Raw genomic sequence first — 57671 nt, forward strand, 5'->3', positions numbered from 1 at the left:
TCGGAAAACCGCCTGCACTTTTCCGGGTCAGGCCTTACCCCGTGAACTGTTCGGCGAGGACGCGTTCCTCAAACGAGCGGCCGGCGTCGAACAGCATGGTCAAGCCGACGTCACGTCGCTCCTTGACCACCACCTTGACGACCCGGCGGATCTCCAGGCTGTCCGCCACGGCGCTGACCGGGCGCTTGTCGGCCTCCAGCACCTCGAACTCGACCCTGGCGCGGTGAGACAGGAGGGCGCCGCGCCAGCGACGCGGCCGGAAGGCGCTGATTGGCGTCAGGGCCAGCATCCGCGCGTCCAGCGGAATGATCGGGCCGTGCGCCGACAGATTGTAGGCGGTGGAACCGGCGGGCGTGGCGACCATGCAGCCGTCGCAGGCCAGTTCCTCCAGCCGGACCTTCCCGTCGACGCTGATCCTGAGCTTGGCCGACTGGCGTGTCTGCCGCAGCAGGGAGACCTCGTTGATGGCCAGGCCGGTATGCACCGCGCCGCTCTCGGTCCAGGCGTCCATCTGCAGCGGGTGGATGACGGCGCGGCCGGCGGCGGCGATCCGCTCCGGCAGGGCCTCCTCGTCGTAGTCGTTCATCAGAAAGCCGACGGAACCCCTGTTCATGCCGTAGACCGGAATCTTGCGCATCAGGTTGGCGTGCAAGGTCTCCAGCATGAAGCCGTCGCCGCCCAGGGCCACGATGACATCGGCCTGGGCCTCCGGCGCCGATCCGTAACGTTCAGTCAGGCGATCGCGAGCCTGCACGGCCTCGGGCCGGTCGCTGGCGCAAAAGGCGATTCGAAGGGAGGAGGGGTCGACACTCACCCGCTCACGAGAAGCCGAGCCGGGCCGGTAAGTCAAACGCCGTCGTGGTCGTCAGGCCCCGATGTGGCCCATCAGGGCACGGAATTCACGCATGGCGGCGGACGGCGGCAGGGTCATGCGGCCCGCATAGCCTTCGTCGCCGTCACCGGGCCAGCCGCCGTTCAGCTTGCGGATTTCTTCGAGTACGGCCGGGAAGACGGCGCGGTCGATCCCCACGGCGGCGCAGGCCAAAAACAGGGCGTCCGGGCTGGGGCGCACGATCGCGGCGCGGATGTGGCTGATCGGAAAGCCGCCCAAGGCCGCGATGCCGTGTTCAAACAGGCTGAGGCGTTTCTCGCGGACGGCGCGGATCAGGAAGCCGGCGCGCAGCTGGCCGGCGCTCTGCAGCTTGGCGACGAGACGGCGTTCCATCTCTTCGTGATCGGTGACGTCGGCGGGTTCCATGCCGAGCGGCTCGGCGCTGGGCGGAGCGGCGACGGGTCGGGTTACGGCGTCAATGGCTTCGGCCAGTCGGGTCTCGTCGACGCGGAAGCGCTCTCCGATGGCCTCGCGCAGGGACTGGCCGACCCACTGATAGAGCTGCGTCGCCAGGGCGTCGTTCAGGCGCGGGTGTCGGGTCAGGGGCGCGCGCAGGGCGGCGATGCGGCGCGACTGCTCGATCAGACGGCCGAGGGCGTCTTCGCTGACTTCCGCGGTCTTGTTGCCGGCCAGCGCCGTGAGGCTGGCGGGTTCGCCGCGGTCGATGATGGCGTCGGCGACCCGGCCGCTGATGCGGGGGCGGCGCGCGACCTCGATCTGGTGCTCGATGGTGGCCTCGACCAGGACCCGCAGCAGGTCCTGATCCTTCAGAAGCGGGCTCTGGGCGATGACGGGGCGGGCGATCTCGATTTCATCGAGCGCCAGCATGGCGATGAGGGCGGGCGGGGCCCATTCGGCGGCGGCGAGGCTGTCGGACAGGGCTTTTCGGATATCGCGTTCGGCCTGGCCGGCGATGACCATAAAAATCTCGCCGAGAATGGGCGAGGCCTCGGCGCCGGGCGGGGTCGCGTCGCACAGGGCCGCAATGCCAAGCAGCAACCGGCGGCGATCGTCCACACCTTTGCCGCGTGCGAGCTCAAGGAGATGTTGTGCGGAGGACAGGGTCTCCGCGTCGGTGGAGCGATGGGACTGAAGTTGGACAACAGCGGTCACGGCGAACTCCGGCCGGACGTTGAGCATCCGAGCAGTTTCAACCTTGGCCGCAGGAGGTGAAAACTCGGTTAACGAAGCCTGAATGTGGTGCGTCTTGACCCGATCCGGTGTTGGCGCGACTTTGCCAACGTCGCCCGGCAAGAGGCGATGGAGGATTTAGTATGGCCGACGGCGCAGCCCAGTCTTTGAAATCGCGGGTCTCAGCCGAGGAATGGCAGGCGCGGGTCGACCTGGCCGCCCTGTACCGGCTCGTCGCCCTGAACGGGTGGGACGACATGATCTTCACCCACATCTCGGCGCGAGTGCCGGGGCCGGAACACCATTTCCTGATCAACCCTTACGGGTTCTATTTCGAGGAGATCACCGCCTCGTCCCTGGTGAAGGTCGATCTGGAGGGTAACATCGTCGAGGAGACACAGAACTTCATCAATCCGGCCGGCTTCACGATCCACTCTGCGATCCATGCGGCGCGCGAGGACGCGCATTTCGTCATCCACCTGCACACCGTGGCCGGCGTCGGAGTGGCGGCGCAAGCCGAGGGGCTGCTGCCGATCGGCCAGAACGCCTGTCTGCTGCAGCACCAGGTCGCCTATCACGGCTATGAGGGTCTGGCGCTGAACCACGATGAGCGCGAGCGGCTGGTGGCGGACCTGGGCGACAAGCCTCTGATGCTGCTGCGAAACCACGGGACGCTGGCGGTCGGACAGACGGCGGCTGCGGCCTGGGTCGGGATGTTCTTCCTCGAGCGCGCCTGCGCCCAGCAGGTCGCGGCGCTGTCCGGCGGGCGAGAACACGTCCTCATGGCGCCCGATGCTGCCCAGGCCGAGACGAAGGAGCAGGGCAGGGGCATCGGCTTCATCGCCGCTCTGGCCTGGCCGGGCGCGCTGCGCCTGGTGGATCGCAAATCGCCTGGCTACGACGCCTGATGCTCTGTCGCTGCCTCGCGGGCCTGTTGCTCGCGACGGCGGCTACGTCGGCCGACGCCAATGCCTGGACCCAGCGCAAGGGCAAGGGCCAGGTCATCGTCAAGGCGGAGACGATGCGGGCGAAGGAGGGTTACGATCCGTCCGGCGCGGTCTTGCCGTTGCCGATGGAACGCGAGGACCGGTCGCTGGGCGTATTCGCCCAATACGGGCTGACCGAGACTTTGACCGTCCAGTTCAAGGGCGATTGGCAGTCGGGCGAGGACGCCTTCGTCGATTATGACGGGCGGGGGCCCGTCGAACTGGGCGTGGCCTGGCAGGCGTATCGTGACGATCGGAACGCGGTCAGCCTGTATGCCGGCTATTCGATCTCCGGCGACGGGCGCAACGCAGGCTATGCCGCGCCGGGCGCCGGCGAGCAGGACTGGGAGGTCCGGGTGTCGGCCGGTCATTCGCTGGGCGGGCCGGGAAGGGGTCTGGCCGGCGGATGGGGACCGGACCGATCATTCGTCGAGATCCAGGCGGCCCGGCGCATGCGCGACGGCCTGCCGGACGAGACCCGGGCGGACTTCACCGTGGGCGGCCATTTCGGCGAAGGCTGGATGGTGCTGGGCCAGGCCTTTGGCGGCATGACAGACGGCGGCGGCGCACGCTGGCTGTCTGTCGAGACCTCGGTGGTGCGTAACTTCGGTCGCTGGAGCCTGCAGGCCGGGTGGCGGCGCACGGTCGCGGGCCGGGAAACGCCGCTGGCGGAGGGTGCGGTGATCGCCCTCTGGCGGAGATTTTGATCCGCGACAGTCTGGCGCGCCGGAAACTGGAACGGCGCACGTTACAAACTCTTTAGGTTGCCTAGCGAGGCGGAATGGGTATTCCGGGCCGCCCGCTTGCTCAAAGAGATCGAACCGCGTGATCAGACGTCATTTGTTCCTCGTCATCGCCGCCGCCGTGCTCGGTCTGATGATCGTCGCGGCCGTGTTGCGCGTCGCCTTCGCGGGTGATGAGCCAGGCGCCGGCGGGCCGGGGGGAGGTCGGGGCGGACCCGGCGGCGGGCGCGGCCAGGCGGTGTCCGAGGCTGTGGTGGCGCTGCGGCCCTTCAGCGACCAGATCAATGTGCTGGGCGTTGCACGCGGCCGACGGTCGGTGAACGTCACCTCCAGCACCTCCGAGCTGATCACCGCCGTCCTGTTCAGCGACGGTCAGCGCGTGGCAGCGGGGACGCCTCTGGTTCAGCTGCAGGCGCGCGAGGAAGACGCCAGCATCATTCAGGCCCGTGCACAGGTGGCGCAGGCCCAGCGCGAATTCGACCGGTTCAAGGCGCTGGCCGAGCGCGGCATCGCGCCGCGCGTGTCCGCCGAAGACGCCGAAACGGCGCTGGAGACGGCCCAAGCCTCGCTCTCCGCCGCCGAGGCGCGTCGCGGCGACCGGATGATCCGGGCGCCGTTCGCCGGCACCCTGGGTCTGTCGTCGGTGACGCCGGGCACCCTGATCAGCCCGGGAGCCGTCATCGCCACCCTGGATGACACCTCGGTGATCCGCGTCGATTTCCCGGTGCCTGAACGCTACCTCGCCTTGCTGCGTCAGGGCCTGCCGATCGTGGCCACGGCCGACGCCTATGGCTCCGAACAGTTCTCGGGCCGGATCGCCCTGATCGACACCCGGATCAACGAGACGACGCGCGCCGTGACCGCACGTGCCGAGTTCCCTAACCCCGGCGGACGCATCCGTCCCGGCATGCTGATGCGGGTCGGTATCCAGCAGGGCCAGCGCCAGACGCCGTCGGTGCCTGAATCCGCCATCCAGTACGAAGGCGACGGCGCCTTCGTCTATCGCATCGCCTCAGGGGAGCGCGGCTCGACCGCCCAGCGTGTGACGGTCGAGACGGGAGCGGTGGAGAACGGCTTCGTCGAGATCGTCTCGGGTCTGGCGGCCAATGACCGCGTTGTCGGCTCCGGCCTGAACCGCATTCAGCCCAATGCGCCGATCACGGTTGCGGGAGCCGGGGGCGCAAGGCCTGCCACACAGGTCGCCGCCCAGGCCCCGGCGCCTGCACCGTCCGCCGCCGGGCAGCCGCAGGCGGCCGCACGATGATGCTCTCCGACATTTCCGTCCGGCGGCCGGTGTTCGCGGCCGTGGCCGCGATCGTGCTGTGTGTGATCGGCGCGGCTGCCTTCTTCTTCCTGCCGGTGCGGGAGCTGCCGGACGTCGATCCGCCGATCGTCTCGGTCTCGACCAGCTACGCAGGCGCCTCGGCCGAAGTCATCGAGAACCGGATCACCGAGCCGATCGAGCAGCAGGTCGCCGGCATCCAGGGCGTCGAGCGGATTACCTCGTCCAGCCGCGACGGCCGATCGAACGTCACCATCGAATTCGCTCTGGACCGGGATATCGACGTCGCCGCCTCCGACGTTCGCGACCGGGTCAGCCGCGTGCAGGGCCGCTTGCCGGCCCAGGCCCAGCCGCCGGAAGTCGCAAAGGCCGATTCCGATAGCCAGCCGATCATGATCCTGTTCCTGCGGTCGTCGTCGATGAACCGGCTGGAGCTGACCGACTACGCCGACCGCAACCTGCTGGACCGTCTGGCGACCGTGCCGGGCGTAGCCCAGGCCCAGATCTACGGCGAGCAGCGCTACGCCATGCGCATCTGGCTGGACGCCGCCGCCATGGGCGCGCGCGGCCTGACCGTCTCGGACGTCGAACAGGCCCTGACGAGCCAGAACGTTGAACTGCCCGCAGGCGCGCTGGAATCGACGGACAAGGACTACACCGTGCGGGTGGCCCGCACCTATGCGCGGGCCCAGGACTTCGCCCGCCTGCCGATCGGCACGGCCGGATCGGCCTCGATCGGTTCGGCGGGCGCCTCGGGTGCGGTCTCGACCGGCTCCATACCCAACGGCTCGGGCGCGACCGGCGCCCTGCAGGCCCGCGCGACCTATGTGACCCGTCTGGGCGACATCGCCCGGGTCGAGGAAGGCCCCGCCGAGTCGCGCCGCCTTTTCCGCGGCAACGGACTGGATCAGATCGGTCTGGCCGTGACCCGTCAGGCCCAGTCAAACGATCTGGAAATCTCAAAGGGCGTCGAGGCCCTGGTCGAGGAACTGCAAGGCACACTGCCGCGCGGCACCGAGCTGGTCGTCGGCTCGGACAATTCGGTCTTCACGTCGCACGCCATCGACGAGGTGTGGATCACCATCGGCATCTCCATGGTGTTGGTGGCCTTCGTGAACTTCATCTTCCTGGGCAGCTTCCGGGCGGCGCTGATCCCGTCAATCGTGGCCCCCATCTGCCTGCTGTCGACCTTCATCGTCCTGGCGCCGCTTGGTTTCTCGCTGAACCTGTTGACCCTGCTGGCTCTGGTGCTGGCCATCGGACTGGTGGTCGACGACGCCATCGTGGTGACCGAGAATATCCAGCGCCGCCTCGACCACGGCGAACCGCCGCTGGTCGCCGCCGAGCGTGGCACGCGTCAGGTCTTCTTCGCCGTCATAGCCACCACCGTGACCCTGCTGGCCGTGTTCGCGCCCCTGCTGTTCCTGCCCGGATACGTCGGGCGGCTGTTCGTCGAGCTGGCGGCGGCCATCGCCGCGGCCGTGGCCTTCTCGGCCTTCCTGGCGCTGAGCCTGTCGCCGATGCTGGCGTCCAAGATCCTGAAGCCCGCTGCCGGCTCGGGCTGGCTGGCGCGCAACGTCGACCGGGCCATGGACGGGCTGAAGAACTCCTACGCCCATTCGCTGGACGCGATGGTCGGCAAGCGGGTGGCCGTGATCGGCGTCTCCCTGCTGATCCTTCTGGTCGGCGCGGGGGCCGGGGGCATATTCCTGAGCCTGCCGGACGAACTTGTGCCGCCCGAGGATCGGGGTCGGGTTCAGGTGCGCGTCCAGGGGCCTGAGGGCGCCGGCTTCGACTACACACGCCAGATCATGATGGGCCTCGAGCCGATCCTGGCGGAGTACAAGGACGCGGGCGAGGTCGACAGCTTCCTGATTTCCGCCCCAGGGTTCGGCGGCGGCAGCTACAACTCCGGCAACGCGTCTCTGATCCTGAAGGACTGGTCGGTGCGCGAGCGCTCGGCGGACGAAATCGCCCAGGAACTGAACGGCAAGCTGCGCTCCCAGACGGGCGCCCAGGTCAACGCCTCCACTCCCGGGGCCTTCCAGCGTGGTGGCGGGGGCGGCGGCGGGAACTCGATCGAACTGATCGCCACGGGCGCTGAGTACGAAGAGATCTACAACTGGCTGCAACCGCTTCTGGCGGCGTCGCTGGAGAACCCCGGCTTTTCACGCCCGCGTCTGAACTACGAGCCCAATGCGCCGCGTCTGCTGGTCGATGTCGATCCGGAGAAGGCTGCCGCCCTCGGCGTGTCCGCCCAGGAGATCGGGCGGACACTGGAGACCATGTTCGGATCCCGCCTGGCCACGACCTACATCCGCGGCGGGCAGGAATACGACGTGATCCTGCAGACCGAGCGGGCCAATCGCACGTCTGTCGGGGATCTGGAACGGCTGTATGTGGGAGCGGGGTCCGGCGCACTGGTGCCGCTGTCGTCGGTGGTCACGACGCAGACCTCGGGCGACACGCCCGACCGTCGCCGTCTCGACCGCCAACGTGCGATCACTCTGTCGGCGGACCTTAACCCCGGCATGACCATCGCCGATGCCGTGACCTTCATGGAAGAGCAGGCGGCGCAGCAGCCGCAGGGCGTCGTCACCCTGCAGTACGGCGGCGCGGCGCGCGACCAGCAGGAGGCCGGCGGCGCCGTGACCTGGGCCTTCGCCCTGGCCCTGCTGCTCGTCTTCCTGGTGCTGGCCGCCCAGTTCGAGAGCTGGATCACCCCGGCGGTGATCATGCTGACAGTGCCTCTGGCAGCGGCGGGCGGGCTGTTCGGTCTTCTGATGGCCGGCTCCAGCCTGAACATCTATTCGCAGATCGGGCTGATCATCCTGATCGGGATCGCGGCCAAGAACGGCATCCTGATCGTGGAGTTCGCCAATCAGTTGCGAGACCAGGGCCGTTCGATCAAGGAGGCCATCGTCGAGAGTTCGGCGCTGCGTCTGCGCCCGATCATCATGACGTCTATCGCCACGGCCTTCGGGGCTCTGCCGCTTGTCTTGTGGCAGGGTGCGGGGGCCGGAAGCCGCCAGACGATCGGCGTGGTGATCTTCACTGGAGCCATGTTCTCGACCCTGCTGACCCTGTTCGTGGTGCCGGTGATCTATGGAGCGCTCGCGCGTTTCACCAGGTCGCCCGAATATACCGCCCGCAAGATCGAGGAGTGGGAGGCCCAGGAAGCGGTCGCAAACGATCCTGTCCCGGCCGCCGCCGAATAGCCCTCTCGCCCCACCCCTAGGGGGTGGCAAGGCGCGAACCGCCGGGTGACGGCGGCATGGTGTCCCATGACGGCCTTGTCTGGGTCGCCTTGCCGCGTCCATCCGGTCTCCGCGCAGTTCATCCTCGGGCCGAGCGAAGCTCGGACCCGGGGGCTCCAACAACCCTTCCCGGAGGGGGAGAGAGAGGTCTGTCGCTGGACTTTCCTTCCGCTCCTGATAAGCGTTCGCAATGTCCAGTGTCATCAAGTTGAGCGACGCCCGCGTAGGCGACCGCGGCGTCATCGTCTCGGTCGGCGACCATTGCCACCATCAGGCCGGCGAAGTGGAGCTGGAGCGCCGTCTGCTGGAGTTGGGTTTTGTCGAGGGGGCGAACGTCGAACTGCTGCACGAGGGTCTCTTCGGCCGTGATCCGATGGCGTTGAAGGTCGATGACATGCGGGTGGCCCTGCGCCGCAAGGAGGCGGCCAGCTTGACTGTCGACCTGGCCCCGATCCTGCTGGAAGCCGCTGAATAATGGACGTCGCTGTCAGGCCCCTGCGGGTCGCCCTGGTCGGAAACCCCAACTCGGGCAAGACCGCCCTGTTCAACGCCCTGACCGGCGCGCACCAGAAGGTCGCGAACTACGCCGGGGTCACGGTGGAGCGGAAGGAGGGCCGGGTTCTGGCCGCCTCGGGCCGGTCGATGTCGGTGCTGGACCTGCCGGGGACCTATTCGCTGCGCGCCCGCAGCCCAGACGAGGAGGTCACGCGCGACGCGGTCCTCGGGCGACTGGTGGGCGAGGCCGTGCCGGATGTGATCGTGGCGGTGGCCGATGCGACCAATCTGCGGCTGGTGCTGCGGCTAATTCTGGAGCTGAAGGCCGTGGGGCGGCCGATGGTTCTGGCGCTCAACATGTACGACATCGCCCAGCGACAGGGCCTGCGCATCGATCTTGAGAGGCTGCGCGTCGAACTGGGCGTGCCGATCGTGACCACGGTGGCGACGCGCAGGCGTGGCATCGAGGACCTGGTCGCCGAGATCGAGACGGCGGCGGGACCGGGGTGGACGTCCGAGGGCGAGACATGGACCGCGCCGGACGCCGAGGCCATTCGCGAGGCTCATCGCCGGGCCGAGCAGATCATGCGGTCGGCGGTGCGTCCGCCGGAGCGGCCGGACACCCTGACCGGCAGGATCGACGGGGTCCTGCTGCATCCGGTCATCGGACTGGTCGTCCTGATGGCCCTGCTGTTCGTCATGTTCCAGGCGGTGTTCGCCTGGGCGACGCCGGCGATGGACGCGATCGAGGCGGGTTTCGGCCTGATCGGTGCGGGTGTCAGCGCGGTCGTGCCCGACGGCGGGCCGGTCTGGCCTCTGGTGCAGAGCCTGATCGTCGACGGGGTGATCGCGGGCGTGGGGGGCGTGCTCGTCTTCCTGCCGCAGATCGTGATCCTTTTCGCCTTCATCATCCTGCTGGAAGACTTCGGCTACATGGCGCGGGCGGCCTTCCTGATGGACCGGATCATGGGCGGGGCGGGGCTGCATGGGCGGGCTTTCATCCCCCTGCTGTCCTCCTTCGCCTGCGCCATTCCCGGCGTGATGGCGGCGCGGGTGATCGACGCCAAGCGCGATCGGCTGACGACCATCATGGTCGCGCCCCTGATGACCTGTTCGGCGCGCATCCCGGTCTACACCCTGATCATCGGCGCCTTCATTCCGCAGCAGACGGTCTGGGGCTTCGCCAACCTGCAGGGGCTGGTGATGTTCGGCCTCTATGCGGCGGGGATCGTGTCGGCGCTGCTGGTCTCCTTCGTCATCCGCAAGGTGTTCTGGAGGGGCGCGGTCGAGCCCTTCATGATGGAGCTGCCGGCCTACAAGACGCCCGACGCCAAGTCGGTGCTGCTGAACCTGTGGATCCGCGCCAGGATCTTCATGGAGCGGGCGGCGCGGATCATCCTGCCCTTGATGATCCTGGTCTGGGCCGCCTCGACCTTCCCCTATCCGCCCGAGGGCGCGACCCAGCCGGCCATCGACTATTCCTTCGCCGGGATGATCGGCCACGCCCTGGAGCCGATCTTCGCCCCCATCGGCTTCAACTGGCAGATGGTCGTGGCTCTGGTCCCGGGGATGGCGGCGCGCGAGGTGGCCGTGGCCGCCCTCGGCACCGTCTATGCCATCGCCGACGTCGAGAGCGCTGGAAGCCTGCTGGGCGCGACCTTGGCGGCCCAGTGGTCGCTGGCGACGGGGCTGTCGTTCCTGGCCTGGTATGTCTTCGCGCCGCAGTGCGTGGCGACCCTGGGGGTGGTGAAGCGCGAACTGAACAGCTGGAAATGGATGTGGGTCATGGTCGTCTACATGTTCGCCCTGGCCTATCTGGCGTCCTTCGCCACCTACCGGATCGCAGTGGCGCTCGGAGGGGGCTGACGCTTCCTTTCCGTCTACCCCGGCCCAGGCCGGGGGCCAGAGACGCACACGCTGATGCTTCAAGGCTCTGCGCTCCATGCCCTGACCGAACACTGGATCCCGGCCTTCGCCGGGATGCACGGTGAAAGGGGCCGGGCCCTCGGGACAATCCCGAGGGTGGCGGGTATGGGGAGTGATGAGCCTTGTCTACGCTTCCATCGTCATGGGCCTGCTGGGCCTGATCTTCGGCAGCTTCATCGCCGCGGTGACCGTGCGCCTGCCGAGGGACGAGGAGATCGTCGTCACCCCGTCGCACTGCATGAGCTGTGGCGAGACGCTTAAAGCCTGGCAGCTGGTTCCGGCGATCAGCTGGCTGGTCCAGCGCGGCAGGTGCGCGATGTGCGGGGCGGCGGTGTCGCCGCGCTATATCCTGATCGAATGCGGCGCGGCGGCCATCGGGGTCTGGGCGGCGCTGTGGGGATATGACAGCGGCTGGCTGCTGGTCGGGGCGACTGCGGCCCTCGGGTGGCAACTGCTGCTGATCGCCCTGATCGACGCCGAGAATTTCTGGCTGCCGGACGAGCTGACCCTGCCGTTGATCGCGACGGGGCTGATCGCGGGGGCGCTGCTGGCCCAGGGCTGGCCGATCCCGCAACTGGTCGGCGCCGTGGCCGGGTTCGGCATCCTGTGGGGGCTGGCCGAGATCTATCGGCGGGTGCGCGGCAGGGAAGGGCTCGGCGGCGGGGATCCGATCCTGTTCGCGGGGGCGGGGGCCTGGATCGGTTGGACGGGGTTGCCGACGGTCCTGCTGTGGGCCTGTGCGGCGGGCTTCAGCATCGTCCTGACCCTGCTGATCACGCGGAGGAAGGTCGAAATGACCCAGAAGCTGCCATTCGGCACGTTTCTGGCGATCGGGATCTGGCTGACCTGGCTCTATGGGCCGCTGGCGACCTGAGGTGCGACTCCAAAAACGAGTCTACAGACTCGACAGAGTCGCGCGGCGGAAATCTCTGAGGCGATGTCAAAGACCGTTCGACGCGACGATCATAGGCGCGCCGCACGACAGTTTCGGACGCAGCTTCAGCGGCCGGTCACCAGTTTCACGACGATGTGGGCGGTGGTGTCGATGATGGCGTCGGGCGGGGTGTCGCCGCGTCGCATCAGGTCGAAGCCGGCGGCGACCGACTCGACCAGGTTGGCGACCTCGTAGGAGGTCAGGCGCGGGTCGAGGCCGGGCGCGTGATAGCCGGTGGCGTGGGCGACGGCGATACGACGCTCCAGCGACAGGTGGACCCGACGGAGACGGCGGATGCGCGCCTCGACGAAACCGGCTTCACCCTTGTCGGCCAGCATGTGTTCGATGCGCAGGACCGGGCCGTGGTCACGCCAGATCAGCAGCACGTCCATGACGTAGGCGCGGGCAGCGGCGAAGGCGTTTTCCGTTGACCAGTCGCCGTCAAGGTGGCGCGACAGGGGTGCGAAATCGACGGAGGCGGCTTCGCACAGGGCCAGAACCGGCTCCTCCACCGTCTTGAAATAGGTGTAGAAATTCGACGGGGACACGCCGGCCTCGAGCGCGACGTCGGCGACCCGGATTTCTCCGAGGTGCTGGCGGTCCAGCAGACGGCGGGTGGCGTCGAGGATCGCGGCGCGCGTCTTTCCGCCCCGCGCGCCGATGCGGTGACCCAGTTTGTTGATCGCGCGTTCGGCCATGAGGGAGCGGCCCGGAAGGAGTGGTGCCGGCTGCAGGAATCGAACCCGCGACATCCAGTTTACAAAACTGGCGCTCTACCAACTGAGCTAAGCCGGCCTTGCTCCGCCTTTAGCGGGGGAGGCGGAGATTAGTCCAGCGCCTCCGCGATCTTTGCCGCCGTCGCCTTGAGTTCCTCGACATCGGCCATGCCGGCCTGGCCGTGGCCCTTCAGCGCGCGGTCGGACCAGCGGGGGATGACGTGGACGTGCAGGTGGAAGACGGTCTGGCCGCCGGCCTCGCCGTTGAACTGCATGATCGAGACGCCGTCGGGCTTGAGGGCCTTCTCCACGGCGCGGGCGGTGCGCCGGGTCGCGGCGGCGAGGCCGGTCAGCACGTCGGGTTCGACCTCCAGCAGGGTGCGGGCGGTGGATGTTTTCGAGATCACGAGGACGTGGCCCTCGGACTGGGGGAACACGTCCATGAAGGCGAGGACGGCGTCGTCCTCCCAGACTTTCACCGCAGGGATTTCGCCGCGCAGGATTTTGGCGAAGATGTTCGAGGGGTCGTAGGGGGCGTGCAGGGTCATGAAATCCTTTCGTCATCCTCCGGCGAGCGCAGCGAGACCGGGGGACCCAGCGGCGCCGAAGGCGATCTGTTCATACAGACTATCCGAAACCGCTTCGTTCGCGACAGGTTCGCGCTATCGCGCGCCGCTGGGTCCCCCGGTCTGCGCCGCGAAGACGCGGCTTGCCGGAGGATGACGAAAGAGAGGGCGTTTGCCCCCTGCGGCGACGCCCGCTAGAGCATCCGCTTCCCCAAAGCCTGCCCAAAAGACCGCGCCATGCACGATATCCGAGCCATTCGAGACAACCCCGGCCATTTCGTTGCCGGCTGGTCGTCGCGCGGCGTGGACGATGCGCAGGCGCTGGTCGACCAGATCCTGAGCATCGACACCGAACTGCGCGCCGCCCAGACGGCGGGGCAGGAGGCGCTGGCGAAGCGCAATGCGGCCTCCAAGCTGATCGGCGCCGCCATGGGCCGCAAGGACATGGAGGAGGCCGACCGGCTGAAGGTCGAGGTCGAGACCCTGAAGGGCGACATCGCGAGCCACGGCGAGGTCGAGGCGGCGAAGGGCAAGGCCCTGCGCGACCTGCTGGCGGCGCAGAAGAACCTCGCGGCCGACAACGTGCCGGACGGCGAGGACGAGGCGGGCAATGTCGAGACCGCGCGCTTGGGCACGCCGCGCGCCGGTGGCCCGGCCAAGGATCACGCAGATCTCGGCGAGGCCATGGGGCTGCTGGACTTCGAGGCGGCGGCGAAGATGTCGGGCGCGCGGTTCGCGGTGCTGAAGGGCGGACTGGCGCGGCTGGAACGCGCCATCGGCCAGTTCATGCTCGACGTGCAGACGACCGAGCACGGTTATCTGGAGGTCAATCCGCCGTATCTGGTGCGCGACGAGGCGATGTTCGGGACGGGGCAGCTGCCGAAGTTCGAGGAGGATTTGTTCCGCGTCGGCGAGCACCTCCTCATCCCCACCGCCGAGGTCTCCCTGACCAATCTCGTCCGCGAGCAGATCACGCCGGAGGAGGAGCTGCCGCTGCGGCTCACGGCCCTGACGCCCTGTTTCCGGGCCGAGGCGGGGTCGGCGGGGCGGGACACGCGCGGGCTGATCCGCCAGCACCAGTTCCACAAGGTCGAGCTGGTCTCCATCACCACGCCGGACCAGTCCGACGCCGAACACGAGCGGATGACGACCTGCGCCGAGGCGGTGCTGCGGAAGCTGGAGCTGCCGTATCGCCGGATGCTGCTGTGCAAGGGCGACATGGGCTTTTCGGCGCGGAAGACCTTTGACCTGGAGGTCTGGCTGCCGTCGCAGGGGACCTATCGCGAGATCAGTTCGGTCTCGAACTGCGGGGACTTCCAGGCGCGGCGGATGGACGCGCGGTTCAAGCGCAAGGAAGGCAAGCCGGAGTTCGTGCACACGCTGAACGGCTCAGGCCTCGCGGTCGGGCGGACGCTGGTGGCGATCATGGAGAACTATCAGGACGAGGGCGGGCGGATCGCCGTGCCGGCGGCCCTGCTGCCCTATATGGGCGGGGCGACGCACGTCGGGTGATTTTTTTCCAGTCCGCTCATCCCCGCGAAAGCGGGGACCCAGTGGTTTTTCGAGTCACGGCGTCTGGATCGGGCAACGGTGCGAATTCTGCCGCGTTGATCGCCTACAGAACTGGGTCCCCGCTTTCGCGGGGATGAGCGGAAACAAGGGAGTCCGGAGATGAAGATGATTCTAGCAGCCCTGGCCTTGTCGCTGGCCGCGACCGGTCCGGCCGCCGCCCAGAGCACCGGCTTCACCGCCGATCAGACCACCTTCGAAGGCTGGATCAATTTCTCGGGCGAGGAATTCCAGCTGATCGAGAGCGAGAACCGCTACGTCGCGGGCACGCGTCGCCCCTGCGTCTCGGGGGCCCTGCCGCGCGACGAACAGCGCATGGCGGCGAGCACGATCGGGCGCCAGAAGGTGCGGGTCACCGGCACGGCCATGGAAAGGTCCGACGACCTGCCGGGCGACCGCTATGATTACGAGGGTTCCAGCATCCGCAACGAGTGCGATGGTGCCTTCGTGATCCTGGGCACGGACATCGCCGTCATCCAGTAGGGTGTCGCAGGGTGCGCGGGGGCGGGGATTCGGCTATTCCCTCCCGACTGACCAAAGGCTTCTGATTTGCGCATCCTGCTGACCAACGACGACGGCATCGAGGCCGAGGGCCTGGCCTGTCTGGAACGGATTGCGCGGACGCTGTCGGACGACGTCTGGATCGTTGCGCCGCACGAGGAACAGTCGGGCAAGGGCCGGGGAATCACCCTGACCGAGCCGCTGCGGGTCAACCGGTTCGGGGACAAGCGGTTCTCGGTCACGGGCACGCCGACCGACTGCGTCGTCCTGGCCGTCAACAACCTGATGGACGCCAGGCCGGGCCTGGTGCTGTCGGGCGTCAATCGCGGGCACAATGTGGGCGAGGACTGCTCCTATTCCGGTACGGTGGCAGGCGCGCTGCAGGGCATGGCGTTCGGCATCCGCTCGATCGCATTGAGCCAGTCGCTGGAGCGGTTCCACGACGACGTCACCGCCCACTGGGAGACGGCCGAGGCCTTTGCCCCGCCGATCATCAGCCGTCTTCTGGCCGAGACCTGGCAGGCGGGCGTGGTGATGAACCTGAACTTCCCGGCGCGGCCGCCTGAGGCGGTCAAGGCGGTCGAGGTAACCGTGCAGGGCTTCCGTCAGGCCGGAGAGATGCATGCGGTCAAACGCACCGACCTGCGCGGCCGCGACTACTACTGGATGAGCTTCCGCGGTTCGAAACAGGACCACGCGCCGGGCACCGACCTGCGGGCCATGGACGACGGCAAGATCTCGGTCACGCCGCTGCATATCGACCTGACCCACAAGCCCAGCGTCCACGACCTGAAGGGCCTGCTGGGCGGGGCGCCGCCGAAGGCGCTGGCGGGATGAATCTGAAGGACGACAGGGCGGGGCGGCTGATCCTGTCGCTGCGGCAACAGGGGGTCACCGATCCCCGGGTGCTGGCGGCGATGGAATCGATCGACCGCGCCGTGTTCGTGCACCATAAATTCCTCGATCAGGCGTGGGAGGATCAGGCCCTGCCGATCGACTGCGCCCAGACCATCTCCCAGCCCTATATCGTCGGCCTGATGACCCAGGCGCTGGAGGTCGAGCCGCGCCACCGGGTGCTCGAGATCGGCACCGGCAGCGGCTACCAGTGCGCTGTGCTGTCGCGGCTGGCGCGCTATGTCTATTCGGTCGAACGCTATCGCAGCCTGCTGGTCGAGGCCGAGGGCAAGCTGCGGACTCTGGGCATCGACAACGTCATCACCAGACACTCCGACGGCGGCCTCGGCTGGCCCGAACAGGCGCCGTTCGACCGGATCATGGTCACGGCCGCCTCGCCGAACGAGCCGACCGAACTGCTGAAACAGCTGAAGCCCGGCGGGGTGCTGGTCGCGCCGGTGGGCCGGACCTCGGTGCAGATGCTGCATCGCTATACGGGCCAGGAAGACGGGTCCTTCCGCCGCGAGAGCCTGTGCGAGGTCCGCTTCGTGCCCCTGGTCGAGGGGACGGCGAAGGAGGGGTGAAGTCACCTCCCCGTGCGCGCTTGCGCAGGGGGAGGTGGCTCGGCGCGAAGCGGAGAGACGGAGGGGTTCTGGCCCCACGAACAACCCCTCCGTCTGCTCGCGAGGGGCTCGCATCCACCTCCCCATTCGCCAGGTGGCGAACAGGGAGGAGACGTCTCGCGCCCGCCCGTTAACCTCTCCGCCCCACTTTCGCGCGCTTTGGCGGGTTGGCTTACGGGCTCCGGCGGGGCATGTCGGGCAGGGTGAACGGGGAGCGGCGGATGCGTCTTTTCAATCGGGTCGGGGCGAACTGGATCAGGGCGGCGGCGATCGCCTTTGCCGGAATGGCGGCCACGGCCTGCGCCAGCTATCCGGAGGCCCCGCGCTATTCGACCCGGCCGATGGAAGGCTATGGCGCGCCCGGCGTGCGCCCGGCCGACCCCTACGGCGCCCAGCCCCAGCCGCCGGTCTATGAGGCGCCGCCGCCGATGACCGCGCCGACCGAGCGGATCGAGGGCGGGGCGCTGCCGCCGCCTTCATCCTCGTCGTCAGACAACTATCCGCCGCCGGCCTACAATCCCCCGGCCTATACGCCGCCCGCGACCTCGCCGTCCTATGTGACGCCCCGGGCGCCCATGAGCGTCAACGCGGGCGCGGCCTATGTCATCCAGCCGGGCGATACCATCTCGGGCGTCGGACGACGTTTCCAGACCCCGGTGCAGAACCTGATCGACCTGAACGGCCTGGGGCCGCGCGGCGCGATCACCGTGGGCCAGTCGATCATCCTGCCCGACAGCGCGCTGGACACCGGCCCCGATCCCTATGCGACCGGTCCCGCGCCGGTCGGGGTCATGGTGCCCGAGAACGGGGTGATTCCGCCGCCGCCTCCGCCGCCGTCCGGAAATCCGGCCGCGCCGCCGCCGACGCGACAGCCGGATGCGACCGGCTCGACCGGCGTCGCGTCCGCTGGAGCCACAAGCCTGCAATGGCCTGTGCGGGGCGAGGTCCTGCGTCGGTTCGGGCCGGTCGGTCTGGGCGAGCGCAACAACGGCATCAATATCGGTGCGGCGGCGGGCGCACCGGTGAACGCCGCGGCCGGCGGGCGCGTGGCCTATGTCGGCGACGACATCATCGGCCAGGGCCTGACCGTCCTGATCATTCACCGCGACGGCTGGCGGACCGTCTATGGGCATCTCGGTTCGGCGACGGTCGACGACGGCGCGGACGTGCGGGCGGGCCAGCAGGTCGGCACGGTCGGGCTGACCGCCGGCGACGGGCGTCCCTCGATCCACTTCGAGACCCGCCGCATGCAGGGCGACGAGCCGGTGGCGATCGATCCGTTGACTGTTTTGCCACGGTAGAGACGCCGAACCATCACGCCGCGTTGCAATCGCAGGGGCTCGGCCCTAGGTTCCGCGCCTTGTTTTAAACGGGCGCCCGGAAGCGGCTGCCCCATCCCCCGGGGAATGACCAAATGACGCCCACTGGTGAAGGCGGCCTGATGGCCATGATCGTGCAGTTCCTGCCGTTCGTCGCGATCTTCGTGCTGTTCTACTTCCTGCTGATCCGTCCGCAGCAGAAGCGGGCGAAGGAACATCAGGCCCTGATCGCGGCCGTGAAGCGCGGCGACACCATCGTCCTGTCGTCTGGCCTGATCGGCAAGGTGACCCGCGTCGAAGAGGCAGAGGTCAATGTCGAGATCGCTCCCAGCGTCAATGTGCGGGTGGTCAAGGGCATGATCGCCGAGGTGCGCAACCGCACCGCCATTGCCGCCAACGACTCCAAGGCGTGAGCCTCGGCTCGCTGAACCGGAACCCCCGTCCATGATTCAGCTGTCGCGCTGGAAGATCATCCTGGTCGTGTTTGCGCTCGTCTTCGGCGTGCTGCTGGCCTTCCCGAACGCCCTGTCTCCGGCGCAACGCGAATCGTTGCCGGGCTGGCTGCCGAAGAACGCCCTGAACCTGGGTCTCGACCTGCAGGGCGGATCCTATCTGCTGCTGGAAGTCGACGTGGCCGCGATGCGGACGAAGCGCGTCGACAACCTGATCGAGGACGTCCGGGTCTCGCTGCGCGAGGCGGGCATCGCCACCAACCAGATCTCGCGTGAAGCGGGCGGCGCGATCATCACCCTGTCGGATCCGACCCGCCAGGACGCCGGCTATACGGCGCTGCAGGCCCTGGTCGGCCCGACGAACGCCAGCGGCGTGGCCGAGCGTCAGGTGCAGCGCGTCGGCCCCGACCGCATTCGCCTGGCCTTCACCGAGGCGACGCTGAACAGCATGGGCGCGACGGCGGTGGACCAGTCCATCGAGGTCGTGCGCCGCCGGATCGACAGCCTGGGCACCCGCGAGCCCTCCATCACCCGCCAGGGCGCCGAGCGTATCGTCGTCCAGGCCCCCGGGGAGAGTGATCCCGCCGCCCTGGAACGGGTCATCGGCCAGACGGCCCAGCTGACCTTCCAGATGGTCGACACCGAAAACTCGGTGCAGGACGCGGTCGCCGGTCGTGTGCCGCCGGACGCCCAACTGCTGATGGGTTCGGACGGTGTGACGCCCTATCTGGTCAAGAAGCGCGTGCTGGTCTCGGGTGAGAACCTGACCCGCGCCGGCGTCGGCGCCGACCAGAGCGGTCGCCCCGCCATCGACTTCCGCTTCGACGGCCAGGGCGCGCGTCGCTTCGGCGAGACGACCGCGGCCAATATCGGCAAGCCCTTCGCCATCATCCTGGACGGCAAGGTGATTTCGGCGCCCACGATCCAGAGCCCCATTACGGGCGGCACAGGCCAGATCACCGGCAACTTCTCCATCGCCGAGGCCTCCGAGCTGGTGAACCTGCTGAATGGCGGCGCTCTGCCTGCGCCGCTGACGGTCGAGGAACGCCGCACCGTGACGGCCGAACTTGGGGCCGACGCCGTCAAGGCCGGCGCGTTGTCGACGATGATCGGCTTCATCATCATCGTGTCCTTCATGCTGCTGGCCTACGGCTTCCTGTTCGGAGGCATCTCGGTGCTGGGGCTGATCCTGAACGGCATCCTGATCGTGGCGGCCATGTCCCTGACCCAGGCGACGCTGACCCTGCCCGGCATCGCCGGTCTGATCCTGACCTTCGCGGTGGCCGTCGACGCCAACGTGCTGATCTTCGAGCGCATGCGTGACGAGGCGCGGGCCGGACGGTCGGTGATCGCCTCGATGGACGCTGGCTTCAACAAGGCCATGGGCACGATCATCGACGCCAACCTGACCACCCTGGTGGCGGCGATGATCATGTTCATCTTCGGGGCCGGTCCGGTACGCGGGTTCGCCTGGACCCTGACCATCGGCGTGTTCACCTCGGTCTTCTCGTCTGTGCTCGTGGCGCAGATCCTGCTCGCCTACTGGCTGAAGATCGCCAAACCCAAGTCCCTTCCGATCGCGGAGTCCGCCCGATGACCTGGTGGCCCCTTATCAGGACCCTGCCGCAGAAGACGAACTTCCACTTCGTCAAATACGCGCGGGTCGCGGCCGTTCTGTCCGTCGTGCTGTGCACGGCGGCGATCGTGTCGTGTTTCTATCCCGGCCTGAACATGGGCATCGACTTCCGGGGCGGCGCCTCGCTTGAGGTCGCCAAGCCGGCCGGTCAGTCGATCGACCTAGAGGCCGTGCGTAGCTCGGTGGGCGAACTGGAGCTCGGTGACGTGGGCGTGCAGGGCATCGCCCGGCGCGACACCAACGTCCAGGACGGCTCGACCGCCGTCCTGCGCTTCCAGATCCCCGAAGGTCGCGACCAGACGGCCGTCGTGAACCAGGTCGAGGGCGCCATCACCGGCGCGGTCGGCGAGGTGACCTACTCCGGAGTGAGCGTCGTGGGCTCCAAGGTCTCGGGCGAACTGTTCACCTCCGGCCTTCTGGCTCTGGGCTCGGCTATCGTGCTGATGTTCGCCTACATCTGGTTCCGGTTCGAGCCGCAGTTCGGCTTCGGCGCCGTGGCCGGCCTGTTGCACGACGTGATCCTGACGTTCGGCCTGATCGTGCTGTTCAAGCTGGAGTTCAGCCTGAACATGGTGGCCGCCATCCTGACCGTGATCGGCTATTCGATGAACGACACGGTCGTGGTGTTCGACCGCCTTCGCGAGAACCTGCGCAAGTACAAGACCATGCCGCTGCGCGAGGTGATCGACCTGTCGCTGAACGAGACCCTGTCGCGGACCATAATCACCGGCGTCACCGCCGTCATGGTGCTTGCGGCCCTGGCCTTCTTCGGCGGCGAGGCCCTGTTCGGCTTCTCGATCGCCCTGATGTTCGGCATCGTCGTCGGCACCTATTCCTCGATCTACGTCGGGGCGCCGATCATCCTGCTTTGGGGCGTGAAGCGCGGCGAGCTCGCCGAGGACGCCAAGCCGATCAAGCTGGGTATGGCGTCGCGGCCCTAGAGGCTTTCTCCCTCCCCTTCAGGGGGAGGGAGAGGTAGGGTGAGCGTCAAACACCGACTCGGGGGAGCGAACACATGGCCAATCTGCTTTCGAATTTCAGGAACACGCTGATCCTCAGCTTTGTGCTCGCGGGGGTGATGATCTTTGCCTTCTTCCGCATCGCGGAGGTGGACGCGGTCCAATTCTGGCAGGCGGTGGCCCGCTGGTTCCACGTCGGCTTCGGCATCCTGTGGATCGGGCTGCTTTACTATTTCAACTTCGTCCAGATCCGCGTCATGCCGACCATCCCGGCCGAGCTGAAGCCGGCGATCTCGAAATATGTCGCGCCTGAGGCCCTGTTCTGGTTCCGCTGGTCGGCGTTGTGCACGGTCCTGGCGGGTCTGGCCGTCATGGGCCTCAAGGGCCACGTCTATTCGATGGAAGTGTTGAGCTTCGGCTTCGCCGGCGGCCTGGTCCAGGGCGATCAGGGCTTCGCCCTGATGGGCGTCGGCGTCTGGCTGGCCATCGTCATGTTCCTGAACGTCTGGGGCATCATCTGGCCGAACCAGAAGCGGGCGTTGGGCATCGTGGTGGTCGATGATGAGAAGAAGGCGAAGGCTGCCCGCGTGGCCATGCTGGCCAGCCGCACCAACCTGCTGCTCAGCCTGCCGATGCTGACCTCCATGGCGATGTACCAGACCCTGTTTGGCTGACGCTCCCGACAGTCTCGACGATCAGGCCCGTAAGGCCGATCCCGACCGCTGGCTGTCCAGCCGGTTCGTCGGCGACGCTCAGGCGCGTGCGGACCTGATCGCGCTCTACGCCTTCGAGGCGGAGCTGATGAGCATCCCGACGCGGGTGACCCAACCCCTGCTGGCCGAGATGCGCTACGCCTGGTGGCGCGAGCAGATGGACGGGGTGTTCTCGGGCGCCGAAAGACGAGGGCATCCTCTGCTGGAGGCCCTGACAGAACTGGTGGCGCGCCACAGTCTGGACCGTGCGCCGTTCGAGGCCCTGATCGAGGCTCACATCGACCGGGTCCATGGCGAGCCGCACGATCTGGACGCCTTCTATGTCGGGCCGATGCAGACGGCGGTGCGCCTGCTGGCCGGGCGGGGGCATGACATCGTCGTGGCCGACGCGGCGCGGGTCCGGGGTCTTCTGCAGGTGGGCCGCAGGGACGAGGCGGCGGCGCTGAGACCGGCCGCGAACCGTGCGCTGAAGACCTTGCCGCCGGTCGCCTTTCCTGCGGTGGCTCATGCGGCCCTGGCTACGGATGCGGCCGAGCCGCTCAAGCGGCTGATGCTGATCTGGGCGACGCTGAGAGGCCGTATCTGATGGCCGTGACCCAGACCGACGTCGTCATCCTGGGCGGGGGACACAATGGGCTGGTCTGCGCCTTTTACCTCGCGAGGGCAGGGCTGAAGGTCACGGTGCTGGAGCGGCGCGGCGTCGTCGGCGGGGCGGCGGTGACGGAGGAATTCCATCCCGGATTCCGCAACTCGACCGCCAGCTACACCGTCAGCCTGCTGAACCCCAAGGTTATCGCCGAGATGGAGCTGGCCCGGCACGGGCTGAAGGTTCTCGAACGGCGGATGTCGAACTTCCTGCCGCTGGACGGCGATTACTTCACGGCGGGCGAGGGTCGGACGCAAGGACAGGTGGCGCGGTTCTCGGCGCGGGATGCGGAACGGCTGCCGGAGTATGAGGCGCGGCTGGAGGCGGTGGCGGCGGTGCTGCGGGCGCTGGTGCTGGAGACCCCGCCCAATCTGCCGACTGGAGGCTGGCTGGAGGCCCTGCCGGAGATGCTGAAGTCGGCGTCCCTGGCAAAACGGCTGGGCGGACTTGATCTGACGGGGCGGCGCGACGTGCTGGACCTGTTCGCCAAGTCGGCCGGCGACTGGCTGGACGGCTGGTTCGAGAGCGATCCGATCAAGGCCCTGTTCGGCTTCGACAGCATCGTCGGCAACTACGCCAGCCCTTACACGCCGGGCTCGGCCTATGTCCTGCTGCACCACGTTTTCGGTGAGGTGAACGGGCGCAAGGGCGTCTGGGGCCACGCCATTGGCGGCATGGGCGCAATCACCCAAGCCATGGCCGTAGCGTGCCGCGAACAGGGCGTGGACATCCGGCTGGACGCCGAGGTGGCGGAGGTCCTGACCGGTAAGGGCAGGGCGATCGGCGCGCTGACGACGGCGGGCGATACGGTGCGGGGTCGGGCGGTCGTGTCGAACCTGCATCCGCGCCTGCTGTTTGACCGGCTGGTCGATCCGGCCGTCGTCCCGGCGGATTTCACCGAGCGGATGAGCCGCTATGCGTCCGGGTCCGGCACCTTCAGGATGAACGTCGCCCTGTCGGAACTGCCGCGCTTTTCGGTGCTGCCGGCGCCCGGCGACCACCATACGGCGGGCATCATCATCGCGCCGAGCCTGGCCTACATGGACCGCGCTCATGCCGAGGCGCGGCTGCACGGCTGGTCCAGGCAGCCCATCGTCGAGATGCTGATCCCCTCGACCCTGGACGACAGTCTCGCGCCGCCGGGACAGCATGTGGCCAGCCTGTTCTGCCAACACGTTGATCCGGCGCTGGGCGACGAGCACCGCGAGACGGTGGCGGACCTGATGATCGACACGGTCGACGCCCATGCGCCCGGTTTCAGGGCGTCGGTGCTGGGGCGGCTGGCGCTGGGGCCGCGCGATCTGGAGCGGCGCTTCGGTCTGGTCGGGGGGGATATCTTCCACGGCAGGCTGACACTGGACCAGCTGTTCAGCGCCCGGCCGGTGCTGGGGCACGCGGACCACAGGATGCCCGTGCCGGGCCTCTATCTGTGCGGGTCAGGGGCGCATCCGGGCGGAGGCGTGACCGGCGCGCCGGGACACAACGCGGCGAAGGCCGTGCTGAAGGACCTCAGACGCGGGCGACGCCCAGGGCGTTGAACAGGGCCGCCTTCACCGCGTCCTCGGTGAAGGGTTTCTGGATGGTCGACTGGCCGCGCCAATGGTCGGGGAGGCCGCCTTGTCCGTAGCCGGTGGAGAAGACGAACGGGATACCCTTGGCCTTCAGCGCCTCGGCGACCGGGAAGACCTCGCGGCCAGCCACGTTCACGTCCAGCAGGGCGGCGTCCAGCAGGGGATCGCTGGCCACGACGTCCAGCGCCGCGTCCACCGTCGCGACGGCGCCGACCGGGATCGCGCCCATGTCTTCCAGTATGGTCTCGAGCAGCATGGCGACCAAGGACTCGTCCTCGACCACAAGGATACGGCGCCCGGTCAAACCTTCAGACATGCTGTTGCGTATCCCTATCAAGCGGAATCGAGAATTCTGCTATAAAACCGTCGCTTGCGTAGCCGAGTTTGACGTCGCCCGCCAGATCGTGCCGGACGTTCCTCTCGATCAGCCGGCTGCCGAATCCCTTGCGCGTCGGGGAGGACACAGGTGGGCCGCCGGCCTCGCGCCAGATGACGCTCAGGATCCGGCTGGTCTGGTTGGCAACGGTCCAGTCGACGAACACGCGGCCGTCGGGGTCTGACAATGCTCCGTATTTGGCGGCATTGGTGGCCAGTTCGTGGAAGATCATACCCAGCGACACCGCCGCTGCCGGACCGAGCGCCAGGGGCGGGCCGTTCAGGACGATTCGGGTCGTCCCATGGGCCGCGGTCTCATGCTCCAGCACGTCGCGGAGATCGGCGCCCTCCCAGTGGCTGCGGGTCAGGAGGTCGTGGGTGTGCGACAGGCTCAGCAACCGCGCCTGGAAGCTCTCGGCGAAGGTCCTGGGGTCCTCATGGGAGCGGGCCGTCTGGATGGCGATCGACTGGATTGTGGCGAGGGTGTTCTTCACACGGTGATTCAACTCGTCGATCATCAGCCTCTGGCGCTGCGCGGCGACAACGGCGTCCGTGACGTCGTGTCCCTGAACAAAGATGCCGACGACCGTCCCGTGGTGGTTCCGGACGGGTTGATAGATGAAATCCACGTTGCGGGTCAGTTCGCGGTCTGCGCCTTCGGGCCGGAAGGTGACGGCGACGCCCTTGCCCTCATAGGGTTCGCCGGTCTCGAAGACGGAATTGAGCCGTTCGTAGAAGCCCTGGCCGGCCAGGTCGGGGAGGGCCTCCCGGATCGACTTGCCGGCGATGTCGTCGCGCCCGACGATGCGGGCATAGGCGTCGTTGTGCATCTGGAAGACATGGTCGGGCCCGGACAGGATGGCGACGAAGCCGGGCGCCTGCATGAACATCTCGACGAGCCGGTTGCGCTCGGTCTCGAGGCGCCGATTGTCCTCCTGAACGGCACGGGCTCGGTTCATGACCCCGCCGCCGAGGAGCATGTCCAGCGCGCTGACGGTGGGGCTGTCGTCCCGTGCGCGCCGCAGCCGCTCCAGCTCGGTGATGTCGGACGTATGCTGGAGGATCAGCACGATCCGGCCTTCGACGTCGTGTAGCGGCGTGTGGCTGGCGCTCCAGTAGCGATCCTCATGGCTGACTACGCCGTCCGGGCCGGCGACCGGGATGGCGTATTGGAGCAGCGCCAGGTGATCCCGTTCGCCGGTCGTCAGCACCTTTTCGAAGGAAGCCCGCAGCTGGCGGACATTCTCCGCCCCAGCCGCAGTCGGCCCGCCGTCAAAGATATCGAAGATCGGGCGACCGATCAGCTGTTCCCGCGCCATGCCGACCGCGGCCAGATAGGCGGCATTCATGCCGGCGTAGCGCAGGTCCGGCGTCAGCAGCATGTAGGGGTTTGTCGACGCCTCGAAGGCCGCCGCAAGGTCTGTCGCCTGTTCAAGTGCCCGCACGCCTAGCGTCTCCCCGGTGCGTGCAAGCGCTTGACGCGGAGAAAGGTTCCCGACGCGGTGAAGATTGTGTCGCGAGCCCGGGTGGCTAGGATCGCCGCATGTCCTTCACCAGTCTCGCCATGGCCATCCTCATGATCCTCGTGCCCGTTTCGCCGGCCCACCCGGATGCGCAGGTGGCGCAGGGGCGGTTGATCGGCCGACAGGCGGACCAGGTCGATTCCTTCAGGGGGATCCCGTTCGCGGCGCCGCCGGTCGGGGCCTTGCGGTGGATGCCGCCCCAGGCGCCGGCCTTATGGGCAGGCGACCGTGATGCTGGCTCGGTCGGCGCGATCTGCGTCCAGGCCCCGGCCAATGGCGATCCGGGCGTCGGACCGCCTCCATCGAGCGAGGACTGTCTGACCCTGAACGTGTGGACGCCGGCGGAGCGGGCAGGGACCTTGCCCGTGATGATCTGGATTCACGGCGGCGGGTACAGCAACGGCTCGGGCACGGCGGCGCTCTACGACGGTGCCAACCTGGCGCGACGCGGCGTCGTGGTGGTGACGATCAACTACCGGCTGGGGCGGCTGGGCTTTTTCGATCATCCGGCGCTCGCAGCCGAGCGGCCGGCGGGCCAGCCCGCCGGAAACTATGGCGTGATGGACCAGATAGCGGCCCTGGAGTGGGTGCGCGACAACATCGCTGCTTTCGGGGGGGATCCGGCGCAGGTGACGATCTTCGGTGAGTCGGCGGGCGGGGCTGCGGTGACCCAGTTGATGGTCGCGCCCGCCGCGCGCGGCCTGTTCAGCCGTGCGGCGGCGCAGTCGGGGCTGGGTCGGCAACGCTCGGCGTTGCTGGCCGAGGATCGGCCGGGTCGGCCCTCGGCCCAATCGCTGGGCGTCGCCTTCGCGAGGTCGGCCGGGCTGGGCGCGGATGCGACCGCGGAGGCCCTGCGCGCGCTTCCGGCCGAGCGTCTGCTGACGCCCATGCCAGCCTTCTACAGTGACAACCTGATCGTCGACGGCGAGGTCGTGCCGGAGGACGTGGTCGAGGCCTTCGCCGCCGGACGCCAGGCGCCCGTGCCCCTGATCATCGGGACCAACAGCGCCGAGTTCTGGTGGATCCGCCCTGTGGACGCCGGCGCCTATGGCCGTACCGACGACGCGATGACCGACCCCGAGTACGACGCCCTTCTGGCGGCCTACGGCGGGCAGGACGGGTACGACGCCCATGTGGTCAGCGATCTGATCTTCAACGAGCCGGCGCGGCATCTGGCGCGACTGCATGCGCATGCCGGACACGCGGCCTACCTCTACCGTTTCGACGTGGTGCCGGAATCCAACCCCGAGCCCAGCGGCGGGGCGACCCATGCTTCGGAGCGGCCCTATGTCTTCGACAACCTCGATACCGTCGGGAGGCCGATGGGCGGGCGCGACCACCGGGCGGCGACCGCCATGGCCGACTACTGGACCACATTCGCCAGGGCCGGCGACCCGAACGGCGGCGACCGGCCGGCCTGGCCCGAGTTCGGCGCCGCGCCGGACCGGCTGCTGGAGTTCACCAACGACGGGCCGGCGGCCAAGGCGGTCCCGTTCGGTGACCGCCTGGACCTGATCGAGCGGTTCTATGGGCGCGTCCGACCCTAGAGCCTGATCGGCTGACGAGGAATCGCTTCGCGATTCCGCTGATGCCGTGAATCAGGCTCCAGATTTAAGCGAGAGCTTGATTCACGCTTCATGTCGGACCCGCGAAGCGGGTCCACCAGAAACGATCATGCTCTAGAGACAGGCCCCGTTGGTCCGGATCACCTCGGCGTAAAGCAGGCCGCTGTCCTTGATCGTCCGCTCCTGGGTCAGGAAGTTGACGTGGGTGATGCCGAACCGCTTCGAATAGCCGAGCGACCATTCGAGATTGTCGAGCAGCGACCAGGCCATATAGCCCTCCAGCTTCACCCCCCTGCCGATGGCGTCGTGGACCGCCTTCAGGTGGGTCTTCAGATAGTCGACCCGCATCGGATCCTGGATGCGACCGTCGATGGCGTGGGGCGGATCGTACCAGGCGGAGCCGTTCTCGGTGACCATCAGGGGCAGGCCGCCCGTCTGCTCATGCAGCCAGACCAGGGTGTCGGTGAAGGCCGGGGGATAGACCTCCCAACCGGTCTCGGTATGGGCGTGCTGGATCTGCTTCACCGGCCGGGCGCGGACGGGCCAGGCGTCGGGCGCGTTCTCGGGCACCGCGCGGGTGTACCAGTTGAGGCCCATCCAGTCGGTCGGTGTCGCGATCAGGTCGAAGTCCCCGGCCGGGAAGTTGCGCATCGCATCGCCATAGACGTCGTGCAGTTCGGCCGGGTAGCCGCGGCCCATCAGGGGATCGAGGAACCAGCGGTTCATCTGGGCCTCGGCGCGTTTGCGCGCGGCTTCGTCCTCCGGCCTGTCGCTGGCCGGATATTTCGGTTCGATGTTGAGGACGATGCCGATCCGGCCTTCACCGACTTCGCGGAAGCGGCGAACGGCGGCGCCGTGGGCGCGCAGGACATTGTGGCCGGCGATCACGGCCTCGTAGTGGGACCTGTGGCCGGGGGCCAGGACGCCATGAAGATAGCCGCCATCAACAATGACCCAGGGCTCGTTGATCGTGCCCCAGGTCTTCACCCGCCCCTTGAAACGCTCGAACAGCACCTGGCCGTAGTCGGCGAACCAGTCGGCGATGTCGGGGTTCAGCCAGCCGCCCCGGTCGTCCAGCGCCGCCGGCAGATCCCAGTGATAGAGGGTGACGAGCGGCTCGATCCCCGCGTCGATGAGGGCGTCGATCAGGTTGTCGTAGAACTGCAGGCCCGCCTCGTTCAGCCGCCCTGTGCCGTCCGGCATGACCCGGCTCCAGCTGACCGAGAATCGGTAGGCCTTCAGACCCAGCCGCTTGATCAGTTCGACGTCCTCGCGCCAGCGATTGTAGTGGTCGCAGGCCACGTCGCCCGTGTCGCCGTCCTTCATATTGCCCGGAATGTGGCAGAACCGGTCCCAGATGGATTCGCCCGCGCCGTCGGCCATGGACGAGCCCTCGATCTGATAGGCGGCCGTGGCTGCGCCCCACAGAAAACCCTCGGGAAACTGATAGTTGGCGCTCATTTGAAGGCTTTCGTTCGGAAGGCGAGCAGGTGGGGGAGGGAGAGGCCGGAACCGTTGCCGCAGGCCCGACGCTGATCAGAAAGTCTGGTGTGGCCAAACTACGGCACTTGCGGGCCCCATTACCAGTGTGCGATGTAACCGATTACAGAATTTTGTCGACGGACCTTCGATTAACGGAGGCCGGTACGGCCGGGACGTTTCAGGACACGCTGGGTGCATCGCAACCGTACTCACAGCTCAGCCGGCCGTGCGCCGATGGGACGCGCGGCGTGAAGCCGGCGACGATCCGTGACGTGGCCGAGCGCGCCCGGGTTTCCGTGGCCTCGGTGTCCCGTGTCCTGACCGGCGCGGGGGCCGTCACCGAGCCGACCCGGCTGAAGGTTCTGGAGGCTGTCGAGGCCCTGGCCTACGTCCCCCATTCGGGAGCCCGCAGCCTGTCGACCAGCCGCACCGACACGGTCGGGGTCATCCTGCCGGACCTCTTCGGGGACTTCTTCTCGGAGCTGATCCGGGGCATGGATGTGGCGGCGCGCGCCAACGGACTGCACCTGATCGTGTCGAGTTCGCATGACGACGCCTCGGATGCGGCCGCGGCCATCCGTTCGATGCGAGGCCGTGTGGACGGGCTGATCGTGCTGTCGCCCCATCTCGATTCGGCCAATCTGGCGCACAGCCTCGCAGGGCGTCTGCCGGTGCTGTTGATGAACGGCGGGGCGAATGACGCCGGCCGGCCGTCGATGGTCGTGGACAATGTCGGCGGTGCGGTCGCGGCGGTCGAACACCTGCTGGCTCAGGGCCGCGAGCGGATCGTCCACATCGGCGGGCCATCCGGAAACCTCGAAGCGCGCGAGCGTCAGGCCGGATATGTCCAGGCCATGACCGCCGCAGGCCGCGACCCAGTGATCGTCGGCGGGGAGTTCACCCAGGCCTCGGGACACGACGCGACCGCTCTGCTGCTGGCCGAGGGCGTGCGGCCCGATGCAATCTTCGCGGCCAACGACATGACGGCGATCGGCGCGCTTCTGGCGTTGCAGGACGCGGGCGTCCGCTGCCCCGAGGACGTCGCCGTGGTTGGTTTCGACGACGTGCCGATCGCGGCCCTCGTGCGGCCGGCCCTGACCACCCTTCGCATCGAAATCGCCGAGACGGGCCGCCGCGCCATGGACCGGCTGGTCGCCCTGATCGCCGCCTCCAACGACCCGCAGGCTAAGCCCGACGCCGCCTGCGAAATCATTCGACCCCAACTCGTCGTCCGCCAGTCGAGCGGCGGTCCCCAATCCAGCATCGCCTTCAACGGAGACACCCAATGACCCGCATGACCCTGCGCTCCCGCGCGCTGGGCGCCGTTTCGGCCCTGGCCGTGGCGACCCTGATAACGGCCGGCGCCGCTTCGGCGCAGACCACTAACGCCACGATCCGGGGCACGGTCTATGAGGGCGATGCGCCGGAAAACGGGGGAGAAGTCGTTGCCCGCGAGACGGCAACGGGCTTCTCCTACCGCGGCCGGATCAATGCGGACGGCAGCTATGCTCTGGTGGGCGTGCGCCCTGGTTCCTATGCGATCACGGCGACGACGGCCGACGGCCAGGTCGCCACGGATGTCGTGTCCGTCGGCGTGGCCCAGTCCGCCAGCCTGGATCTCAGCGTCGGAGCCGTCACAGGCGCTGTGAGCGATGACGCCACCGACGTCGGCGATATCGTCGTCACCGGCCGGCGGCTGGTCGAAGTCCGCACGCCGGAGAACTCCACCAACGTCACGCTGCAGCAGATCCAGACCCTGCCGCAGATCAACCGCAACTTCCTCAACTTCGCCGCCCTGGCGCCTGGCGTTCGGGTCTCGCAGAACGAGCAGGAAGTGACGATCAGCGCGGGCGGCCAGCGGGCCGAGGCCATCAACGCCTTCATCGACGGCGCGAGCCTGAAGTCCAATGTCATCTCGGGCGGTATTCAGGGCCAGGACGACAGCCGGGGCAACCCCTTCCCCCAGGCCGCCATCGGCGAGTTCCGGATCATCACCCAGAACTTCAAGGCCGAGTACGAACAGGCCTCGTCGGCGATCATCACGGCCATCACCCGCTCTGGCACCAATGAGTTCCATGGCGAGATCTTCGGCGCCTATCGCGATCAGGACTTCATCGAACAGGACGTGTTCTCGCGTCGTCGCAACCAGACCGAGGCCGATCTGGAAGTACAGCAGTACGGCGCGGCGCTGGGCGGACCGATCATCCAGGATCGTCTGCACTTCTTCGGCAGCTATGAGCACAAGCAGGAGAACCGCGCGGCCACCGTCAACCTGGGCCGCCAGACGCCCGCGTATCAGACCCAGTTCGCCCAATATATCGGCACCTTTGCGACGCCGTTCGAGGAAGACCTGTTCTTCGGCAAACTGAGCTTCCAGGCGGCCGAGGGTCACCTGTTCGACCTGAGCGTAACCTATCGCGACGAAGCCGACACCACCGGCGTCGGCGGGGCAAACTCGATCGAGCGCGCCTCGGGTCTGCAACAAACCACCAAGAGCGCCCAGCTCCGCTATCAGTGGCAGGGCGAGGGCTTCGTCAACGAAGCCTCGATCGACTACCGCGACTACAACTACAATCCGACCGCATCGAACTTCGACACGAGGGGCGCCAGCTTCCGCATCTTCGAAACCGGTTACGACCCCTTCGGCGGCGTCTCTATCCTGAATATCGGCGGTTCGGGCAGCCGCCAGAACATCACGGACTGGACGATGACGTTCCGGGATGACCTGACCTTTACCGACATCGATTTCCACGGCTCCCACACCCTCAAGATGGGCGTGAAATTCTCGGCCCAGAACTATGTCGTCGACAAGGAATTCGGGCGCAACCCGGAGTTCTTCTTCGATCTGAACGGCACGGCCAGCGGCAATGCGGCGGTTCCCTACCGGGTCCAGCTGGGCAACCGGTTCCCGACGGTCGATCTGGATAACAACGTCTACGGGCTCTACATCCAGGACGACTGGCGCCTGACTGACCAGCTGGAGATCAACCTCGGCATCCGCTGGGACTACGAGGATAACGCCAACAACGTCGACTACGTCACCCCCGCCAATGTGCTGACGGGCCTGAACCAGTGGATCGCCTCGACCGACGGCGGCAAGCCGGCCGGCTACAAGCCCAGCTGGTTCAACGTCAACGACTACATCTCGACCGGCAGCAACCGCGACGCCTATGCCAAGGCCTTCCAGCCGCGCATCGGCTTCTCCTACGACGTCTTCGGCGACCGGGAGACGGTCATCTTCGGCGGCGCCGGACGCTATTATGACCGCGTCAACTTCAACTTCGCCTTCGACGAAGTGGCCAAGGGCGGCGACTTCACCCGCAACGCCTTCTTCTCGACCACGGGCCGGCCCGCAGGTGTCGCCAACGGCGGACCTACCGATCCCATCCTGTGGCAGGCCAGCTATTTCACCGCCGCCGGCCTCGATCCGGTGTTGAACAACATCCCGGCTCGGGGCGAAGCCTTCCTGCTGAAGAACGACTTCGAGCCACCCCGGACGGACCAGTTCAACCTGGGTCTGCGTCAGCGTTTCGGCGACTGGCAGACCGAGTTCACCCTGGCCTACGGCAAGACCGAGAACGAGTTCACCTGGCAGTATCTGAACCGCTGCCGTGAACCCAACGCGCCGAACGACGGCGACGGGTTCGGCGACAACGGCGGCTTCTGCTCGCCGGGCGGCACGAACCCGTACCGCACCTATCTGGTCAGCGATCACAGCAAGGAACGCGAGTTCACCGCGCTCTACGTCAAGCTCGACAAGAACTACACGCGTGAAAGCGGCTGGGGTCTGAACGTTGCCTACACCTGGGCCGACTCCCAGCAGAACGGCGGCGACGATAATTTCTGCTTCGACTGCTTCAGCGTGGCGACCTCGCCGATGCGGAATTCCCCGAACAACGAGCACCACCGGATTGTCGCCAACGGCATCGTCGATCTGCCGGCCGGGTTCCAGCTGTCGGGTATCCTCACCCTGGGTTCGGGCACGCCGTTCAACGTCTTCGACGGCACCGGTTCGCGCTTCTACTACCGTCCGTCCGGCGCCTATCCGGAGCAGGACAACTTCATCATCCCCGCCGCCTTCGCCTACCGGAATCTGGATCTGCGCCTGACCAAGTCCATCGACCTGTGGGATGCGGGCGAGCTCCAGTTGTACGTCGACGCCATCAACGTGTTCGACTTCTACAACTACTCCGGCTTCAACGGCGACAAGGGCTCCCCCAACTTCGGCAACCCGTCGTCGGTGCTGTTCCCGACACGGACCCTCCAGTTCGGCGCTCGCTACAGCTTCTGATCCTTCTTTTCTGAGACTGGCCGTCCCTGGGTTACAGGGGCGGCCGTATTTTTTGCGGGCGACGCGGGGGCGTTGGCGTAGAGTAACTGAGTATGGACCGTCGTCGATTTCTTCTGGCCTCTACGGCCGTCGCTTTCGCCCCTGCGGGCCTGTCGGCCTGTGGGAGCCTGGGCCTGCCCATGTCCGGCGGCGCGATACGGCTGGACCCCGAAGTCGATGAACTCCAGCGCCGGACCTTCGACTGGTTCGTCCATGTCACCGACCGCGAGCGCGGGCTGACGCCGGACCGCTGGCCGGCGGACTCCTTCTGTTCGGTCGCGGCGGTCGGGTTCGCCCTGACCTGCTGGCCGGTCGGGGTCGAGCGCGGCTGGATGAGGCGGGACGAGGCGCGGACGCGAACGCTGAACACCGTCCGCTTCTTCCACGACGCGCCCCAGGGGCCGGAGGCGACCGGCGTCGCGGGGCACAGGGGCTTCTTCTACCACTTCCTCGACCGCCGGACGGGTCACCGCTATGGCCGGGTCGAGCTGTCGACCGTGGACACCGCCCTGCTGGTCGCCGGCATGCTGTTCGCCGCCCGCTTCTTCGATGGGGACGACGCGGAAGAAGCCGAGATCCGGCGTCTGAGCCAGGCGATCTACGACCGGATTGAATGGGACTGGGTCGTCATCCGGCCGCGCCGGATCAGCATGGGCTGGCATCCGGAGACCGGCTTCATCCCCGCCGACTGGCATGTCTACAACGAGGGGATGCTGGTCCTGCTGCTGGCCATAGGCTCGACGACCCATCCGGTTCCGCCCGCCGTCTGGGACGAGTGGTGCTCGGTCTATGACCAGAGCTGGTCGGACACCCGGGGCCCGGCCCACCTGCATTTCCCGCCGATGTTCGGGCATCAGTACAGCCATATGTTCGTCGACTATCGCGGCATCCGCGACGCCTGGATGCGGGCGAAGGCGGCCGAGGTCGAAGGCTTCGACTATTTCGAGAACAGCGTGCGCGCGGTGGCGGCCCAGCGCGCCTACGCCGTCGCCAATCCGGGCGGCTGGGACGGCTATTCGGCCGAGGTCTGGGGCCTGACCGCCTGCGACGGACCGGGCGATTTCAAACAGGTCATCGACGCGCGGGAACGTGAGTTCTTCAGCTATTCCGCGCGGGGTCCGGGTGACCGTGACGACGGCACCCTCGCGCCGACCGCGGCCCTGGCCAGCTATCCCTTCGCCCCCGCCGAGGTCACCGCTACCCTCAAGGCGATGAAGTCGCGTTATGGCGCCGGGATCTACACGCAGTGGGGCTTCCTCGACTCGTTCAACCCGACCCTGACGGAGCGGGAGGGGCGGTTGCAGCACGGTCGGATCGTGCCCGGCGTGGGCTGGGTCGACAGCGACTACCTCGGCATCGACCAGGGACCGATCGTCATCATGATCGAGAACGGCCGCTCCGACCTGGTCTGGCGCCATATGCGCGGCGAACCGAACGTCACGCGCGGGCTGAGGCGGGCCGGATTCAGCGGCGGATGGCTGGACGCATGATCGATCGCCGCGCCGCCCTGGGGCTGATGGCGAGCGCGTCTCTGGCGGGTTGCGGGCGGACCGACGGGATCACCCGGCTGCGCTTCTGGGCCATGGGCAACGAGGCGACCCACGCGCCTCAGATCCTGACTGCGTTCGAGGCGGCCAATCCGGGCATCAAGGTCGTGGTCCAGCCTCTGCCCTGGACCGCCGCGCACCAGAAGCTGCTCACCGCCTATGCCGGGGCGTCGCTGCCGGACGTCAGCCAGATCGGCAATACCTGGGTGGCGGAACTGGCCGCGATCGGCGCCCTGTCGCCGACGCCCGCCTTCGCCGACGACCTGCTGCAGGATCAGTTTCCGGCGGTGCTGGAGACCAACCGGATCGGCGGCAGGGCGATGGCCACGCCCTGGTATGTCGACACCCGCCTGATCTATCTGCGCACCGATCTTCTAGCCCGCGCGGGCTTCGACGCCATGCCGGTGGCCTGGGCCGAGTGGAAGCGGGCCATGCATGCGGTCAAGCGCGTGGCAGGCGATGGAAATTTCGCAATCCTGTTGCCGGTCAATGAGTTCGAGCAGCTTCTGACATTCGGTCTACAGGGCGATCAACCATTGCTCCGCGACCGGGACACGCGCGGCAACTTCTCCAGCGAGTCTTTTCAGGCGGCGCTGGCCTTCTACAAGAGCCTGTTCGACGAAGGCCTCGCGCCCCTGGCCTCGGCGGCGCAGATCTCGAACGTCTGGACCGAGTTCGCACGCGGCTATTTCAGCTTCTATTTCTCCGGCCCCTGGACCATCGGGGACATGAAGAGCCGGCTGCCCGCCGAGATCCAGCCACACTGGACCACGGCCGGCGTGCCCGGTCCGACCGGCCCCGGAGCCTCGGCGCCAGGCGGGTCATCGCTGGCCGTGTTCCGCTCTTCGCCGCATCAGGACGCAGCGTGGAAACTGGTGCGCTATCTGTCCGATCCAGCGGTGCAGGCGCGCTTCAACGTCATCACCGGCGACCTGCCGGCGCGCCCCTCGGCCTGGGCCGCGCCGAAAGTGGCGTCCGACCCCTATGTGACCGCCTTCAACGGCCAGCTCGCGCGCGCCAAAGCCGTGCCCAAGGTCCCTGAGTGGGAGCGGATCGTCACAGAGATGCAGATCGTCGCCGAACGGATGGTGCGCGGTGAATTCACGGTCCAGCAGGCCGGCGCCGAGATCGACCGCCGCGCTGACCTCCTACTCGAAAAGCGCCGCTGGATGATCGAACAGGGGCGGGCGGGATGATCTCTCGCCGCGAACGCGCCGCCTGGGGCTTCGTCGCCCCGTCGCTGATCGCCATCGCGGTCTTCTTCGTCGTGCCGGTGGTGTCGTCGCTGCTGCTCAGCCTGACCGACTTCGATATCTATGCGCTGGCCGATCTCGGCAACATGAGGTTCGTAGGCCTGCAGAACTACGAGCGGCTGCTGACCAATCCCTTGTTCTGGCAGGCGATGAAGAACACCGTCTGGTTCAGCGTGCTGGGTGTGCCGCTCGCGATCGGCGCCTCGCTGGCGGCGGCGGTCATCCTGAACGCGCGGACGATCAAATGGCGGCCCGTCTGGCGGGTCATGTTCTTTGCGCCCTATGTGACGACGCTCGTCGCCACGGCGGTGCTGTGGAACTATCTGCTGCACACCCGCTACGGCGTCATCAACTGGGCCCTGACCAGTGTGGGCCTGCCCGCCGTCGACTGGCTGGGCAACCCCGACACCTCGATCCCCGCCATCCTGATCTTCGTGGTGTGGAAGATCTTCGGCTATAATATGCTGATCTTCCTGGCGGTGCTGCAGACCGTGCCGGACGACCTCTATGAGGCCGCGCGCATTGACGGGGCGGGACCGTGGGCGCGGTTCACCAATGTCACCCTGCCAGCCATCGCGCCCACGCTGCTGCTGGTCTCGATCATCTCGGTGGCCGGCTTCTTCCAGCTGTTCGCCGAACCCTATGTCATGACCCAGGGTGGACCGGCCCAGTCGACCGTGACGGTGCTCTACTTCATGTACGAAGAGGGCTTCAAATGGTGGAATCTGGGATCCGCCTCGGCCGTCGCCTTCATCCTGTTCCTGTGCATCTTCGCGGTGACCCTGGTGCAGCTGGCCGTATCGCGGCGGCTGGGCGGAGATCACACATGAAGCCCCGTGTGATCCTGTTGAACATCGGCGTGGCCCTGATCGGGCTGATCGTCCTGTTTCCCCTGCTGTGGATGCTGTCGGTCAGCTTCATGTCGACGGGCGAGGCCGCCGTCTTCCCACCGCCGCTGCTACCCAGCCGCTGGACCCTGGAGCATTACCGCGACCTGTTCGTGAACCAGGGCATGGGCCGCTATATGTGGAACAGTTTCGCCCTCGCCACCCTGGCCACCGGGCTGGCCCTGGCGTTCACCGTCCCGGCCGGCTACGCCTTCGCCAAGCTGACCTTCAAGGGCCGGGACCGGCTGTTCCAGCTCCTCATCGGCGCCCTCGTCATCCCGGCCCAGATCGGCACCCTGCCGCTGTTCCTGATGCTGAAGTCGATGGGGTTGGTGAATACCTACGCCGGGGCGCTGGTGCCTTGGCTGGCCTCGATCTTCGGTCTGTTCCTGGTGCGCCAGTACGCCCTGTCGATTCCCGACGAGATGCTGGAGGCCGCGCGCGTAGACGGCGCCAGCGAGGGCCAGATCTTCCGCCGCATCGTCCTGCCGACCCTGACGCCGATCCTGGTGACGCTGGGCCTGTTCGTCTTCCTCGGCAGCTGGAACGACTTCCTGTGGCCGCTGATCATCCTGACCGATCAGTCGAACTATACCCTGCCGGTCGCGCTGGCCGCGCTGTCGCGCGAGCATGTGCAGGATATCGAACTGATGATGGCGAGCGCCGTCATCACCGTGGCGCCGGTGCTGATCCTGTTCCTGGCGCTGCAACGGTTCTACATCCGCGGCATGCTGGCCGGGAGTGTGAAGGGTTGAGCATGCGTGTGTTCCTCGGCCTCATCGCCGCTGTCCTGATCGCTGCGCCCGTCCACGCCCAGTCGACGCGGACGCTGGATGCGTTCGAGGACCTGTCGCCCTGGAGCGCCGACGCCTCGACCGACGTGACCTCGATCCTGTCGTCCGTCGCTGGCCATCGCGGCGACGCACTGCGGCTGGACTATGATTTCAATGGCCGGTCGGGCTACGCCTTCGCCGCGCGCGACCTGTCGTTCGAGGCACCCGGGAACTACGAGATCACGTTCCGGGTTCGGGGCGAGGGGCCGACCAACACCTTCGAGGTCAAGTTCACGGACGCGAGCGGAGAGAACGTCCACTGGCGCCAGACCACCCGCTACGCCTTCCCGGACGGCTGGACCCTGTTCACGATCAAGAAGCGACAGGTCGCCTGGGCCTGGGGGCCGAACCCCGACCGGACGTTCCGCGGCGCCGAGCGGGTCGAATTCGTCGTCACGGGCGGAGAGGGCGGCAGGGGCTTCATCGAGATCGACGACCTGACCCTGCGCACCCTGGCGCCGGAGCCGTCCGTCCCGCCGCGCCCATTAGCCGAGGCGACGAGCGAAGACGGCCTGTCGGTTGCGGCCCTGGCCGTGGACGACGACCTCGCCACCGCGTGGCGCACGGTCGGGGCGGGCGAACAGTCCCTGACGCTCGATCTCGGCTACGAGCGGGAGTTCGGCGGCCTCACCCTGCGCTGGGCCGACAGCAAGGCGGCGTCGGCCTATCGCGTCATGGCCTCTAGCGACCGCCGCCAGTGGCATGAGATCGCCAGGGTCCAGGGCGGCGACGGCGGGACAGACTGGATCCGCACGCCGGAAGCCTCGGCCCGCTGGCTGCGGCTGGACCTGACGACCCCGCAGACCGGGCCGGGCTCGGGTCAGATGGGCGCGGGCTTCGGCACAGCCGCAGCGGCGGCGACCGCCTATGCGCTGGCCGATCTGCGCATCGAACCGCTGGCGTTCGGCGCCGACGAGACCGCCTTCATGACCGCCATCGCAGGCCAGAGCCGGCGCGGTCTCTATCCGCGCGGCTTCCGCGGCGAGCAGCCCTACTGGACGCTCGTCGGCGTCGACGGCGGCGGGGAGAGCGGGCTGATCTCGGAAGACGGCGCCATCGAGCTGAAGCGCGGCGGGCCGTCGATCGAACCCTTCGTGCTGGACAACGGCCGGCTGGTGACCTGGGCGGATGCGCGCATCGATCAGGCCCTGGTCGAGGACGACCTGCCGATCCCGACCGTGACCTGGACCCAGGATGACTGGACCCTGAAAGTCACGGCCATGGCCGAGGGATCGCCTGACGCGGCGGCGCTCTATGGCCGATATGACCTGACGAACACCTCGGCTCAGGAGCGGACGCTGACGCTGGCGCTCGCTGCGCGGCCGATGCAGGTCAACGGGCCGGTTCAGTTCCTGGCCGTGCCCGGCGGCGCGGCGCCCATCCTCCAGATGCAGTGGACCGGCGCGGAGCTGGTGCTGGACGATGCGTTGCGGATCCATCCGCTGATCGCGCCCGACGACGTTCGGCTGGCGACCTTCGCCTCGGGGGCCGATCCGCAGAGCCTGCTGGCGCGTGGACCCGACGGGCCCCGCGATGCGGCGGTGGAGTCTGACCGGACCGGTCTGATGGCGGCGGCCATGCTCTATTCGGTGACGCTGCGTCCCGGCGAGACGCGGACATTCGGCTGGGTCTCGGGGCTGGAGGGCCCGCGTCCGGCCCTGCCGGCGACCGCTTCGGTCGAGGCGGCGCTCGATACCGTGCTGCACCGCGTCGCCGCCGGCTGGCGCGAGAATCTGGACCGGTTCGACCTGATCATGCCGCCCGAGGGTCAGCGGATCGAGGACACCATGAAGACCTCGCTGGCCCACATGCTGATGTCGCGTCAGGGTCCGGCCCTGCAGCCCGGCACGCGCAGCTATAACCGCTCATGGATCCGCGACGGCGCGATGATGGCCGAGGGGCTGAACCGGCTGGGACATGCCTCGCTGTCGCAGGACTATCTTCGCTGGTACGCCCCCTATGTCTTCGACAACGGCAAGGTCCCGTGCTGCGTCGACAGCCGGGGCGCCGATCCGGTGCCCGAGAACGACAGCCACGGGGAGTTCGTCTTCCTCGCCGCCGAGACGTATCGCTACACCGGCGACCTGACCCAACTGCGCGCTGTCTGGCCCCAGGTTCAGGCCGCGATCGGCTATATGGACACGCTGCGGGCGTCGACGCGTACAGAGGCGAACCGGACACCCGCAACGCGCCACTTCTACGGCCTGTTGCCGCCGTCCATCAGCCACGAGGGCTATTCGGACCGGGCGGCCTGGTCCTACTGGGACGACTTCTGGGGCCTGCTCGGCTACCGCGACGCCATCGAGATCGCCACCGCACTGGGTGAGACCGAGGCCGCCGCCCGTTTCACGGCGGCGCGGGCGGAGTTCGCGGTGGACGTCACCGCCTCCATCACCGGCACGGCCATCCATCACCGCATCGACTGGATCGCGGGCGCGGCCGACCGGGGCGATTTCGACGCCACCTCCACGACCATCGGGCTGTCGCCGGGCGGTCTGCAGGCCGAGCTGCCGCAGGGCCTGCTGATCCGGACCTTCGAGAAATACTGGGAGAACTTCACAGCGCGCCAGGCCAACCGCGCGGCGTGGCGGGACTACACCCCGTATGAATTGAGGAATGTCGGGGCCTTCGTGCGACTGGGCCAGCGCGACCGGGCGATGGCGGCGCTGGACTTCTTCTTCGCCGACCGCAGGCCCCCGGCCTGGAACGGCTGGGCCGAGGTGGTCGGCCGCGACCTGCGCGAGCCGCGCTTTATCGGCGACATGCCGCACGCCTGGATCAGTTCGGACTATATCCGTTCGGCGCTCGATCTGTTCGTCTACGATCGGGACGAGGATCACGCCCTGGTGCTCGCCGGCGGCCTGCCGATGAGCTGGATCGACAGCGTGACGGGCGTGGGCGTCCGGGACGTCCGCACGCCCTATGGGCCGCTGACCTATGCCCTGCGTCGTCGGGCCGGATTGACCACCCTGACCCTGGGTCCGGGCGTGACGCCTCCGGGCGGCTTCGTCCTGCAATGGCCGGAGGGCCAGGATCTGCCCGCCCGTATCCGCATCGACGGACGGAACGGGGAGTGGACGGGTCGCGAACTGGTCATTCCGGCGAGTGCGCGGCGGGTCGAGTTGCGCTGACGCTTTTCGGGGCGGGGAGAAGGGAATAGATCGTCCCCATGACCCATACCCTCCGCCGCCTTCTCGACCTGCCCGGCGTCGCCGACCTCGAAGCGAAGGCGCTGATGAAGCCCGGCTACGCCGACCCCTCGCGCCGCGACGAATTTCCCGAGGTGGCCGAGGTCCTGGCCGCCGTCTTCGGACTGACCGCCGAACAGGCCGAGGAAGCGGCGCGTCCCGACGACTGGGACGGGATCGAGCGGCTGTCTCCGGCCGACCAGGCGGACACGTTCGAGGCCGAGGGCTGGGACGTTCGTGACGCCAGGCGCAAGCCGCTGCGGATGCTGGCGGTGTTGTGCGAGCCGCTGGCCCTGGCGATGCGCGGCGTTGCCGGGATGTTGCCGGACGCGCCGTTCGTCCCTGAGCCCGCCGAAGAGAAGAGCGACTGGGGCGCCGGCATGGCGGCCGAGGCGGCGCGCTTCAGGAAGCGGTAGCGGCGCTACATCCCGCGCATCAGCTCGTCGGCCAGGGCCGCTGTCAGGTAGCCGTCGGCAATGCGGCCGTGGGCGATCTGCCATTGTTTGAGGGCGCGGCGGGTGCCGGAGCCGACGACGCCGTCGATGGCTCCGGGATCGTAGCCGGCGCGGGCGAGGGCGGTCTGGGCGCCGAAACGCTGCTCGCGCGAGATCGGACCGTCGTTGGGCCAGGTTCCGACAAGGCCGGGCTTTCCCGCCACGCCGTCGGCGGTCAGGCCGATGGCGAGCGCATAGCTGACCGAGTTGTTGTAGCGGCGGATGATGTAGTGGTTCGGCAGAGCCAGGAAGGCCGGACCCCGCGCGCCCTGGGGCAGCAGGATGATCCCGTTCTCGGCCGCTTCCTCCAAGGTTGGGGCGCCGCCCCGCGCGAGGGTGACGCCGCGCCGGGTCCAGTCGCTCCACGGGCGGCCATCGGCCTCGGCCAGGGCATAGTCGAAGTTGGCCGGCAGCTGGATTTCGTAACCCCAGGCCTGGCCGCGTTTCCAGCCCGCCTGGGCCAGCAGGTTCGCGGCCGAGGCGAGGGCGTCGGCGTCCGAGCCCCAGATGTCGACATGGCCGTCGCCGTTCTGGTCGACGCCAAGACGCAGATAGTTGTCGGGCATGAACTGTGTCTGGCCCATGGCCCCGGCCCAGCTGCCGAGCAGGCCGGAGCGCTCGCGGCGGCCATCGACGACGATGTCGAGGGCGTTCTTCAGCTGGTCCTCGGCCCAGTCGCGGCGGCGACCGTCGAAGGCGAGGGTGGCGAGCGAACGGATAACGTCCTTGTCGCCCTGGACCTGGCCGAAGCTGGATTCATTGCCCCAGATGGAGACGAGGATTTCCGCCGGCACGCCGAAACGCTGGGTCACGGCCCAAGGCACGGCGTCGATGCGGCGACGGGCCTCGGCGATACGCGCGGCCGACGCCGCGTTGGCGATATAGGCCCCGGCGGGGCGGCTGAACTCCGGCTGGCTGCTGTCCAGACGAATGACCTCCGGGTCGGGCGTCAGATTGGCCAGTTGCTGTTCATAGAGGGCGCGGCGGGCGCCGCCCTTGCGCGAAAGGAAGCCCTGTTTCCAGCCCTCGAACCCGGCCTGATCCGGGGTAGCGCGCGGCGGGGTCGGCACGGCAGGGGCCGGCGCGACCGGCGCGGCGCGGGGCGGCGCCGGGCTGGCGATGACCGGAGGCGCCTCCGGCAGCATCGGCGCGCAGGCCGAGACGGCGGCAATCAGGACAAGGCGATAGTCGAGGCGCATGAGGCGAAGAGTTCCAGACAGCTCTGATCCGATCAAGAGCCTGCAAATAGCGCGCGAGTATGGCGAAGCGTTGCGGCGAAAGGGTGAATGCGATCTCCACAGTGTTCGATTCCTCGATCTTAGGAAATGAGCGACATTCTGTCCTCGCTCTCGGACACGGCCTGGTGGCGGAGGGGCGACGCGACGGGTGTGCAAGCCCGTGAACCCTCCGTTCAACTCGGAGGCCAGGCCTCCAAGCACTTTTTGGTGCGCTAACGCGAGCGACGCGGTCGCTCGCTGCTTGAGCGCGAATTCCCTCATATCTTTCGGACGCGCTACAGGTGAGGACATGCCCACCGCTGCCGAGATCATCGCCCTGCTGGACCTCAAGCCCCATCCCGAGGGGGGGCACTATCGCGAGACCTTCCGCGATCCGCATGAGATCGGCGGGCGGTCGGCCGGGACGGCGATCTATTTCCTGCTGGCCGAGGGCGAGGCGTCGCACTGGCACCGCGTCGACGCGGCAGAAATCTGGCATTTTCACGCCGGCGCGCCGCTCGAGCTCAGGATCGCCGATCCGGCCGAACGGCGCATGGTATTGGGCCCGGACCTGAGGGCGGGTGAGCGGCCGCAGGGCGTCGTGCCGACGGGCGCCTGGCAGGCGGCGAGGAGCCTCGGCGCCTGGACGCTGGTCAGCTGCACCGTCGCGCCGGGGTTTGACTTCATCGGCTTCGAGATGGCTTCTGAGGGCTGGGAGCCGGAGCAGGGAGAGGTGTGATGGCGGAGCTCAAGGCCAAATTCACGGCTGCATCGGTCGAGGATTTCATCGCCCAGGTCGAAAATCCGAGGCGGCGCGACGACGCGAAGGTCGTGGCGGCGCTGATGGCGAAGATCTCGGGCGAGCCGGCGACAATGTGGGGGCCGTCGATCATCGGCTTCGGCCGCTATCACTACCGATACGCCAGCGGGCATGAGGGCGATGCGCCGGTGGTGGGGTTCTCGCCGAGAAAGGCGAACCTGGTGCTGTATTTCGCCGGCGACGAGCCGGGCTACAGCGAGCGGCTAGCCCGGCTCGGCAAGCACAAGGCCAGCAAGGCCTGCGTCTATGTGAACCGGCTGTCCGATCGGGATCCGGACGTCCTGCGCGAGATGATCCAGGTCACGATCGACACGACCAGGGCGCGCTATCCGGGCTAGGCCGCCATGCGGAAGTCGTCGTAGCAGGTGTCGGCGGCGCGGGCCTCGTCCCACAGGGCGTCTTCGTCCGAGTAGCGGGCGCTGGCGCGGGCGTCGATGACATCGACCACCTGTTCCTCCAGCCGGTCCCAGATCACGGCCAGGTCGCCGCAGCCGTCGGCCTCGCAGGGGACGATCAGGTAACGGGAGGTGTTGATTTGCGTCTGGGGAGCGGATGCGCGGGCCATGGGTGTCTCCGGTCAGTGTGTGCTTGCCGATGAGTCTGAGATAGGACAGAGTTACGTCAGTTTCGGACGTATCATTTCGGAGGCGACGCGTGCGGCACGACAAGGCGGTCCTGGTCATCGAACTGGCGCGGCGCATGGCGGCTTCGGCCGAAGGGCTGACGCTGGACGAAATGGCGCACGAATTGCGGGTTGGCCGACGCACGGCCGAGCGGATGCGGGACGCGGTGATCCTGCTCTTTCCGTCGGTGGAGGAGGTGTCGGACCCGCCGACCAAGCGCTGGCGCATTCGCGGCGGCTTGTCGGCCTTCGAACAGGCCCCGACGGCGACCGAACTGCTGGAACTGTCCAAGGCGGCGCAGGGACTGAGGACCGCAGGCGAGGCCGGGCGGGCGGCGGCGCTCGAGGGGCTGGAACGCAAGCTCAAGTCGGCGATGCGGTCGACGACCCTGAACCGGCTGGCGCCCGACCTCGAAGCCTTGGTGCGGGCCGAAACGATCGCCGTTCAGGCGGGGCCCAGGCCGAACGCGGACGAGGCCATGCTGGCGGCCATCCGGGGCGCGGTGCTGGCGCAATCGCCGCTGGGCTTCACCTACTCACGGCCGGGTGCTGAGGCGCGGCGGCGCAGCGTGGCGCCCTGTGGCGTCATGTTCGGGCGCGCCAACTATCTGGTCGCGGCGGACCGGGACAGCGGGAGGGTGCAGACCTTCCGCCTCGACCGGATGAGCGCGGTGGAGGCCTTGGCCGGATTCGCCCCGCCGCCTCCGGAATTCGACCTGTCGGTCTTCGCCAGCCAGTCGTTCGGCATCTATCAGGATGAGATCGAGGACGTGGTCCTGCGCGTCTCGCCCGAAGGGGCGGCCGAGGCGCGCGGCTGGCGCTGGCACCCGACCCAGACGCTGGAGGATCAGGCGGACGGATCGGTCATCGTGCGGTTCCGGGCCTCGGGCATGCGGGAGCTGGCCTGGCATCTGTTCACCTGGGGCGAACAGGTGAAGATCCTGGCGCCGCAACGGCTGAAGGCTGTGATGGCCGGGGAACTGGCGGCGGCGCAGCGGGCGTTGGACAGTGCGTCCTAGAGCATGATCGTTTCTGGTGGGCCCGCTTTGCGGGCCTGACATGAAACGTGAATCATCCTCTCGCCATGATCTGGAGCCCGATTCACGGTCTCAGCGGACTCGCGAAGCGCGTACTCCTCGGCCGATCAGTCTAGGCCGCCGCGAACGGGTAGGGGCTGACCGATTTCGACCAGTCGTCGACGCGTAGCGCCCGGTCCACCGGCGGGGCGGCGCGTTCGGCGCAGGGATGTCGATGACACAGGCGGCAGGCCGGGCCGATCGGGGTGACCTCCGGCGCGGTCAGGTCGAGGCCGCGGGCATAGATGAGCCGATGTGCGTCCTTCAGCTCGCAGCCCAGGCCGATGGCCAGGTCGTGGGGCTCGCCGTAGCCGTCGTGTCCCTGGCGATCGACGGTGCGGGCCAGGGTGAACCAGCGCTGGCCGGGTTCAGTGTTCTGGGGGGGCGTCTCGATGATCTGGGTGACGAGGCGGCCGGGCGTGCGGAAGGCCGAATGCAGCCGCCAGCGCGCGCAGGCGCCGCCGAAGCGGGCGAAGGGGAAGGCACCCGAGGCATAGCGTTTGGAGACATTCCCCGCCTGATCCACCCGCATCAGGAAGAAGGGCACGCCGCGCGCGGAGGGGCGCGACAGGGTCGTCAGCCGGTGGGCGACCTGTTCGAACGACGTGCCGAACCGGGTCTGGAGCCGCGCGATGTCGTAGCCGGTCGCCTCGGCCATCCGCTGGAAGGCGGCGTAGGGCATCAGGATGGCGGCGGCGAAGGTGTTGGTCAGCGAAACCTTGAGCAGGGCGCGTGTGATGTCGTCCGGCGGCCGGGCGGCGTCGGCCAGGGCCGACAGCTCGGCCTCGTGTTCGGACAGGGCCAGTTGATAGGCGGTGGCGAAGGCGCGGGACGACGGATCGAGCGTCTCGGATAACAGCAGGCGCCGGCGGTGCGGGTCGAAGCGGCGGGTCCATTCGACCATGACCTCGGCGGGCATAACCCGGACTGACAGATTATGGCGGCTCTGAAGGCGCGCGCGCGCGAGGGCCTCGAATCCGTCGCCGGTCTGGTTGGGGTCCAGCGCCGCATGCAGGGCCTCGCCCAGGGCATCGAGTTCGGGAAAATGGTTGGCGCGTGACTGGATATGGTCGCGCACCCAGTCGGCCGGGGAGGGGCCGATTGCAGACTCGCCGCCGTCGATCAGGGCGGCGCGGGACCGGTCGCGCTGTTCGGCGAAGGCGCGGTAGAGGCGCAGCAAGGCCTCGACGGCGCCGGGCGCGTCGTCGGCCAGCAGCAGTAGCTCGTGACGGGGAACCTCGAGGCCCTGAAACAGGGGGTCGGCCATGACTTCCGATAATTCGGCCTCACCAGCCGCGCCGGACTGGCCCAGCTGGCGCAGATCGACGTCATAGGTCTGGGCCAGCCGCAGCAGGAGCTGTGCGGAGACCGGGCGCTGGTTGCGCTCGATGTGATTCAGATAGCTGGGCGAGACGCCTAGGTCGCCGGCCATGGCCGTCTGGGTCAGGCCCCGATCGCGCCGCAGCCGCTTCAGGCGGGCGCCGAGGAACAGCTTGCGATCGGCCGTGGTGTCCATCGGTATCTCCTCCGTGCAGCCCGGCGAAGGGGATAATTGTCATGATATGTCATAAATAGCAAGGTCATTATATGACAACATGACACGAACCTTAGGGTCTATTCTGTATCAAAAATGACAGTGCCGTGTTCTCTGAGCTGACCGAACCGGCGCGACGTTCGCCCCGGTCAGATCCTGAGCAGAGCGCCATGACCACCTTCGCCGATCTCGTCCCTTCGCCCAAAGGCCGCTTCGACGGCATCGAGCGCCCCTACACGCCGGAAGACGTCCTGAAGCTGCGCGGTTCGGTGCCGATCACCCACACCCTGGCCGAGCGCGGCGCCAACCGCCTGTGGGAGCTGCTGCACACCGAGCCCTTCATCAACGCCCTGGGCGCCGTCACCGGCAACCAGGCGATGCAGATGGTCCGTGCCGGACTGAAGGCCATCTATCTGTCGGGCTGGCAGGTCGCGGCCGACGCCAACACGGCCGGGGCCATGTACCCGGATCAGTCGCTGTACCCCGCCAACGCTGCGCCGGAATTGTGCCGCCGCATCAACCGCACTCTGCAGCGCGCCGACCAGATCGAGCACGCCGAGGGCGGCGCCAAGCGCGACTGGTTCGCCCCCATCGTAGCCGACGCCGAGGCCGGTTTCGGCGGGCCTCTGAACAGCTTCGAGATCATGAAGGCCTTCATCGAGGCGGGCGCCGCGGGCGTCCATTTCGAGGACCAGCTGGCATCTGAGAAGAAGTGCGGCCACCTGGGCGGCAAGGTCTTGATCCCGACCCAGGCCCATATCCGCAACCTGGTCGCGGCGCGTCTGGCGGCTGACGTCATGGGCACGCCGACGATCACCGTGGCCCGCACCGACGCCGAGAGCGCCCAGTTGATCACCTCGGACATCGATGAGCGCGACCAGCCCTTCATCGACCGCGAGAACCGCACGCCGGAGGGCTTCTTCCGTCTGAAGGAAGGCACGGGGCTGGACCATTGCATCGCGCGCGGCCTGAGCTACGCCAACATCGCCGATCTGCTGTGGTGGGAGACCAGCCACCCGTCGCTGGAGGACGCCAGGAAGTTCGCTGAAGCGGTCCAGAAAGAGCACCCCGGCAAACTGATGGCCTACAACTGCTCGCCCTCCTTCAACTGGAAGGCCAAGCTGGACGACGCCACCATCGCCAAATTCCAGCGCGAGCTTGGGGCGATGGGCTACAAGTTCCAGTTCGTGACCCTGGCCGGCTTCCATGCCCTGAACAACTCGATGTTCGAACTGGCCGACGGCTACCGCGACCGCGGCATGGCGGCCTACTCCGAACTGCAGCAGCGCGAGTTCGCCAACGAGGCGGCGGGCTACACCGCGACCCGTCACCAGCGCGAAGTGGGCACCGGCTACTTCGACACCGTCGCCACCGTCATTTCCAATGGGCAGTCGTCCACGACCGCCATGAAGGAATCCACCGAGACTGCGCAGTTCGTCGCGGCCGAATAATCAAACAGGAGAGACGCATATGGAACCGCTCAGCCGCCCCCAGGCCATTATCGACTTCTGCATGGCGCCCCTCGCGCTGGACTCCGGCGCTGAGGCCGAACGTGAAGTCCGCCGTCGTCTGGAGCACGTCATCAAGACCTACCAGACCAAGCTGGCTGTCGCCTCGGCGCCCACCACGGTCGACTTCAGCCAGATGCCGTCACAGGTGATCAACGAAGCCGCCCACGGCTACGAGTAGAAAGACAGAAGCCGCCGGCACTTCGCAGTGTCGGCGGCTTCCGCTGTGTCGGAAAGCGGTGTTGGCGGTTCACGTCGCCGAATTTTTGCAGTTAAGGCCGCAGCGGATTTTTGCTGACTCTCACCACCGAGTTCCGCCACCAGCGCGAGCAACTCGGCCGCGTCGAACGGCTTGGCCAGGTGGCGGTCGGCGCCGGCCGCCCTTGCCGCCGCGACGTGATCGGGCAGGGCATTGGCCGTCAGCATGACGATCGGCGCGCGGTCCAGGCCCATGGCCGCTTCGTGCAGGCGAATCTCGCGCACGGCCGTCAGGCCGTCCATCACCGGCATCTGCATGTCCATCAGGATGATGTCGAAACCTTGGGCGCGGCAGGCTTGCAGCGCCTCGGCGCCGTTCTCGGCCTGAACCAGATCGATCGCCGCCTGGGACAGGATGAGCTCGACGACCTTGCGATTGGTCGGATGGTCGTCCGCGACGAGCACGCGCAGGCGCTGGTTCGAATGATCCTCGGTCGCGGGCGCAGCCGCCGCCACGGTCGGCTCCGCCGGCGCCTCAGCCATGGTCAGAGGGAGCGTCAGGATGAAGGCCGAGCCGCCACCGGGCTCGCTCTCGCAATCCAGTTCGCCGCCCATCAAGTCCGCCAGCTGACGGCAGATGGCGAGGCCCAGGCCGGTCCCGCCGAAGCGGCGGGTGATGGTGCCGTCGGCCTGTTCGAAACGGGTGAACAGTCGGGCCTTGGCGGCGGCGTCGAAGCCGACGCCGGTGTCCTCGACGGTGAAGCGCATGATCCGCGCGCCGGCCCGGTCCTTGCCGACGCAGGCGGTCAGGCTGACGAAGCCGGTGGTGGTGAACTTTACCGCATTGGAGACGAGATTGGTCAGGACCTGCTTCACGCGCACGACGTCGCCGCGCACCCAGACTGCGGCCTCCGGCTCGATCTCGACGAAAAACTGCAGGCCCTTGTCGGACGCCGGTTCTCTGTAGAGCTGAGCGGCGTCGTTGACGGCGCGGGTCAGGTCGAAGATCTCGTCGGCGATCTCAAGACGGCCGGATTCGACGCGGGCGAGGTCCAGTATGTCGCTCAACAGGGTCTGGAGCGTGTTTCCCGACGACTGGATCAGATCCAGCATCTCGCGCTGTTCGGGGGCCAGGCTTGTGCGAGCCAGCGCCTGGGTCAGGCCGATGACCCCGTTCAGGGGCGTCCGGATCTCGTGGCTCATGTTCGCCAGGAACTCGGACTTCGCCCTGTTGGCCGCCTCCGCCGCATCGCGTGCCTCGGCCAGCGACTTGGCGTCGCGCTTCAGGTCGGTGATATCATTGACGACGGTGACGATGCCCCCGTTCGAGGTGCGGCGGTCCTGGACGCGCAGCCAGCGGTCGCCCGCGATCTTTTGCTCCAAGGTGTTCGACAGGTGCCGGCGGGACGCGAGGCGATCCTCGATCCATTGCTGTTCGCGACCGAAAGCATCTTCGTAAAGGCCTTGCTTGAGACCCCTCTGGAGCAGGTCGCGGAAGCGAACGCCGACAGCGAGGGCATTGGCGACCTCGGGATTTACCTCCGCGTAGCGTGCGTTCCAGATCAGCAGGCGGTCGTCGGCGTCGTAGAATCCCAGACCGTCCGGCATCGTGTCTATGGCTTCCCGAAGATGGTTCAGCACGGTGGAGCGGCCCCACAGGCCCAGGCTCGTCACGATCGAAGCGATAATGACCACCAGGGTGGCCCCGGCGACGACCCATAGCAGCAGGCCCGATTGCGAGATCAGGCTGGGGGACAGGACCGAAGACGGATCGGGAGCGATGCGCATCGCCGCCATGGCGCCGAAATGCAGGGTGACGACGCTCAGCACCGCGAAGGCCGTATTCGCGGGGACGCGCCACCAGCCGTCTCGCTTGACCCACAAGGCGGTGCAGAGCGAGAGCAGGATGCTGAGGCCCACGGCGGCGGCTGCGGTGCTTAGGTCCCAGGAGAGCGCGGCCCCTTGAATACGCATGGCGGCCATGCCGATGAAATGCATCGACGCTACGCTCGAGGCCGCGAGCATCGCGACCAGGGCGCGCGTCAGGCGAGAGCCGCCGTTCAGGGCGACGGCGACGCCGAGAATCATTCCGGCGATGACGATCCCCAGCGACAGCAGGGTCTCGCCCGCAGCGTAGCGGATCACGGCGTCAGATCGGTAGCCGAGCATGGCCAGGAAATGGGTCGCCCAGACCGCCAGGCCGCCGACCAGGCCGGCGACGGCCCCGTAGGCCATCCTCATGCGCGTGGCGCTGTGGCGGGCCCTGCCTATCATGGCGATGCAAGTGGCCAGACCGACCGCGCAGACGGTCGCGGCCAGCAGCGTCAGCCGCCAGTCATGCTGGACCACCAGGCAGTTCACTATCCAGTTCAAAGGCGCCCATTCCCCGACGTTCGCGATCACTCTGAACCGCAGAGGTAAAAAAACTGGTGTATGATCAAGCGGGATGGCGGGCTCGAATCCGCTCGCCTTACCGGGCTGTCCCGTTCTAGGAAAAAGAGGAAGACGCCGGAGGGCCGCGCGTCGGGCGGGAGGCGCGACGACACCATGCCGTTCGACGAGTCTCCGTCCCCCGTCGCCCCGCTCGCCACCTCCCGGCTGTGGACCAACGGCGCTATCGGCGGCGTCGCCATCATCATCATGCTGGCCCTAGCGGCCGCGCGGCCGGACGCGGCCGCCTGGTTGCTCGCTGGCGCCGGCGTCATCGGTTTCACGACGCTGATGGGCCTCAGAGGGGCGCGCAAGGTCGCGAAAGAGACTTCTGCGGTCGCCGTCGGGGCGAGCCTTTCGGCGCCCGAAAATGCCGGCCTGCTGGACAGCGTGTTCGAGGCTCTGGACGACCCCGTCATGATCGTCAGCGGCGGGGAGGCGGACGACATTGCCGGCCGGCGCATCGTGCTCGCCAATCGCGCCGCGCGTGAAGTGCTGCGCATCCAGCGAGAAGGCGCCCTGCTGGTGTCAGCGATGCGCGACCCGAACGTACTCGAGGCGGTGGACGAAGCCCTGTTCGGCGGCGTGAGCCGGACGACGGACTACAACGCCGCCGGCGCCCGGACGCGGCACTGGAAAGCCTGGGTGCGCCCGCTGCCTTCACCGGACGGCATGACCATGGCTCTGCTGGGCCTGCGAGACGAGACGGACGTGCGGCGCATGGAGTTGATGCGTGTCGACTTCCTCGCCAACGCCAGCCACGAACTCCGCACGCCATTGGCTTCGCTGAGCGGCTTTATCGAAACGCTGAAGGGACACGCCAGGGACGACCCGAAGGCGCGGGACAAGTTCCTCGACATCATGGCGGCCCAGGCAGACCGGATGGGACGGTTGGTCGCCGACCTGCTGTCGTTGAGCAGGATCGAACTGAACGAGCACATCCCGCCATCGGGGAAGGTCGATCTGCCCCGCGCGGCCTCGGACGTGGTCGACGCCATCAGCGTGCTGTCGCAGGAGAAGGGCGTCACCGTCCTGCTGGATGTGGAGCCAGGCGACGCGCGGATCACCGGCGACCGCGACGAGATCGTTCAGGTCATCCAGAACCTGACGGACAACGCGATCAAATACTCCCTGGTCGGCGGCACGGTGGACCTGACGGTGCGGCACGGGCTGGACATCGAGGCCGCCGCGGCATCGCGCGTGCCCGGGGCGACCCGCCTGTCATTGCTGACGCCCGACCGCGAGGCCGGGGCGCGCTATGTGGTGGTGACGGTGCGCGACTACGGGCCGGGAATGGCGCGTGAGCATCTGCCGCGGCTGACCGAGCGGTTCTATCGCGTCGAGGGCCAGAAGAGCGGGGAGCGTCCGGGGACGGGCCTGGGGCTGGCGATCGTCAAGCACATTGTCAACCGACACCGCGGCGGGATGACGGTGGAAAGCGCCCCGGGCGAAGGATCTTTGTTCAATGTCTATTTTCCGATGGCGACCGCGTCGAGGAGCATATCGGAGCCGGCCTGACCGTCGAAGAACGGCGATCGTTTACGACGTTGCAGAACTGTCATCCAGCCGTCTTAATCCGCTGACCATCCAAGGGCAGGTTCCGCGCCTGGACGGGCCGGATTTCCGCGCACGCTCTGATTCTGGCGTGCGCGCTCGCGGGACCTGATGATCTGGCTTGTGATTCCTCTCGTGGCGGTGTTCGCCGTGCTCGCCTATCTGGCCGGGCGCGGCATGGCGCAGCGTCGCGCCGCGGCGCTGCGCGGCGGGCAGAAGGCGCACTCGCGGCCTGAGCAGCACGGCTATTACGCCATGATCTGGGTCGCCGTGCCCGCGCTGGTCGTTACCATTCTGGCGGGGGTCTTTTCCGGTCCTGTGGCCCACAACCTTCTGGCAGCAGATGCACCGGCCTCGGTGCAGGCGCTGGAGCCCTTCCGCCGCGAGGCCTTTTTCAATGACGCGCGGCTGACGGGGGAGGGGCAGCGCGCCTTTCAGGTCTGGTCGGGTGACCTGGGCGAAGCCCTGACGGCGGAAGCGGCCCGCTCTGCCCGCCTGCACCAGACCCTGACCTGGGGCGGCGTCCTCGCCGCAATCCTGGCGGCGGTGATGGGCGGCCTGTTCGCCTGGAGCCAGGTCCGGCCGACCCTGCGGGCGCGGAACCGGGTCGAGGGCTGGATCGGCGGCCTGCTGTTCGCCTGTTCCGCCGTGGCCATCCTGACCACTGTCGGCATCGTCTTCTCCCTGTTGTGGGACAGCCTGCGCTTCTTCCAGGCCGTGCCTGTGACGGAGTTCCTGTTCGGCACCCAGTGGAGCCCGCAGATCGCCATCCGCGCCGATCAGGTCGGGTCGTCGGGCGCTTTCGGGGCCGTGCCCCTGTTCGCCGGCACTTTCCTTATCATGATCATCGCCATGATCGTGGCCGCGCCGGTCGGTCTGTTCTCGGCCATCTATTTGTCTGAATACGCCAGCGCCCTGTCGCGCGGGATCGTCAAACCGGTGCTGGAGATCCTCGCGGGCGTGCCGACGGTGGTCTACGGCTTCTTCGCCGCCCTGACGGTGGGCCCGGCGTTCCGCGAGTTCTTCAACGGCCTCGGCGCGATGATGGTCGGCGGACCTCTGGACGGCATCGGGCAGTACCTGATGCTGGTCCAGAACCAGATGGCCCTGGTGGCCGGGGCGGTCATGGGGATCATGCTGATCCCGTTCGTCTCGTCCCTGTCCGACGACATCATCAACGCCGTGCCCCAGTCCCTGCGCGACGGTTCCTATGCGATGGGCGCGACCAAGTCCGAGACGGTGAAGCGGGTGCTTCTGCCGGCCGCCCTGCCAGGCATCGCCGGCGCCCTGTTGCTGGCCATGTCGCGGGCAATCGGCGAGACCATGATCGTGACCATGGCGGCGGGTCTTGCGGCGAACCTGACGCTGAACCCGCTCGACACGGTGACCACGGTCACGGTCCAGATCGTCACCCTGTTGACCGGCGACCAAGAGTTCGACAGCCCGAAGACGCTCGCCGCGTTCGGCCTCGGACTGACCCTGTTCCTCGTCACCCTGCTGCTGAACATCGTCGCCCAGCGGATCGTCCAGACCTATCGGGAACAGTATGACTGAGACCGGCGCAGACAAAATGTGGGCGCGTCTGGCCGCCGAGGATCCCGCGCGCGCGGCGCGACTGCAGCGCGGGCTTAAGAAGCGCTATGCCCGCGAGGGACGATTCAAGCTGTACGGCATCCTGGCGGTCTCCGTGGCCATCGGCTTCCTGCTGCTGCTCCTGGGCCGGATCATCGAGCAAGGGCACACAGCCTTCTACGCCAACCAGATGACGGTGCAGGTCTATATGGATCCGGCCCGGATCGATCGCACCTATCCTCAGGGCACCAATTTTCAGCAGATGGTGGCGCAGCAACAACTGGCCCGCCTCGGCGAAACGGACGACGCGCAGGGCACGAAAGCGACGGCCTATCGCTTGCTTATCTCCTCGGAGCTGAAGTTCCGCGCCGCCGATCTGATCCGCAACGACCCGTCGCTGATCGGCCGGACGGTGGAGATCACCGCCCCCGTATCGGATGAGGCGGACCTCTATTACAAGGGCGAGATCACCCGCGAGACGGCCGCCGATCAACGCCGCGTCAGCGACGAGCAGATGGCCTGGCTGGACGGGCTGAAGCGCGACGGGCACGTCTCGACGACCTTCAACGCCCAGCTGTTCACGAACGGCGATTCGACCGAGCCGGAGTTGGCCGGGGTGTTCGGCGCGGTGGTCGGTTCGGCCCTGATGCTGCTGGTCACCGCCCTGATCGCCATTCCACTGGGCGTCGGCGCCGCCGTCTATCTGGAGGAGTTCTCCCGCAAAGGCCGGATCACCGACCTGATCGAGGTCAACATCAACAATCTCGCGGCCGTGCCGTCGATCGTCTACGGCCTCCTGGGCGTAGCTCTGTTCATCAACTGGATGCACCTGCCGCGATCGTCGCCGCTGGTTGGCGGGCTCGTGCTGGCCCTTATGGCGCTGCCGACCATTATTATCGCCACGCGTTCGGCGTTGAAGGCCGTGCCGCCGTCGATTCGCGAGGCGGCCCTGGCCATGGGCGCCAGCCGGACCCAGACGGTGTTCCACCACGTCCTGCCCCTGGCCATGCCGGGCGTAATGACCGGCACCATCATCTCCATGGCTCACGCCCTCGGCGAGACTGCGCCCCTGCTGCTGATCGGCATGGTGAGCTTTGTGCCGGGCATCCCGGGCGCGATCGACGAGCCGGCCGGCGCCCTGCCGTCGCTGGTCTATATCTGGGAGAACGCCTCGGAACGCGCGTTCCACGAGCGGACGGCTGCGGCCATCCTCGTTCTCCTCGCCTTCATGATCGTCATGAACGCCGCCGCGATCCTGCTGCGTCGGCGGTTCGAGCGTCGGTGGTAAGACAATGAAACTTCCCTTCTTCCGTAGCCCTGACGGGCGAGAGGGCGGCGGCTCCGCCGGCCCGACCGAGCGCCGTGACGAATCCGTCCTGACGCCCGTACCTGAAGCCGCCGGTGTCATGGCCGGGCGCGTGCCCGAGGTGAAGTCGCCGTCGGCTCCTGCGGGCCCGACCAAGATCGCCGCGCGGGACGTCTCGGTCTTCTACAGCGACAAGCAGGCTCTGTACGACGTCTCGCTGGACGTGCCGGACAAGACGGTCACCGCCCTCATCGGCCCGTCCGGCTGCGGCAAATCAACTTTCCTGCGCACGATGAACCGGATGAACGACACCATCCAGGGCTGCCGCGTGACCGGCAAGATCCTTATGGACGGCCAGGACATCAACGCCCGCTCGGTCGACCCCGTGTTGCTCCGCGCCCAGGTCGGGATGGTGTTCCAGAAGCCGAACCCCTTCCCCAAGACCATCTACGAGAACGTCGCCTACGGCCCCAGGATCCACGGTCTCACGACGTCGAAGTCGGAGCTGGACAGAATCGTTGAAAGCTCGCTGAAGAAGGCGGGCCTGTGGGACGAGGTCGCCGACCGTCTGCACTCGGCCGGTACCGGCCTTTCGGGCGGCCAGCAGCAGCGTCTGGTCATCGCGCGCGCCATCGCGGTGAACCCCGAAGTCATCCTGATGGACGAGCCCTGCTCGGCGCTGGACCCGATCGCCACGGCCCGGATCGAGGAGCTGATCGACGAACTGCGCGAGCGCTACTGCATCGTCATCGTCACCCACTCGATGGCCCAGGCGGCCCGCGTGTCGCAACGCACGGCCTTCTTCCACATGGGTCGTCTCGTCGAGCACGGAAACACCGAGGAAATCTTCACGAATCCCCGCGAACGGCGCACGCTCGACTACATCACGGGACGCTTCGGTTGAACCAGCACACGGTCAAGGCCTACGGCGACGAACTGAATCAGCTGACGGCCGAGGTTGCCCGCATGGGGGGGCTCGCCGAGGCCCAGGTGGCGGATGCGGTCGAGTCGGTCGCGCGTCGCGACATCGCCCTGGCGCGGGCTGTGGTCGAGCGCGACGCCAAGGTCGATGCGATGCACCGCGACATCGAGAAGAAGGCCATCCGCCTGATCGCTTTGCGCCAGCCGGTGGCGTCGGATCTGCGCAAGACCCTGGCGGCGATGAAGCTGTCGGTCGATCTGGAGCGCACCGGCGACCTGGCCAAGAACATCGCCAAGCGCGCCCTGTCGCTGGCCGAGACCGAGCCGATGCAACCCCTGACCCGCTCGATCGAGCGGATGGGCAAGCTGGTGTCGATGCGGCTGCGCGACGTTCTGGACGCCTATACGGCCTCGGAGATCGACCGGGCCATGGCCGTCTGGGCGTCCGATGACGAGGTCGACGAGCATTACAACGCCCTGTTCCGAGAACTGCTGACCTACATGATGGGCGATCCGCGCACGATCAGCGCCTGCACCCATCTGTTGTTCATGGCCAAGAACCTTGAGCGGATCGGGGACCACGCGACCAACATCGCCGAGGTCATCCACTACGAGATCACCGGCGACGAGATGACCGGCGAGCGCCCGCGCTGGACGCCTTCGCCGGGCGACTGGGATGCGGATTCGGGGCACCTGCCCACGCCACCGACGACCTGACGGAGAGACCTGAGTGCAGCCCTATATCCTGGTGATGGAAGACGAGGACGCCCTGGCGACCCTGCTTCAGTACAACCTCGAAAAGGAGGGCTACGACGTCGTCGTCGCCGCCGACGGGGAGGAGGGTCTGGTCCAGATCGACGAGCGTCAGCCGGACCTGGTCTTGCTCGACTGGATGCTGCCCAAGGTCTCGGGCATCGAGGTCTGCCGGCGTCTTCGCGGCCGGCCCGAGACGCGCAACCTGCCGGTCATCATGCTGACCGCGCGAGGCGAAGAATCGGACCGGGTGCGCGGCCTCGACACGGGCGCCGATGATTATCTGACCAAGCCCTTCTCAATGACCGAACTGATCGCGCGGATCCGGGCCGTGTTGCGTCGTATCCGGCCGGGCCTGGCCGACGACCGCGTTGGGCACGGCGACATCATCATCGACCGGGTCGCCCATCGCGTGCGTCGCTCGGGCAAGGAGGTCCATCTGGGCCCGACCGAGTTCCGCCTGCTGGACCACTTCATGCGCCACCCGGGCCGGGTCTTCAGCCGCGAACAGCTGCTGGACGCCGTCTGGGGCTCCGACGTCTATGTCGAGGCCCGCACCGTGGACGTCCACGTCGGCCGACTGCGCAAGGCCCTGAATGTCGAGGACAGCGCCAACCCGATCCGCACGGTGCGGTCGGCGGGCTATTCGCTGGATCTCGAAGGCTGAGCCTTCGCTGATCCCCGCGTGATCAGCACCCCGAAAGCCGCCGCCAGCGGGAACATCAGGACACCGTAGACGGCCGCCGGCAGCGACATGTCGATGTTTCCCAGCACCGACTGGGCGATGACGATGGCCAGGGTAGCGTTGTGCAGCCCGACCTCGAAAGCGCTGGCGATCGACTGTGGCCGGTCGATTTTGAGCAGGCGGGGGA

The 57671-nt window shown here is 67.6% G+C and carries 50 protein-coding genes and 1 tRNA gene (1 of these 51 cut by a window edge); 38 read left to right on the forward strand and 13 right to left on the reverse strand.

The features are described 5' to 3' along the window. Positions 1-34 precede the first annotated feature (34 nt). Both ACP7AZ_RS00835 and ACP7AZ_RS00840 read right to left on the reverse strand, forming a co-directional pair. Positions 35-814 carry an NAD kinase gene (locus tag ACP7AZ_RS00835; RefSeq protein WP_426035163.1) on the reverse strand — a complete coding sequence of 260 codons (780 nt, stop codon included), beginning with the start codon at positions 812-814 and terminating at the stop codon, positions 35-37. A gap of 51 nt (positions 815-865) precedes the next feature. Then, positions 866-2005, reverse strand: a complete 1140-nt coding sequence (locus ACP7AZ_RS00840; protein ID WP_426035165.1) for a DUF2336 domain-containing protein — start codon at positions 2003-2005, stop codon at positions 866-868. 161 nt (positions 2006-2166) lie between these two features. On the opposite strand from ACP7AZ_RS00840, the gene ACP7AZ_RS00845 reads away from it, so the two are divergent. The 7 genes from ACP7AZ_RS00845 (at position 2167) to ACP7AZ_RS00875 (ending at position 11586) form a co-directional block, all read left to right on the forward strand. Further along, on the forward strand, positions 2167-2931 hold the full coding sequence (locus ACP7AZ_RS00845; protein WP_426035167.1) for a class II aldolase/adducin family protein: 765 nt from the start codon (positions 2167-2169) through the stop codon (positions 2929-2931). Beyond that, on the forward strand, positions 2931-3716 hold the full coding sequence (locus tag ACP7AZ_RS00850; RefSeq protein WP_426035169.1) for a hypothetical protein: 786 nt from the start codon (positions 2931-2933) through the stop codon (positions 3714-3716). Before ACP7AZ_RS00845 ends, ACP7AZ_RS00850 begins: the two co-directional genes overlap by 1 nt. Positions 3717-3834: 118 nt before the next feature. Next, positions 3835-5016 (forward strand): efflux RND transporter periplasmic adaptor subunit, encoded by a 1182-nt coding sequence (locus ACP7AZ_RS00855; protein ID WP_426035171.1) that lies wholly within the window; start codon positions 3835-3837, stop codon positions 5014-5016. Then, positions 5016-8252 carry an efflux RND transporter permease subunit gene (locus tag ACP7AZ_RS00860; protein WP_426036045.1) on the forward strand — a complete coding sequence of 1079 codons (3237 nt, stop codon included), beginning with the start codon at positions 5016-5018 and terminating at the stop codon, positions 8250-8252. Before ACP7AZ_RS00855 ends, ACP7AZ_RS00860 begins: the two co-directional genes overlap by 1 nt. Positions 8253-8481: 229 nt before the next feature. Then, positions 8482-8766 (forward strand): FeoA family protein, encoded by a 285-nt coding sequence (locus tag ACP7AZ_RS00865; protein WP_426035173.1) that lies wholly within the window; start codon positions 8482-8484, stop codon positions 8764-8766. Next, on the forward strand, positions 8766-10652 hold the full coding sequence (feoB, locus tag ACP7AZ_RS00870; protein ID WP_426035175.1) for a ferrous iron transporter B: 1887 nt from the start codon (positions 8766-8768) through the stop codon (positions 10650-10652). The genes ACP7AZ_RS00865 and feoB overlap by 1 nt, the downstream gene beginning before the upstream one ends. A gap of 175 nt (positions 10653-10827) precedes the next feature. Continuing rightward, positions 10828-11586, forward strand: coding sequence for a prepilin peptidase (locus ACP7AZ_RS00875; protein WP_426035177.1), 759 nt, complete (start codon positions 10828-10830; stop codon positions 11584-11586). A gap of 125 nt (positions 11587-11711) precedes the next feature. On the opposite strand, the gene ACP7AZ_RS00880 is transcribed toward ACP7AZ_RS00875, so the two are convergent. From ACP7AZ_RS00880 to ACP7AZ_RS00890, 3 genes are all read right to left on the reverse strand, one after another. Next, on the reverse strand, positions 11712-12344 hold the full coding sequence (locus tag ACP7AZ_RS00880) for a TetR/AcrR family transcriptional regulator (RefSeq protein WP_426035179.1): 633 nt from the start codon (positions 12342-12344) through the stop codon (positions 11712-11714). Positions 12345-12365: 21 nt separating this feature from the next. Further along, a tRNA-Thr gene (locus tag ACP7AZ_RS00885) sits at positions 12366-12441 on the reverse strand. A gap of 31 nt (positions 12442-12472) precedes the next feature. Further along, entirely contained in the window at positions 12473-12910 is a 438-nt protein-coding gene (locus ACP7AZ_RS00890; RefSeq protein ID WP_426035181.1) for an HIT family protein, read from the reverse strand. Between the two features lie 255 nt (positions 12911-13165). On the opposite strand from ACP7AZ_RS00890, the gene serS reads away from it, so the two are divergent. The 11 genes from serS (at position 13166) to ACP7AZ_RS00945 (ending at position 23778) form a co-directional block, all read left to right on the forward strand. Continuing rightward, on the forward strand, positions 13166-14440 hold the full coding sequence (serS, locus tag ACP7AZ_RS00895) for a serine--tRNA ligase (protein WP_426035183.1): 1275 nt from the start codon (positions 13166-13168) through the stop codon (positions 14438-14440). Between the two features lie 159 nt (positions 14441-14599). Then, positions 14600-14980 (forward strand): hypothetical protein, encoded by a 381-nt coding sequence (locus ACP7AZ_RS00900; RefSeq protein ID WP_426035185.1) that lies wholly within the window; start codon positions 14600-14602, stop codon positions 14978-14980. A gap of 66 nt (positions 14981-15046) precedes the next feature. Beyond that, positions 15047-15835 (forward strand): 5'/3'-nucleotidase SurE, encoded by a 789-nt coding sequence (gene surE / locus ACP7AZ_RS00905; protein ID WP_426035187.1) that lies wholly within the window; start codon positions 15047-15049, stop codon positions 15833-15835. After that, positions 15832-16476 (forward strand): protein-L-isoaspartate(D-aspartate) O-methyltransferase, encoded by a 645-nt coding sequence (locus ACP7AZ_RS00910; protein WP_426035189.1) that lies wholly within the window; start codon positions 15832-15834, stop codon positions 16474-16476. The genes surE and ACP7AZ_RS00910 overlap by 4 nt, the downstream gene beginning before the upstream one ends. A gap of 260 nt (positions 16477-16736) precedes the next feature. Further along, on the forward strand, positions 16737-17816 hold the full coding sequence (locus tag ACP7AZ_RS00915) for a peptidoglycan DD-metalloendopeptidase family protein (protein ID WP_426035191.1): 1080 nt from the start codon (positions 16737-16739) through the stop codon (positions 17814-17816). A 113-nt stretch (positions 17817-17929) separates the two neighbouring features. Next, the gene (yajC, locus tag ACP7AZ_RS00920; protein ID WP_303695452.1) at positions 17930-18247 is read left to right on the forward strand and encodes a preprotein translocase subunit YajC; all 318 of its coding nucleotides are present in this window, start codon (positions 17930-17932) and stop codon (positions 18245-18247) included. Between the two features lie 31 nt (positions 18248-18278). Continuing rightward, entirely contained in the window at positions 18279-19883 is a 1605-nt protein-coding gene (gene secD, locus ACP7AZ_RS00925; protein WP_426035193.1) for a protein translocase subunit SecD, read from the forward strand. Next, complete coding sequence (secF, locus tag ACP7AZ_RS00930; protein ID WP_426035195.1) at positions 19880-20863, forward strand: protein translocase subunit SecF; 984 nt, start codon at positions 19880-19882, stop codon at positions 20861-20863. The genes secD and secF overlap by 4 nt, the downstream gene beginning before the upstream one ends. Before the next feature lie 74 nt (positions 20864-20937). Further along, a complete protein-coding gene (locus ACP7AZ_RS00935; RefSeq protein ID WP_426035197.1) occupies positions 20938-21555 on the forward strand; it encodes a hypothetical protein in 618 nt (205 codons plus the stop codon). After that, a complete protein-coding gene (locus tag ACP7AZ_RS00940) occupies positions 21548-22180 on the forward strand; it encodes a squalene/phytoene synthase family protein (protein ID WP_426035199.1) in 633 nt (210 codons plus the stop codon). The genes ACP7AZ_RS00935 and ACP7AZ_RS00940 overlap by 8 nt, the downstream gene beginning before the upstream one ends. Next, the gene (locus ACP7AZ_RS00945) at positions 22180-23778 is read left to right on the forward strand and encodes a phytoene desaturase family protein (RefSeq protein WP_426035201.1); all 1599 of its coding nucleotides are present in this window, start codon (positions 22180-22182) and stop codon (positions 23776-23778) included. Before ACP7AZ_RS00940 ends, ACP7AZ_RS00945 begins: the two co-directional genes overlap by 1 nt. Here the strand turns inward: ACP7AZ_RS00945 and ACP7AZ_RS00950 are convergent. Together ACP7AZ_RS00950 and ACP7AZ_RS00955 are read right to left on the reverse strand one after the other, a co-directional pair. Further along, the gene (locus tag ACP7AZ_RS00950) at positions 23750-24127 is read right to left on the reverse strand and encodes a response regulator (protein ID WP_426035203.1); all 378 of its coding nucleotides are present in this window, start codon (positions 24125-24127) and stop codon (positions 23750-23752) included. The two genes, ACP7AZ_RS00945 and ACP7AZ_RS00950, sit on opposite strands and share 29 nt — an antisense overlap. Next, on the reverse strand, positions 24120-25631 hold the full coding sequence (locus tag ACP7AZ_RS00955; protein ID WP_426035205.1) for a sensor histidine kinase: 1512 nt from the start codon (positions 25629-25631) through the stop codon (positions 24120-24122). Before ACP7AZ_RS00955 ends, ACP7AZ_RS00950 begins: the two co-directional genes overlap by 8 nt. Before the next feature lie 98 nt (positions 25632-25729). On the opposite strand from ACP7AZ_RS00955, the gene ACP7AZ_RS00960 reads away from it, so the two are divergent. After that, positions 25730-27256 (forward strand): carboxylesterase/lipase family protein, encoded by a 1527-nt coding sequence (locus tag ACP7AZ_RS00960; protein WP_426035207.1) that lies wholly within the window; start codon positions 25730-25732, stop codon positions 27254-27256. 132 nt (positions 27257-27388) lie between these two features. On the opposite strand, the gene ACP7AZ_RS00965 is transcribed toward ACP7AZ_RS00960, so the two are convergent. Further along, positions 27389-28735 (reverse strand): GH1 family beta-glucosidase, encoded by a 1347-nt coding sequence (locus ACP7AZ_RS00965; RefSeq protein WP_426035209.1) that lies wholly within the window; start codon positions 28733-28735, stop codon positions 27389-27391. Positions 28736-29004: 269 nt separating this feature from the next. Between ACP7AZ_RS00965 and ACP7AZ_RS00970 the strand changes: the two genes are divergently transcribed. The 8 genes from ACP7AZ_RS00970 to ACP7AZ_RS01005 all read left to right on the forward strand — a co-directional run bounded on the left by ACP7AZ_RS00970 (position 29005) and on the right by ACP7AZ_RS01005 (position 41210). Next, positions 29005-30045 (forward strand): LacI family DNA-binding transcriptional regulator, encoded by a 1041-nt coding sequence (locus ACP7AZ_RS00970; RefSeq protein ID WP_426035211.1) that lies wholly within the window; start codon positions 29005-29007, stop codon positions 30043-30045. Next, a complete protein-coding gene (locus ACP7AZ_RS00975; RefSeq protein WP_426035213.1) occupies positions 30042-33047 on the forward strand; it encodes a TonB-dependent receptor in 3006 nt (1001 codons plus the stop codon). The genes ACP7AZ_RS00970 and ACP7AZ_RS00975 overlap by 4 nt, the downstream gene beginning before the upstream one ends. Before the next feature lie 92 nt (positions 33048-33139). Next, positions 33140-34576 carry a glucoamylase family protein gene (locus ACP7AZ_RS00980; RefSeq protein ID WP_426035215.1) on the forward strand — a complete coding sequence of 479 codons (1437 nt, stop codon included), beginning with the start codon at positions 33140-33142 and terminating at the stop codon, positions 34574-34576. Further along, complete coding sequence (locus ACP7AZ_RS00985) at positions 34573-35829, forward strand: extracellular solute-binding protein (RefSeq protein ID WP_426035217.1); 1257 nt, start codon at positions 34573-34575, stop codon at positions 35827-35829. The genes ACP7AZ_RS00980 and ACP7AZ_RS00985 overlap by 4 nt, the downstream gene beginning before the upstream one ends. Beyond that, positions 35826-36716, forward strand: coding sequence for a carbohydrate ABC transporter permease (locus ACP7AZ_RS00990; RefSeq protein WP_426035219.1), 891 nt, complete (start codon positions 35826-35828; stop codon positions 36714-36716). Before ACP7AZ_RS00985 ends, ACP7AZ_RS00990 begins: the two co-directional genes overlap by 4 nt. Continuing rightward, positions 36713-37528 (forward strand): carbohydrate ABC transporter permease, encoded by an 816-nt coding sequence (locus ACP7AZ_RS00995; RefSeq protein WP_426035221.1) that lies wholly within the window; start codon positions 36713-36715, stop codon positions 37526-37528. The genes ACP7AZ_RS00990 and ACP7AZ_RS00995 overlap by 4 nt, the downstream gene beginning before the upstream one ends. Positions 37529-37530: 2 nt before the next feature. Beyond that, a complete protein-coding gene (locus ACP7AZ_RS01000) occupies positions 37531-40737 on the forward strand; it encodes a discoidin domain-containing protein (protein WP_426035223.1) in 3207 nt (1068 codons plus the stop codon). Between the two features lie 38 nt (positions 40738-40775). After that, positions 40776-41210, forward strand: a complete 435-nt coding sequence (locus ACP7AZ_RS01005) for a hypothetical protein (RefSeq protein WP_426035225.1) — start codon at positions 40776-40778, stop codon at positions 41208-41210. Positions 41211-41215: 5 nt separating this feature from the next. Here the strand turns inward: ACP7AZ_RS01005 and ACP7AZ_RS01010 are convergent, their stop codons facing one another. Next, positions 41216-42487, reverse strand: a complete 1272-nt coding sequence (locus ACP7AZ_RS01010; protein WP_426035227.1) for a lytic murein transglycosylase — start codon at positions 42485-42487, stop codon at positions 41216-41218. Between the two features lie 328 nt (positions 42488-42815). Here ACP7AZ_RS01010 and ACP7AZ_RS01015 point away from each other — a divergent pair, with 328 nt between their 5' ends. After that, a complete protein-coding gene (locus tag ACP7AZ_RS01015) occupies positions 42816-43244 on the forward strand; it encodes a cupin domain-containing protein (RefSeq protein ID WP_426035229.1) in 429 nt (142 codons plus the stop codon). After that, the gene (locus tag ACP7AZ_RS01020) at positions 43244-43663 is read left to right on the forward strand and encodes a DUF1801 domain-containing protein (RefSeq protein ID WP_426035231.1); all 420 of its coding nucleotides are present in this window, start codon (positions 43244-43246) and stop codon (positions 43661-43663) included. The genes ACP7AZ_RS01015 and ACP7AZ_RS01020 overlap by 1 nt, the downstream gene beginning before the upstream one ends. On the opposite strand, the gene ACP7AZ_RS01025 is transcribed toward ACP7AZ_RS01020, so the two are convergent. Further along, positions 43660-43890: a hypothetical protein gene (locus tag ACP7AZ_RS01025; RefSeq protein ID WP_426035233.1), complete on the reverse strand. Its 231-nt coding sequence runs from the start codon at positions 43888-43890 to the stop codon at positions 43660-43662. The genes ACP7AZ_RS01020 and ACP7AZ_RS01025 overlap by 4 nt on opposite strands. An 89-nt stretch (positions 43891-43979) precedes the next feature. Between ACP7AZ_RS01025 and ACP7AZ_RS01030 the strand changes: the two genes are divergently transcribed. After that, positions 43980-44966, forward strand: coding sequence for a helix-turn-helix transcriptional regulator (locus ACP7AZ_RS01030; protein ID WP_426035235.1), 987 nt, complete (start codon positions 43980-43982; stop codon positions 44964-44966). Positions 44967-45096: 130 nt separating this feature from the next. On the opposite strand, the gene ACP7AZ_RS01035 is transcribed toward ACP7AZ_RS01030, so the two are convergent. Beyond that, positions 45097-46539 carry a helix-turn-helix domain-containing protein gene (locus ACP7AZ_RS01035; protein WP_426035237.1) on the reverse strand — a complete coding sequence of 481 codons (1443 nt, stop codon included), beginning with the start codon at positions 46537-46539 and terminating at the stop codon, positions 45097-45099. Positions 46540-46727: 188 nt separating this feature from the next. Here ACP7AZ_RS01035 and aceA point away from each other — a divergent pair, with 188 nt between their 5' ends. Further along, entirely contained in the window at positions 46728-48008 is a 1281-nt protein-coding gene (aceA, locus tag ACP7AZ_RS01040) for an isocitrate lyase (RefSeq protein ID WP_426035239.1), read from the forward strand. 19 nt (positions 48009-48027) lie between these two features. Continuing rightward, entirely contained in the window at positions 48028-48246 is a 219-nt protein-coding gene (locus tag ACP7AZ_RS01045; RefSeq protein ID WP_426035241.1) for a hypothetical protein, read from the forward strand. Here ACP7AZ_RS01045 and ACP7AZ_RS01050 read toward each other — a convergent pair. Beyond that, positions 48237-50636, reverse strand: coding sequence for an ATP-binding protein (locus tag ACP7AZ_RS01050; RefSeq protein ID WP_426035243.1), 2400 nt, complete (start codon positions 50634-50636; stop codon positions 48237-48239). The two genes, ACP7AZ_RS01045 and ACP7AZ_RS01050, sit on opposite strands and share 10 nt — an antisense overlap. Before the next feature lie 174 nt (positions 50637-50810). On the opposite strand from ACP7AZ_RS01050, the gene ACP7AZ_RS01055 reads away from it, so the two are divergent. The 6 genes from ACP7AZ_RS01055 to phoB all read left to right on the forward strand — a co-directional run bounded on the left by ACP7AZ_RS01055 (position 50811) and on the right by phoB (position 57466). After that, a complete protein-coding gene (locus tag ACP7AZ_RS01055; protein WP_426035245.1) occupies positions 50811-52211 on the forward strand; it encodes a sensor histidine kinase in 1401 nt (466 codons plus the stop codon). Positions 52212-52358: 147 nt separating this feature from the next. Continuing rightward, positions 52359-53801 carry a phosphate ABC transporter permease subunit PstC gene (pstC, locus tag ACP7AZ_RS01060; protein WP_426035247.1) on the forward strand — a complete coding sequence of 481 codons (1443 nt, stop codon included), beginning with the start codon at positions 52359-52361 and terminating at the stop codon, positions 53799-53801. After that, a complete protein-coding gene (gene pstA / locus ACP7AZ_RS01065) occupies positions 53794-55107 on the forward strand; it encodes a phosphate ABC transporter permease PstA (protein ID WP_426035249.1) in 1314 nt (437 codons plus the stop codon). Before pstC ends, pstA begins: the two co-directional genes overlap by 8 nt. 118 nt (positions 55108-55225) lie before the next feature. Continuing rightward, positions 55226-56029 (forward strand): phosphate ABC transporter ATP-binding protein PstB, encoded by an 804-nt coding sequence (gene pstB, locus ACP7AZ_RS01070; protein ID WP_426036047.1) that lies wholly within the window; start codon positions 55226-55228, stop codon positions 56027-56029. After that, the gene (gene phoU / locus ACP7AZ_RS01075; RefSeq protein ID WP_426035251.1) at positions 56026-56763 is read left to right on the forward strand and encodes a phosphate signaling complex protein PhoU; all 738 of its coding nucleotides are present in this window, start codon (positions 56026-56028) and stop codon (positions 56761-56763) included. The genes pstB and phoU overlap by 4 nt, the downstream gene beginning before the upstream one ends. A 13-nt stretch (positions 56764-56776) precedes the next feature. Then, a complete protein-coding gene (gene phoB / locus ACP7AZ_RS01080; RefSeq protein ID WP_303695483.1) occupies positions 56777-57466 on the forward strand; it encodes a phosphate regulon transcriptional regulator PhoB in 690 nt (229 codons plus the stop codon). Here the strand turns inward: phoB and ACP7AZ_RS01085 are convergent. After that, positions 57442-57671, reverse strand: the final stretch of a protein-coding gene (locus ACP7AZ_RS01085) for a bile acid:sodium symporter family protein (protein WP_426035253.1). The gene runs 652 nt beyond the window's last position; only the last 230 of its 882 coding nucleotides appear in the window; its start codon lies off the right edge, out of view; it ends in the stop codon at positions 57442-57444. The genes phoB and ACP7AZ_RS01085 overlap by 25 nt on opposite strands.

The organism is Brevundimonas sp. DC300-4, assembly GCF_049897365.1.
GTDB lineage: Bacteria > Pseudomonadota > Alphaproteobacteria > Caulobacterales > Caulobacteraceae > Brevundimonas.

Coding starts and splice junctions, on each gene's coding strand:
- ACP7AZ_RS00845 (WP_426035167.1), top strand. CDS start 2,167: ATGGCCGACGGCGCAGCCCAGTCTTTGAAATCGCGGGTCTCAGCCGAG.
- ACP7AZ_RS00850 (WP_426035169.1), top strand. CDS start 2,931: ATGCTCTGTCGCTGCCTCGCGGGCCTGTTGCTCGCGACGGCGGCTACG.
- ACP7AZ_RS00860 (WP_426036045.1), top strand. CDS start 5,016: ATGCTCTCCGACATTTCCGTCCGGCGGCCGGTGTTCGCGGCCGTGGCC.
- ACP7AZ_RS00865 (WP_426035173.1), top strand. CDS start 8,482: ATGTCCAGTGTCATCAAGTTGAGCGACGCCCGCGTAGGCGACCGCGGC.
- feoB (WP_426035175.1), top strand. CDS start 8,766: ATGGACGTCGCTGTCAGGCCCCTGCGGGTCGCCCTGGTCGGAAACCCC.
- ACP7AZ_RS00875 (WP_426035177.1), top strand. CDS start 10,828: ATGAGCCTTGTCTACGCTTCCATCGTCATGGGCCTGCTGGGCCTGATC.
- ACP7AZ_RS00880 (WP_426035179.1), bottom strand. CDS start 12,344: ATGGCCGAACGCGCGATCAACAAACTGGGTCACCGCATCGGCGCGCGG.
- ACP7AZ_RS00890 (WP_426035181.1), bottom strand. CDS start 12,910: ATGACCCTGCACGCCCCCTACGACCCCTCGAACATCTTCGCCAAAATC.
- serS (WP_426035183.1), top strand. CDS start 13,166: ATGCACGATATCCGAGCCATTCGAGACAACCCCGGCCATTTCGTTGCC.
- ACP7AZ_RS00900 (WP_426035185.1), top strand. CDS start 14,600: ATGAAGATGATTCTAGCAGCCCTGGCCTTGTCGCTGGCCGCGACCGGT.
- ACP7AZ_RS00910 (WP_426035189.1), top strand. CDS start 15,832: ATGAATCTGAAGGACGACAGGGCGGGGCGGCTGATCCTGTCGCTGCGG.
- ACP7AZ_RS00915 (WP_426035191.1), top strand. CDS start 16,737: ATGCGTCTTTTCAATCGGGTCGGGGCGAACTGGATCAGGGCGGCGGCG.
- yajC (WP_303695452.1), top strand. CDS start 17,930: ATGACGCCCACTGGTGAAGGCGGCCTGATGGCCATGATCGTGCAGTTC.
- secD (WP_426035193.1), top strand. CDS start 18,279: ATGATTCAGCTGTCGCGCTGGAAGATCATCCTGGTCGTGTTTGCGCTC.
- secF (WP_426035195.1), top strand. CDS start 19,880: ATGACCTGGTGGCCCCTTATCAGGACCCTGCCGCAGAAGACGAACTTC.
- ACP7AZ_RS00935 (WP_426035197.1), top strand. CDS start 20,938: ATGGCCAATCTGCTTTCGAATTTCAGGAACACGCTGATCCTCAGCTTT.
- ACP7AZ_RS00945 (WP_426035201.1), top strand. CDS start 22,180: ATGGCCGTGACCCAGACCGACGTCGTCATCCTGGGCGGGGGACACAAT.
- ACP7AZ_RS00950 (WP_426035203.1), bottom strand. CDS start 24,127: ATGTCTGAAGGTTTGACCGGGCGCCGTATCCTTGTGGTCGAGGACGAG.
- ACP7AZ_RS00960 (WP_426035207.1), top strand. CDS start 25,730: ATGTCCTTCACCAGTCTCGCCATGGCCATCCTCATGATCCTCGTGCCC.
- ACP7AZ_RS00965 (WP_426035209.1), bottom strand. CDS start 28,735: ATGAGCGCCAACTATCAGTTTCCCGAGGGTTTTCTGTGGGGCGCAGCC.
- ACP7AZ_RS00975 (WP_426035213.1), top strand. CDS start 30,042: ATGACCCGCATGACCCTGCGCTCCCGCGCGCTGGGCGCCGTTTCGGCC.
- ACP7AZ_RS00980 (WP_426035215.1), top strand. CDS start 33,140: ATGGACCGTCGTCGATTTCTTCTGGCCTCTACGGCCGTCGCTTTCGCC.
- ACP7AZ_RS00985 (WP_426035217.1), top strand. CDS start 34,573: ATGATCGATCGCCGCGCCGCCCTGGGGCTGATGGCGAGCGCGTCTCTG.
- ACP7AZ_RS00990 (WP_426035219.1), top strand. CDS start 35,826: ATGATCTCTCGCCGCGAACGCGCCGCCTGGGGCTTCGTCGCCCCGTCG.
- ACP7AZ_RS00995 (WP_426035221.1), top strand. CDS start 36,713: ATGAAGCCCCGTGTGATCCTGTTGAACATCGGCGTGGCCCTGATCGGG.
- ACP7AZ_RS01000 (WP_426035223.1), top strand. CDS start 37,531: ATGCGTGTGTTCCTCGGCCTCATCGCCGCTGTCCTGATCGCTGCGCCC.
- ACP7AZ_RS01005 (WP_426035225.1), top strand. CDS start 40,776: ATGACCCATACCCTCCGCCGCCTTCTCGACCTGCCCGGCGTCGCCGAC.
- ACP7AZ_RS01010 (WP_426035227.1), bottom strand. CDS start 42,487: ATGCGCCTCGACTATCGCCTTGTCCTGATTGCCGCCGTCTCGGCCTGC.
- ACP7AZ_RS01015 (WP_426035229.1), top strand. CDS start 42,816: ATGCCCACCGCTGCCGAGATCATCGCCCTGCTGGACCTCAAGCCCCAT.
- ACP7AZ_RS01020 (WP_426035231.1), top strand. CDS start 43,244: ATGGCGGAGCTCAAGGCCAAATTCACGGCTGCATCGGTCGAGGATTTC.
- ACP7AZ_RS01025 (WP_426035233.1), bottom strand. CDS start 43,890: ATGGCCCGCGCATCCGCTCCCCAGACGCAAATCAACACCTCCCGTTAC.
- ACP7AZ_RS01035 (WP_426035237.1), bottom strand. CDS start 46,539: ATGGACACCACGGCCGATCGCAAGCTGTTCCTCGGCGCCCGCCTGAAG.
- aceA (WP_426035239.1), top strand. CDS start 46,728: ATGACCACCTTCGCCGATCTCGTCCCTTCGCCCAAAGGCCGCTTCGAC.
- ACP7AZ_RS01045 (WP_426035241.1), top strand. CDS start 48,028: ATGGAACCGCTCAGCCGCCCCCAGGCCATTATCGACTTCTGCATGGCG.
- ACP7AZ_RS01055 (WP_426035245.1), top strand. CDS start 50,811: ATGCCGTTCGACGAGTCTCCGTCCCCCGTCGCCCCGCTCGCCACCTCC.
- pstC (WP_426035247.1), top strand. CDS start 52,359: ATGATCTGGCTTGTGATTCCTCTCGTGGCGGTGTTCGCCGTGCTCGCC.
- pstA (WP_426035249.1), top strand. CDS start 53,794: ATGACTGAGACCGGCGCAGACAAAATGTGGGCGCGTCTGGCCGCCGAG.
- pstB (WP_426036047.1), top strand. CDS start 55,226: ATGGCCGGGCGCGTGCCCGAGGTGAAGTCGCCGTCGGCTCCTGCGGGC.